This window comes from Pseudomonas sp. LBUM1645 (assembly GCF_059716185.1).
Window position 1 is genome coordinate 830,172 of the sequence record NZ_CP166811.1, and the last position, 57,054, is coordinate 887,225.

Annotated in this window: 52 protein-coding genes, 3 tRNA genes and 1 other RNA gene (2 of these 56 running past the window's edge); 37 read left to right on the plus strand and 19 right to left on the minus strand. The window is 57.9% G+C overall.

Annotation, left to right across the window (positions count from 1 at the left end):
• The 4 genes in view from rimJ to ACA079_RS03530 are tightly spaced (at most 57 nt apart) and all read right to left on the minus strand, a layout consistent with a single transcriptional unit that may run on beyond the window.
• Positions 1 to 430: the 5' portion of a ribosomal protein S5-alanine N-acetyltransferase gene (gene rimJ, locus ACA079_RS03515; RefSeq protein ID WP_497702600.1), read on the minus strand. It extends 158 nt beyond the left edge of the window; only the first 430 of its 588 coding nucleotides appear in the window; it begins with the start codon at positions 428 to 430; its stop codon lies beyond the left edge, outside the window.
• 57 nt (positions 431 to 487) lie between these two features.
• Positions 488 to 1,510, minus strand: coding sequence for a sensor histidine kinase (locus ACA079_RS03520; protein ID WP_497702601.1), 1,023 nt, complete (start codon positions 1,508 to 1,510; stop codon positions 488 to 490).
• A 9-nt stretch (positions 1,511 to 1,519) separates the two neighbouring features.
• Positions 1,520 to 2,980 carry an ATPase domain-containing protein gene (locus ACA079_RS03525; protein ID WP_497702602.1) on the minus strand — a complete coding sequence of 487 codons (1,461 nt, stop codon included), beginning with the start codon at positions 2,978 to 2,980 and terminating at the stop codon, positions 1,520 to 1,522.
• Complete coding sequence (locus tag ACA079_RS03530) at positions 2,977 to 3,411, minus strand: hypothetical protein (protein WP_497702603.1); 435 nt, start codon at positions 3,409 to 3,411, stop codon at positions 2,977 to 2,979. Before ACA079_RS03530 ends, ACA079_RS03525 begins: the two co-directional genes overlap by 4 nt.
• Before the next feature lie 193 nt (positions 3,412 to 3,604).
• Between ACA079_RS03530 and ACA079_RS03535 the strand changes: the two genes are divergently transcribed.
• Complete coding sequence (locus ACA079_RS03535; RefSeq protein ID WP_497702604.1) at positions 3,605 to 4,195, plus strand: GNAT family N-acetyltransferase; 591 nt, start codon at positions 3,605 to 3,607, stop codon at positions 4,193 to 4,195.
• Positions 4,196 to 4,289: 94 nt separating this feature from the next.
• Here the strand turns inward: ACA079_RS03535 and ACA079_RS03540 are convergent, their stop codons facing one another.
• On the minus strand, positions 4,290 to 5,696 hold the full coding sequence (locus ACA079_RS03540; RefSeq protein ID WP_497702605.1) for a DUF2252 domain-containing protein: 1,407 nt from the start codon (positions 5,694 to 5,696) through the stop codon (positions 4,290 to 4,292).
• A 168-nt stretch (positions 5,697 to 5,864) separates the two neighbouring features.
• On the opposite strand from ACA079_RS03540, the gene abiEi reads away from it, so the two are divergent.
• Positions 5,865 to 6,461 (plus strand): type IV toxin-antitoxin system AbiEi family antitoxin, encoded by a 597-nt coding sequence (abiEi, locus tag ACA079_RS03545; RefSeq protein WP_497702606.1) that lies wholly within the window; start codon positions 5,865 to 5,867, stop codon positions 6,459 to 6,461.
• On the plus strand, positions 6,448 to 7,350 hold the full coding sequence (locus tag ACA079_RS03550; RefSeq protein ID WP_497702607.1) for a nucleotidyl transferase AbiEii/AbiGii toxin family protein: 903 nt from the start codon (positions 6,448 to 6,450) through the stop codon (positions 7,348 to 7,350). The genes abiEi and ACA079_RS03550 overlap by 14 nt, the downstream gene beginning before the upstream one ends.
• A gap of 58 nt (positions 7,351 to 7,408) precedes the next feature.
• On the opposite strand, the gene ACA079_RS03555 is transcribed toward ACA079_RS03550, so the two are convergent.
• The 9 genes from ACA079_RS03555 to ACA079_RS03595 form a co-directional block, all read right to left on the minus strand.
• Positions 7,409 to 8,329, minus strand: coding sequence for a hypothetical protein (locus tag ACA079_RS03555; RefSeq protein ID WP_497702608.1), 921 nt, complete (start codon positions 8,327 to 8,329; stop codon positions 7,409 to 7,411).
• A gap of 263 nt (positions 8,330 to 8,592) precedes the next feature.
• Positions 8,593 to 8,986, minus strand: a transfer-messenger RNA (tmRNA) gene (gene ssrA / locus ACA079_RS03560).
• Between the two features lie 95 nt (positions 8,987 to 9,081).
• The gene (locus ACA079_RS03565) at positions 9,082 to 9,360 is read right to left on the minus strand and encodes a PA2433 domain-containing protein (RefSeq protein WP_497702609.1); all 279 of its coding nucleotides are present in this window, start codon (positions 9,358 to 9,360) and stop codon (positions 9,082 to 9,084) included.
• 329 nt (positions 9,361 to 9,689) lie between these two features.
• Positions 9,690 to 9,962, minus strand: coding sequence for a PA2433 domain-containing protein (locus ACA079_RS03570; protein ID WP_497702610.1), 273 nt, complete (start codon positions 9,960 to 9,962; stop codon positions 9,690 to 9,692).
• 119 nt (positions 9,963 to 10,081) lie between these two features.
• The gene (locus ACA079_RS03575; RefSeq protein ID WP_497702611.1) at positions 10,082 to 12,901 is read right to left on the minus strand and encodes an FAD-binding and (Fe-S)-binding domain-containing protein; all 2,820 of its coding nucleotides are present in this window, start codon (positions 12,899 to 12,901) and stop codon (positions 10,082 to 10,084) included.
• On the minus strand, positions 12,898 to 13,569 hold the full coding sequence (locus tag ACA079_RS03580) for a LutC/YkgG family protein (RefSeq protein WP_497702612.1): 672 nt from the start codon (positions 13,567 to 13,569) through the stop codon (positions 12,898 to 12,900). Before ACA079_RS03580 ends, ACA079_RS03575 begins: the two co-directional genes overlap by 4 nt.
• A complete protein-coding gene (locus tag ACA079_RS03585) occupies positions 13,569 to 15,023 on the minus strand; it encodes a LutB/LldF family L-lactate oxidation iron-sulfur protein (RefSeq protein ID WP_497702613.1) in 1,455 nt (484 codons plus the stop codon). Before ACA079_RS03585 ends, ACA079_RS03580 begins: the two co-directional genes overlap by 1 nt.
• The gene (locus ACA079_RS03590) at positions 15,020 to 15,844 is read right to left on the minus strand and encodes a (Fe-S)-binding protein (RefSeq protein WP_497702614.1); all 825 of its coding nucleotides are present in this window, start codon (positions 15,842 to 15,844) and stop codon (positions 15,020 to 15,022) included. The genes ACA079_RS03585 and ACA079_RS03590 overlap by 4 nt, the downstream gene beginning before the upstream one ends.
• Positions 15,845 to 15,995: 151 nt before the next feature.
• Positions 15,996 to 17,690 (minus strand): lactate permease LctP family transporter, encoded by a 1,695-nt coding sequence (locus ACA079_RS03595; RefSeq protein WP_497702615.1) that lies wholly within the window; start codon positions 17,688 to 17,690, stop codon positions 15,996 to 15,998.
• A gap of 262 nt (positions 17,691 to 17,952) precedes the next feature.
• On the opposite strand from ACA079_RS03595, the gene ACA079_RS03600 reads away from it, so the two are divergent.
• Positions 17,953 to 18,720, plus strand: coding sequence for a GntR family transcriptional regulator (locus ACA079_RS03600; protein ID WP_008149047.1), 768 nt, complete (start codon positions 17,953 to 17,955; stop codon positions 18,718 to 18,720).
• A 131-nt stretch (positions 18,721 to 18,851) separates the two neighbouring features.
• Here ACA079_RS03600 and smpB read toward each other — a convergent pair whose 3' ends face one another.
• A complete protein-coding gene (gene smpB, locus ACA079_RS03605; protein WP_008149046.1) occupies positions 18,852 to 19,334 on the minus strand; it encodes an SsrA-binding protein SmpB in 483 nt (160 codons plus the stop codon).
• 118 nt (positions 19,335 to 19,452) lie between these two features.
• Here smpB and ACA079_RS03610 point away from each other — a divergent pair, with 118 nt between their 5' ends.
• Genes ACA079_RS03610 through ACA079_RS03620 form a run of 3 tightly spaced genes read left to right on the plus strand, consistent with a single transcriptional unit; the run spans position 19,453 to position 21,605 of the window.
• Positions 19,453 to 20,856, plus strand: coding sequence for a sodium-dependent transporter (locus ACA079_RS03610; RefSeq protein WP_497702616.1), 1,404 nt, complete (start codon positions 19,453 to 19,455; stop codon positions 20,854 to 20,856).
• A 7-nt stretch (positions 20,857 to 20,863) separates the two neighbouring features.
• Complete coding sequence (locus ACA079_RS03615; RefSeq protein ID WP_415773195.1) at positions 20,864 to 21,298, plus strand: type II toxin-antitoxin system RatA family toxin; 435 nt, start codon at positions 20,864 to 20,866, stop codon at positions 21,296 to 21,298.
• On the plus strand, positions 21,291 to 21,605 hold the full coding sequence (locus ACA079_RS03620; RefSeq protein WP_497702617.1) for an RnfH family protein: 315 nt from the start codon (positions 21,291 to 21,293) through the stop codon (positions 21,603 to 21,605). Before ACA079_RS03615 ends, ACA079_RS03620 begins: the two co-directional genes overlap by 8 nt.
• Positions 21,606 to 21,665: 60 nt before the next feature.
• Here ACA079_RS03620 and ACA079_RS03625 read toward each other — a convergent pair whose 3' ends face one another.
• Positions 21,666 to 22,193, minus strand: a complete 528-nt coding sequence (locus tag ACA079_RS03625; RefSeq protein ID WP_008149042.1) for an outer membrane protein assembly factor BamE — start codon at positions 22,191 to 22,193, stop codon at positions 21,666 to 21,668.
• A gap of 97 nt (positions 22,194 to 22,290) precedes the next feature.
• Here ACA079_RS03625 and fur point away from each other — a divergent pair, with 97 nt between their 5' ends.
• Entirely contained in the window at positions 22,291 to 22,695 is a 405-nt protein-coding gene (fur, locus tag ACA079_RS03630) for a ferric iron uptake transcriptional regulator (RefSeq protein ID WP_003197684.1), read from the plus strand.
• Between the two features lie 75 nt (positions 22,696 to 22,770).
• Here the strand turns inward: fur and recN are convergent, their stop codons facing one another.
• Entirely contained in the window at positions 22,771 to 24,444 is a 1,674-nt protein-coding gene (gene recN, locus ACA079_RS03635) for a DNA repair protein RecN (RefSeq protein ID WP_033058136.1), read from the minus strand.
• A gap of 241 nt (positions 24,445 to 24,685) precedes the next feature.
• On the opposite strand from recN, the gene grpE reads away from it, so the two are divergent.
• The 8 genes from grpE to ACA079_RS03675 all read left to right on the plus strand — a co-directional run bounded on the left by grpE (position 24,686) and on the right by ACA079_RS03675 (position 35,151).
• Entirely contained in the window at positions 24,686 to 25,252 is a 567-nt protein-coding gene (gene grpE, locus ACA079_RS03640) for a nucleotide exchange factor GrpE (RefSeq protein ID WP_033058135.1), read from the plus strand.
• A gap of 102 nt (positions 25,253 to 25,354) precedes the next feature.
• Positions 25,355 to 27,271 (plus strand): molecular chaperone DnaK, encoded by a 1,917-nt coding sequence (dnaK, locus tag ACA079_RS03645; protein WP_008149038.1) that lies wholly within the window; start codon positions 25,355 to 25,357, stop codon positions 27,269 to 27,271.
• Positions 27,272 to 27,568: 297 nt separating this feature from the next.
• Positions 27,569 to 28,693, plus strand: a complete 1,125-nt coding sequence (dnaJ, locus tag ACA079_RS03650) for a molecular chaperone DnaJ (protein WP_008149037.1) — start codon at positions 27,569 to 27,571, stop codon at positions 28,691 to 28,693.
• Positions 28,694 to 28,702: 9 nt separating this feature from the next.
• Complete coding sequence (gene dapB / locus ACA079_RS03655; RefSeq protein WP_497702618.1) at positions 28,703 to 29,509, plus strand: 4-hydroxy-tetrahydrodipicolinate reductase; 807 nt, start codon at positions 28,703 to 28,705, stop codon at positions 29,507 to 29,509.
• 259 nt (positions 29,510 to 29,768) lie between these two features.
• Positions 29,769 to 30,905, plus strand: coding sequence for a glutamine-hydrolyzing carbamoyl-phosphate synthase small subunit (gene carA / locus ACA079_RS03660; protein ID WP_046045784.1), 1,137 nt, complete (start codon positions 29,769 to 29,771; stop codon positions 30,903 to 30,905).
• A 118-nt stretch (positions 30,906 to 31,023) separates the two neighbouring features.
• Entirely contained in the window at positions 31,024 to 34,245 is a 3,222-nt protein-coding gene (carB, locus tag ACA079_RS03665; RefSeq protein ID WP_415773201.1) for a carbamoyl-phosphate synthase large subunit, read from the plus strand.
• Positions 34,242 to 34,718, plus strand: coding sequence for a transcription elongation factor GreA (gene greA, locus ACA079_RS03670; protein ID WP_046045786.1), 477 nt, complete (start codon positions 34,242 to 34,244; stop codon positions 34,716 to 34,718). The genes carB and greA overlap by 4 nt, the downstream gene beginning before the upstream one ends.
• A 28-nt stretch (positions 34,719 to 34,746) precedes the next feature.
• Entirely contained in the window at positions 34,747 to 35,151 is a 405-nt protein-coding gene (locus ACA079_RS03675; protein WP_497702619.1) for an MFS transporter, read from the plus strand.
• Between the two features lie 9 nt (positions 35,152 to 35,160).
• Here the strand turns inward: ACA079_RS03675 and ACA079_RS03680 are convergent, their stop codons facing one another.
• The gene (locus tag ACA079_RS03680) at positions 35,161 to 35,469 is read right to left on the minus strand and encodes a YhbY family RNA-binding protein (RefSeq protein WP_059403182.1); all 309 of its coding nucleotides are present in this window, start codon (positions 35,467 to 35,469) and stop codon (positions 35,161 to 35,163) included.
• A 101-nt stretch (positions 35,470 to 35,570) separates the two neighbouring features.
• Between ACA079_RS03680 and rlmE the strand changes: the two genes are divergently transcribed.
• From rlmE to ACA079_RS03765, 17 genes are all read left to right on the plus strand, one after another.
• A complete protein-coding gene (gene rlmE / locus ACA079_RS03685) occupies positions 35,571 to 36,200 on the plus strand; it encodes a 23S rRNA (uridine(2552)-2'-O)-methyltransferase RlmE (protein WP_007900501.1) in 630 nt (209 codons plus the stop codon).
• 202 nt (positions 36,201 to 36,402) lie between these two features.
• Positions 36,403 to 38,316 carry an ATP-dependent zinc metalloprotease FtsH gene (gene ftsH / locus ACA079_RS03690; RefSeq protein WP_033058123.1) on the plus strand — a complete coding sequence of 638 codons (1,914 nt, stop codon included), beginning with the start codon at positions 36,403 to 36,405 and terminating at the stop codon, positions 38,314 to 38,316.
• Between the two features lie 8 nt (positions 38,317 to 38,324).
• Complete coding sequence (gene folP, locus ACA079_RS03695) at positions 38,325 to 39,176, plus strand: dihydropteroate synthase (RefSeq protein WP_497702620.1); 852 nt, start codon at positions 38,325 to 38,327, stop codon at positions 39,174 to 39,176.
• Positions 39,177 to 39,192: 16 nt separating this feature from the next.
• Complete coding sequence (gene glmM / locus ACA079_RS03700; protein WP_497702621.1) at positions 39,193 to 40,530, plus strand: phosphoglucosamine mutase; 1,338 nt, start codon at positions 39,193 to 39,195, stop codon at positions 40,528 to 40,530.
• A 66-nt stretch (positions 40,531 to 40,596) separates the two neighbouring features.
• The gene (tpiA, locus tag ACA079_RS03705) at positions 40,597 to 41,352 is read left to right on the plus strand and encodes a triose-phosphate isomerase (protein WP_129438601.1); all 756 of its coding nucleotides are present in this window, start codon (positions 40,597 to 40,599) and stop codon (positions 41,350 to 41,352) included.
• Positions 41,353 to 41,356: 4 nt separating this feature from the next.
• Positions 41,357 to 41,740 (plus strand): preprotein translocase subunit SecG, encoded by a 384-nt coding sequence (gene secG, locus ACA079_RS03710; RefSeq protein WP_017336473.1) that lies wholly within the window; start codon positions 41,357 to 41,359, stop codon positions 41,738 to 41,740.
• Positions 41,741 to 41,762: 22 nt separating this feature from the next.
• Positions 41,763 to 41,848, plus strand: a tRNA-Leu gene (locus ACA079_RS03715).
• A 96-nt stretch (positions 41,849 to 41,944) separates the two neighbouring features.
• Positions 41,945 to 42,021 (plus strand) — tRNA-Met (locus ACA079_RS03720).
• A gap of 138 nt (positions 42,022 to 42,159) precedes the next feature.
• Positions 42,160 to 42,618 carry a ribosome maturation factor RimP gene (gene rimP / locus ACA079_RS03725; RefSeq protein WP_010463487.1) on the plus strand — a complete coding sequence of 153 codons (459 nt, stop codon included), beginning with the start codon at positions 42,160 to 42,162 and terminating at the stop codon, positions 42,616 to 42,618.
• Positions 42,619 to 42,665: 47 nt separating this feature from the next.
• The gene (nusA, locus tag ACA079_RS03730; protein WP_008024459.1) at positions 42,666 to 44,147 is read left to right on the plus strand and encodes a transcription termination factor NusA; all 1,482 of its coding nucleotides are present in this window, start codon (positions 42,666 to 42,668) and stop codon (positions 44,145 to 44,147) included.
• A gap of 27 nt (positions 44,148 to 44,174) precedes the next feature.
• Positions 44,175 to 46,703, plus strand: a complete 2,529-nt coding sequence (gene infB / locus ACA079_RS03735; protein WP_497702622.1) for a translation initiation factor IF-2 — start codon at positions 44,175 to 44,177, stop codon at positions 46,701 to 46,703.
• A gap of 159 nt (positions 46,704 to 46,862) precedes the next feature.
• Positions 46,863 to 47,264: a 30S ribosome-binding factor RbfA gene (gene rbfA, locus ACA079_RS03740; protein ID WP_008149016.1), complete on the plus strand. Its 402-nt coding sequence runs from the start codon at positions 46,863 to 46,865 to the stop codon at positions 47,262 to 47,264.
• 3 nt (positions 47,265 to 47,267) lie between these two features.
• The gene (gene truB, locus ACA079_RS03745) at positions 47,268 to 48,185 is read left to right on the plus strand and encodes a tRNA pseudouridine(55) synthase TruB (protein WP_497702623.1); all 918 of its coding nucleotides are present in this window, start codon (positions 47,268 to 47,270) and stop codon (positions 48,183 to 48,185) included.
• Between the two features lie 117 nt (positions 48,186 to 48,302).
• A complete protein-coding gene (gene rpsO, locus ACA079_RS03750) occupies positions 48,303 to 48,572 on the plus strand; it encodes a 30S ribosomal protein S15 (protein ID WP_003176135.1) in 270 nt (89 codons plus the stop codon).
• Positions 48,573 to 48,769: 197 nt separating this feature from the next.
• Positions 48,770 to 50,875 carry a polyribonucleotide nucleotidyltransferase gene (gene pnp, locus ACA079_RS03755; protein WP_458508450.1) on the plus strand — a complete coding sequence of 702 codons (2,106 nt, stop codon included), beginning with the start codon at positions 48,770 to 48,772 and terminating at the stop codon, positions 50,873 to 50,875.
• A 139-nt stretch (positions 50,876 to 51,014) separates the two neighbouring features.
• Positions 51,015 to 51,087 (plus strand) — tRNA-Thr (locus ACA079_RS03760).
• Positions 51,088 to 51,223: 136 nt separating this feature from the next.
• Positions 51,224 to 51,529: a DUF6388 family protein gene (locus tag ACA079_RS03765; protein WP_046046051.1), complete on the plus strand. Its 306-nt coding sequence runs from the start codon at positions 51,224 to 51,226 to the stop codon at positions 51,527 to 51,529.
• A gap of 100 nt (positions 51,530 to 51,629) precedes the next feature.
• On the opposite strand, the gene nadC is transcribed toward ACA079_RS03765, so the two are convergent.
• Positions 51,630 to 52,478 carry a carboxylating nicotinate-nucleotide diphosphorylase gene (nadC, locus tag ACA079_RS03770; RefSeq protein ID WP_497702624.1) on the minus strand — a complete coding sequence of 283 codons (849 nt, stop codon included), beginning with the start codon at positions 52,476 to 52,478 and terminating at the stop codon, positions 51,630 to 51,632.
• Between the two features lie 282 nt (positions 52,479 to 52,760).
• Here nadC and ACA079_RS03775 point away from each other — a divergent pair, with 282 nt between their 5' ends.
• From ACA079_RS03775 to ACA079_RS03790, 4 genes are all read left to right on the plus strand, one after another.
• Complete coding sequence (locus ACA079_RS03775) at positions 52,761 to 54,971, plus strand: DUF1631 domain-containing protein (protein WP_497702625.1); 2,211 nt, start codon at positions 52,761 to 52,763, stop codon at positions 54,969 to 54,971.
• A 64-nt stretch (positions 54,972 to 55,035) separates the two neighbouring features.
• Positions 55,036 to 55,605, plus strand: a complete 570-nt coding sequence (gene ampD / locus ACA079_RS03780; protein ID WP_497632811.1) for a 1,6-anhydro-N-acetylmuramyl-L-alanine amidase AmpD — start codon at positions 55,036 to 55,038, stop codon at positions 55,603 to 55,605.
• Between the two features lie 2 nt (positions 55,606 to 55,607).
• Entirely contained in the window at positions 55,608 to 56,444 is an 837-nt protein-coding gene (gene ampE / locus ACA079_RS03785; RefSeq protein ID WP_497702626.1) for a regulatory signaling modulator protein AmpE, read from the plus strand.
• Positions 56,445 to 56,730: 286 nt separating this feature from the next.
• Positions 56,731 to 57,054, plus strand: the 5' end (the start) of a protein-coding gene (locus ACA079_RS03790; protein WP_497702627.1) for a methyl-accepting chemotaxis protein. 1,707 nt of this gene lie beyond the right edge of the window; 324 of the gene's 2,031 nt are visible here — the first part of the coding sequence; the start codon lies at positions 56,731 to 56,733; its stop codon lies off the right edge, out of view.

Sequence of the window (57,054 nt, forward strand, 5' to 3'; positions counted from 1 at the left end):
GTTCATTGCCAGGGATGTAATTGGCCATGATCCGGTGCAGCTTCTGCTCATCGAACATGTAGCCGATTCCCGCTTCCAGGGCTTCCTGCATCAAGCCCTGGCCTTGATGAGATTCGTCGATGTGGTAACCGAGATAGCAGGCCTGAAACGCCCCGCGAGTGATGCTGCTGAAGTTGCAGGCGCCGATCATCTGGCCGTTGTCCGGATCCAGGAGCGCGAAATGCACCGCCAGACCGGCCTGGAAAGCACTGGCTTGCACCTCAAGGCGCGGGCGGATGCGTTCAGGGCTGTGGTAATCGACGGGGCGAATCGGAGACCACCGGGCGAGATGCCTCAGGTTGCGCCGGTAGAAGTCGCTTTCCAGCGCGGCCTGTTCAGGGTCGAGCACTGCCAGCGTCAAGCGTTTACAGGGCAGGGACAACAGCGGCATAGGGCGCTCCGGTTCGCGAGGATCGTCGCGCAAGCATCGCGTGGCCAGCGGGAAAACTCAAACCGCCAGCGGCAATGTCACGATGAAGGTGCTGCCTTTGCTGTCACCGTCACTCATGCCGATCACGGTGCCGCCATGGGCTTCTACTAGCTCGCGCACCACCGTCAGGCCAATGCCGAGGCCCGCGCCATTGAAGCCAATCGCGTGAACGTCCTGGACAAAGGGCTCGAAGATAAAGGGCAGCGCTTTGGCGGAAATACCGATGCCGTCATCGCAAATGCTCATCTGCAGCACATCGGCTTCAGCGGTCACCGACAGCGTGACATTGCCGCCCGATGGCGTGTATTTGGCCGCGTTGCCCAGCAAGTTGCCGAGAATCTGCGTGAGGCGCACAGGGTCACCATCCACCGCCAACGCGCACTCGGGCAGTTCAGCGGTGAAGTGCAGATGGTGATCAGTCATCACCGGGCTGCATACTTCGATGGCTTGATGGATGATCTGCAACATGTCCACGATGCGGCAATCGAGGCGTAACTTGCCGGTGCTGGCGCGGGACACGTCGAGCAAATCGTCCACCAGTCGCGACATGTGCTGCACCTGGCCTTCGATCAGCGCCTGCATGCGCGGCAACTCCTCACTGGGCACTCGCACCAGGCGCCCGGCGATCATGCTGATGGGCGTCAGCGGATTGCGCAGTTCGTGGGCCACCAAGGTGAGGATGTTGCGTTGTTGTTCCAGGGTATGTTCGGCCGTGGCTTGCAGGTCTTGCGCGCTGAGGGCCGCGATCACCAATTGCGCGTTGGCTTCACGCATCTCCAGGAACAGGCGTTGTTCTTCCTGCGTGCGTTTTGGTGTTTCTGCATCGGACTGCGCCAGCAAAATCGCCAGCACCAGTTGCTGATTGGCCTCGATGAGTTGCTCGACCTGCTGGCTATCGACCAGGCGGGTGTTGGCGTCGCTCAGCTCTTTTTGCAACGCCGCGAGCACCGCCCGCGCTTCAACAGTCTTCTGGCCGAGCAGGAACAGTTCGCGAGCGGCAGTGGCCATTGCTTCCGTGTTCTTGCCATTGGCCTCACTCATGATTTTTGCTCATCCGTCGTCCTTGCCCAAACGCTGCCGGGTAGGCCGGCCGCCGAGTAAGCCTTCCTGGTCTGGCAACATCTCGCCGATGTGCAGGCCGTGATCGTCGATGTGGTACTGGCGCAGCTCATCGGAGTGGGCGCTGGCCCGTACCTTGACCACGGCCATGATGCGCAGCAATCGGCTCTGCACTTCAATGTAGCGCTGAACGATGATTGCGTCGGTAAGAAATGCTGTGCCGTAAGGGCTGAAACGCAGGTCGGTGTAGCGGTCTTCCAGCTCTGAGGTCATCAACACGCTGACCCCGACGCTCGTCAACGCAGTGACCATGCGCGACAGCGACTCGCGAAAGTCTTCGCGGAAGGTCGGCGCGAGCGCCAGTTCGAAGCCCGACAACGAATCGATTACCACACGGGTGGCTTTCAGTCGGCTGATCTCGCTGAGCAGCAATTGCACGATCTCGTCGATGGACAGGTCCGGTGCGCGGCTGTCCACCAGACCGACCTGTCCGTTCTGAATCAGGCTCGCAAGGGTGGCGTTCTGGGAGTGATTAGGCCGTTGTTCAAACACCGCGATCACGCCGGTTTCACCATTTCTCGCGCCTTCGGCCAGGAAGGTGGACGCCAGAATGCTTTTGCCCGAGCCCGACGGCCCGGCCACCAGCAAGGAATAACCACGGGGCAGGCCGCCGCCAAGCATCTCGTCGAGCTGTGGCACACCCATTTTCAGGCGCTTGATCGGGAACTCCAGCGGTGCTTCAACCGAGTTGAGTGGCGCAGGCGCAAAGACCTTGATCCCCGATGTCGCGATGCGGAAGGTGTGCAGCCCTGGCAGCGTCGGCTGGCCGCGCATCTTCATGATTTCCATCTTGCGCACCATGGAATTGCGCTGAACGCTCTGGCGCAGCCAGATCAGGCCATCGGCCACGGTGAAAATCGGGTTGGTGTCGGTTTCGGTGAAATATTCGCCAATCAGGAAGGTCGTCGCCTGCCAGGTGGTCATCAACATGCCCAGTTGCTGAACGAACTGCGGCAGGTTGTTGTTGGGGTTGTCCTGGGTCTGGCTGGCCAGCACCACCGAACGGAACGAGTCGACGAACACCAGTGATGGGGAGTGAGCCTCCACCTCGCTGACGATGCGCCGCAGCACTTCGTCCAGATTCCCGGCCAGGGTGTCGTCCGCCAGGTTGATGTAGCGGATCGACTGGTTGATCGCTTCGCTGTCGAAAAAGTCGAATTGCTGCTGATAGCGCAGCATCTTCAGCGGCGGCTCGCCGAGCACCGTAAAAAACAGCGCAGGGCGCTCGGGCGTCGCCAGGGCGAACATCATCTGATGCGCCAGGGTGGTTTTGCCACAGCCTGGGGGACCTGCGATCAGGTTGAACGAAAACTCCGGCAATCCTCCGCCCAGCACCTCGTCCAGTCCTGGCACGCCGGTGGCCAGACGGTTGATAGTCACTTTGGTGCTCATGGCGAAATTTCCTGCGAAGGGGTGTCGCTCAAAAAAGGTTCCCACATGCCACGAAGCAAACGTGCGGTGAGCGAGGGCCCGATGAGCGTGGTCAGCAGCTCGTAAAAAGTAGTCAGCAACACTTCACCGAAAAACAGCGCATCGGTGTCGCTCTGCTCAACGATTACGGACTTGAGCGCAGTCAGATCCATGCCGGGCGGCACTCTGTCATAGGTGCGGGCCAGACGCGGATGAGTGGAGGCGCAAAGATGGAGGCTGCGGCGATAAAGCGCGGCAACCCCTTGCTGGCCGATAATGGGCGTGAGGGCTACATCCATATCCCGCAAGGTTGAAATAATCGCCTGGGCGATCCTTGCAATGTCAGCGTTGGGGCCAACACGGTGCGCCAGAGAAGCTACGATCTGACGGCTCTCTTCGCTTAGCGTGGGCATGGCTAACTGATATCTGGTGGACAGTGTTTGATGGTACACCCTATAGGCGTATCGGGAGCGATTTGCGTCAGGGGATTGCGGCAGGGCCTGGCTCTTACTAGCACATGGCGCTATAAAAACCCCCAGTTTGCTGCGCAAACAAGGAAACATCGCCTTTTTTGGCGAACATGGAATTTTACTTTAAGGATGATGCATGGAGCTTTCGTTACCCCTGCAATTGCACTCAATGAGCTTGAGGGCACCCGACCCCAGCCTGTGTAAACCGCTTCAGGAGGCCCTGAATGCCAGTTATGTCGCCCACTGCGAGTTTCTGCCGTGGGCCAGGTCCCACACGTCCGAGGACGAAGCGCGCGCGTTTTTGCTGCGGGCGGCCGATGATTTCAACAGCGAAACAGGCGAGCGGCGTCTGTTTATCGTGACCGATGACGGGCAGGCGGTCATTGGCTGCATTGGTTTGAAACCCCGTGGGCGCAATCGCTATGTCGTGGGTTACTGGGCCAATACCGAGTACTCGGGGAAAGGTTACATGCGACGGGCGCTTGAGCTATTAGTCAAAAGCCTGCCCGGTTGTACGTTTTACCTGACGACCTCCTCGGCCAATGGGGCGAGTCAGCACCTGGCTAAAGCGTCCGGGTTTGAGCTGATCAGAACGGCCCGGCAAGCTCGGCATTCGGAACGCCATGGCATCCAGGACACGTATTTGTATCGTTTGAAACGCCCGCAGGAAACAAAACAGCAGGCAAAAAAAAGCCCGCGGGAGGGCGGGCAAACCGTAGTTTCTTGAATGAGCGAGCGCAATGTACCCGTTGGTGAAAGGTCGTGGGGTGAAGAAAAATTCATGTCGATGAGTGCCCGCCGCTTCACGCCCTGAGACATGCCTACGGCAAATGATCCGCCGCAAAGTCCGCTTCCGAGCGCGCCCGCAAACGGCCCTTGCGGCAGGCTTGCTGGAATTGTTCGAAGTCGCGCTCATTCTGCGCGGTGTAGCTTTGCGCATATTTGAACAACGCGTCGGCCAGCGCATCGCTTTTACCGATGTAGCCGCTGATGTGTGCGGCGTTCCCGGATGATTTGGCATGGGCGCGGGCTAACGCGCGGCCACAAACGCGTCCGTAGGCGGCGAAGGTGTCCGCGTCGAACGTCTCGAGTTCAGCCGAGACTTTCATGTCGCGCAATTGGCGCACATAGAAGTGTCGCCCACTGGGGCCGGTGGTCCAGCCGAGGAACAGGTCACTGGCCGATTGCATCAACCGTTGGCCATCGACCACGCGCTGACCGTTATGCCGCACCCGCAATTTAGTCTTCACATAATCGGCAAGCACCGAACGACGTGCCTCCTTGAACTGCAGGAACAGCGGGAACTCCTGATCATCGGTCAGCAGGGCCACCAGGCATCGAGTCCCGACGCTGCCCACACCGACCACTTTGAACGCCATGTCGTGGGCATGAAAACGCGACAACAGCTCGCGACGGTCGGCTTGCAGTGTGCCGGGATAGTCGCGCATGAAAGCGTCATAAAGCGCACGCCAGTTCGACAGGCGCAGCCAGTCGTCGTCGGCATCCAGCAGCGTGGTGTTTTCGTGTAAATGGAAAATTTCCGGCAGGTCATCGCGAATGATCAGTCGGCCATGTGCGTCACGTTCACTGATTTTCGGTAGCAGTTCAGCATGGGTGCGACGCTCGGCTTTTTCGATGGCGCGCTCTACATGCTCCAGTGTCGCTTTGCTCGCCTGCTGCCGCAGATCGCGGTAACTGATGGACTCGTACCAGGTTTCCATGGCGCTTTGTTCGGCGCATTCGAGCATGGTCTGTTGGTAGGCGCCGACCACCTGGCGGCAGACCGCTTCTTCGACCGTGTCGCCATGGCGCAGGTCGCGCGCTGCCACCACGAAACTTGCCACCAGCCGTTTCAAGTCCCACTCCCAAGGGCCGGGATGGGCTTCGTCAAAATCGTTGACGCTGAACAGCAGATTGCGTTCCGGCGTTGCAAAACCGCCGAAGTTCATCAGGTGACTGTCGCCGCAGATGGGCGATACCAGACCCATGTTGGATGTTGCGGCCAAGTCGTGGGCTTGCAGCAGGGCGTTGCCGCGATAGAAGGTGAACGGCGAGACCAGCATGCGGCCGTAGCGCAATTCGACCAGCGACTTGATGCGGCCTTCACTGGATGTTTTGATCAGCGGCAGCGGGTCGCGATTTACTTTCCCCATGGCCGCCTGCGAACTGCGGGAGCAGTTCTTGCGAGCATCCTTGCCTTGCTTCAAGCGGTCTTTGAGGGTGGTCATGGGGGCTCGTTTGGTGAGTGTTTTCGAACGTGTGAGAGATGAGTGTAGAAGGGCTTCGCGTCGTTATCCGAGGAATGTATGGCGATAGGGTCATTGAAAGTGGGAGCTTGGCGGTACGCGGGGAAAAGACCATTGGCTTTTGATAAGCTCTACAGTAAGTTACATTAAGTGAAACTTTCTGTTGAGTCATTGCTCATGCAGCCACACTCGAAATCCACCCAGCCGATGGGGCGTCTCCTCCGGAAACTGAGCCACCTGGCCAGTGATGAGCGCTATCTGTTCACCCCGGACGATCTCAGGGCTTTGGTACCAGATATTTCCGAAGGAGCCTATAAAACATTGTTGAGTCGTGCAGCTTCTGACGGTTATCTGACACGAGTGTGCCGAGGGCTCTACTTGTTTGACGCGGCCAAACCGTCTAGTGGGCTGGTGCTGTTTCACGCGGCCGCCCGGCTGCGTGCCATGCAGTTCAATTACATCAGCCTTGAAACGGCGTTGAGTGATTGCGGGGTCATCTCTCAAATCCCCATCAACTGGATCACGCTGATGTCATCCGGGCGCAGCAGCACTATTTCATGCGGCCGCTGGGGCACCATCGAGTTCGTACACACACGCCAGAAGCCTCAGGACCTCGTTGGCCAGGTTCACTATGACGCTCGTTGCCGGCTATGGCGTGCGGCACCGCAACAAGCATTGCGAGACATGAAGGCAGCGAAACGAAATATGGACTTGATCGATTGGAGCGTTGCCAATGAGTTTGTTTGATGAGCTGGTAAATGAAGCATTAAAAAACAAACAGGATCTCGCGCCGTTGCGGGTCGTCGTGGAAAAGGAATTACTGCATCACGACATCATGCTGGCGCTGAGTTCGGCCGGTATGCTCGCAAAACTTACCTTCATCGGCGGCACCTGTTTGCGCACCTGCTACGGGTCCAACCGTTTGAGCGAGGACCTGGATTTTACCGGGGGAGCAGATTTCAATCGCGAGAGCCTGACCGAGCTAGCCCAAGTATTAGTCACCACACTAAAAACCAAATATGGTCTTGAGGTCGAAGTCGGTGAGCCTGTTCGTGAGGAGGGTAATGTCGCTACCTGGAAGTTAAAGGTCCAGACCCGGGCAGGCCGCAAGGATCTACCGGCACAGCGCATTAATATCGATGTGTGTTCCATTCCAAGTTATCAGCCGCAGCCTATGCAGTTGCTTAATCCTTATGGTGTCGACATGGGCACGAGTGGCTTGATTTTGCAGGCTGAAACACGCGAAGAAATTTATGCCGACAAGATCGTGGCTTTTGCTCTGCGTCCCAACCGAATCAAGAACCGTGATCTCTGGGATATGGTTTGGCTGCGTCAGCTGGGCATAACGCCACAACTGGATTTGATATCGAAGAAACTAGGCGATCATCACTGCGAGCAGGATGATTTCTTGAGGCAGTTCAAAGAGCGCTCCGCACAGCTTGAGGCCGATCCGAAAGTTGTCATTGAATTTCGCAAGGAAATGAGTCGGTTTCTGCCGGGTGAGTTGGTAGCGCAAACCGTGAATGAGCCTGCGTTCTGGACATTTTTGGTGGGTCATATACGTGAGTTGTATGTGACGACAGAGAAAGCGCTGAGCGGCCATGAAAGCGTTCAGGGCTCGGGCTTCAAAATGTAATGCCGCAGGAATAGGTGGCGGCAGGAAAAAAATGGGCGACTTCGCCAACGAGCATCCTTCAATACTCTGTCACCCCAAAAGCCCTCAAAACCCACCCGGCTTCACCAGGCATCAACGTGTACTGAACCTGCCGAATTTTTCCCGTCCTGCCCGCATCGGCATCCGTGCTGTCATAAACCGGGAACCGTTGCACCAACGCATTTTCCACCACGGCAAACTCATCCTCGCCCTGGTAGCCCACCGCTGTTTTCGGGTTCTCGCTGACAGGGGGTAGATAAATCTCGCTCAGCGATTTCTTGCGGTTGGCAGCGTAAGCAATGAGCTCTCCCGGCATCCCGCGCCCCGGTGACCTGATGAAGACGTAAATCTCTGGAGAGCCATTGCGATCAAGGTCGGCGACCTCCGCTCGGACGATGGTGCCGGTGAGGGGGCGTACGATCTCTGAGTTATCGATTTCCAGACCTTGGGGGGCAATGCGTAGAGCACGATTTCCATCGACCGACACGCTGGTCACGTGAAAGCCAATGCCCTGCAATTCAAGTGTCTGGTCGAACGGCTGGTTGCGATCCGTCGTATCACCCGAGAGGCTTAATGAAAGGCTGTAGTTGGCCACTTCATTGCGCCGAGCGGCGTTGCGCATCAGGTATACCTGAACCGTATATTCGCCATCGGCGGGCAATGGTCCCAGAAAGTGATTGCCCATGATCGATCCGTTAAACAACGCATAGTCCGCACCTTTCGCGGTGATGTTGAAGTAGGCAGAGGCGTTGGAAGACTTGAAGTCCACGGTCATCATTTGGCCGGCCTTGGCGTTTAGACGGTACTGCGCAGTGAGCGGGCCTTTGATGGCTCGGGCGAACCTGACGGTGTCGGAGCTCCTTTTGAAGGTGACCTGCTCGACATGAGGGGGGGGCTCGGTGGCGGCGTGTACAGGCACAGAAACCATGGCGGCCAGGACGGCTGCGATCCATACGTTCATGTTGATCTTCCTGAGTGCGTTGGTTGCTCAAGCGGTCGCAGGTAAACCCGCAGCATAGGTCCCGTTGCGATTAATCGCCGACTTATACGTTGATTACAGCTCACTCGATTTGAGCGTGTGTTTGAAATGATGTTTCCAAAGCCTGACACCCAACTCTCCTGTCAGGCCTGCTTTTGCCGGGGATGGTGATGCTGCCTACAGAAATGACCAAACCCCAGATGCAACAAAACCCGCACTTGGCGGGTTTTGTTTTGCTTCGTATTTGGTGGAGCCGGGGGGATTTGAACCCCCGTCCGCCAGTACTCCGCTGTCGGTACTACATGCGTAGCCGTGTCTATTAAGTTAACCCTCAGCGACCCGACGGGCAGGGTGCTTTGGGCGAGTTGTGTAAGTTTTAGCCGCTTCGTCCACAACGTACTGCACGGCGATTCTGTTCTATATGACAATCACTTTGGGTTTACAGACATCCCCTGATGATTGCTGGACCCGAAGGTACCAGGAGGGAAGGGCTAAGGCTGCTTACGCAGCGAGAGCGTATTCCCCGTAGGTTTCGTCATTGGCAACTATAGAAAGTTGCAACAGTGGATTTACGAGTTCTGTTACCAACTCGGCATGCACCTAAAGTTTCGCAACCGGCGTCGAATCCTAAACGGCCCCGAGCCTGTTGCTCTGTGAATCAAAGTGAGCAACAAGCCTGCGCAGTGTACGTCAACACGCGTGAGAAGGCCAACCCGAAGGTTGGCCACCACCGATTATGGGGTGGGTTGGTTGCGCTGTTGGTCAGCGAGTGACATTGCCTGGGTGGCCTCGGTGACACATTTTTTGTCGTCCCCGGAAGCTTTGGACGCTTTGGCGCTGGACATCAGTCTTTTGATCTCCATTGTGGTGTTGTTGGCGCTCGCCGGCAGTGAATTCACTTTGCTTTCGAGCTCTTGCAGCTTGCTCGTACAAAGGTCATTGTCCGCAGCAAATACGGGAGAGGCCAACATTGCAGCAGAAATCAACAGACCAGCGAGTGCGGTACGTTTCATGGATATCTCCTTGAACTGATGGTCTCGGTGCTGCCGTATGAGTGGGCGGCTCGGCCGAGGTCGGAAAATAAGCCACGATTGATGGGGCCTACTTAAAAGACTACGGCGCGGCGCAGGAATTCGTTTTTAGCAGAATGGCTATGAAAAAATTGTTTGATAGACGCAATGGCATTAAAAGCGGGCGCAATCGCTTCTTTTCGCTGGTGGCCACTTCCACATGACCAACCCCAGATGCAACAAAACCCGCAATTGGCGGGTTTTGTTTTGCTTCATATTTGGTGGTGCCGGGGGTGCCACAAGGCCAACCCGAAAGTTGGCCTTGTGCTGGATTACTTCCCGCCTTTGTTCGCGTTCTTGATTTGCTGGATGGTTTGTTCGGTCTCGGCGATGCAGTCATCAGTCCCTTCCTTGGTGCCTTTTGCCTGATCGGCTTGGGCTTTCTTGACGCTATCCATTACCTGTTCAGTCATATCCGGAGGAGTCTGTGCCCTGGCATTTTCGATGGTTTTCAAGTTGACCGAACAGAGGTCTTCGGCGGCAAACGAGGTGGACGCCATCAGTGAGACAGTAACGAACAGACCTAACAGTACAGAACGTTTCATGTGTATCTCCTTGAGCTGAGGGACCAGGCTGCGCTGGCCGTCAGGACGGGCTGCCGAGTTTGGGTAAAGCCCGGTAACGTCCGGGCTTATTCTGTGGACTATGGCAGCGCGTCAGGGTTCTATCTTTCTTGCGTAACCCTTGCCTGCGTTACCCTGTCCACCAAATAGACTAGCCCGTGGTAATCAATTCCGCCGTGTTGCGTCAGACCGATCTCACAAGTGCGGCTGGTCGAAATCCCCTCGCTGCATTGCTGAACCGCGTCCTTGAGCGTTCTTAACGAGTGCGCGTTCAGTTCCGGCGTGGTGAAACCCTTGTCGCCAGCAAACCCACAGCAATGAATGCCTTCGGGGATGACCACCGTTTTGCTGCACTTGCGCGCCAGATCGATCAACGCCTGACTTTCCCCAAGGTGCTGGGTGCTACAGGTGACGTGCACTGCGATTGGCGCGTCCTGCGGCGTGAAATCCAGACGATCCATCAGATGTGTACGAATGAAACGCACCGGGTCGTAAAGGTCCAAGCGAACATCACCCAGGTCCTGGGCCAGTCGCAAGGTGCAGGGGCTGGTGTCGCAGTAGATCGGGTCGAGCCCGCCGCGGCTGGCGTGCAACAAGGCGCCGATCAGTTCCTGGCGTTTGTGTTCGGCCTGTTCGGCGTAGCCCTTGGAGGCGAACGGTTGCCCACAGCAGAGGTTGTCCAGGTTGTCCGGGAAGACCACTTGGTAACCGGCCTTTTCCAGCAGCCCACGGGTTTTGTCGTACAGCGACATCTGCTCTTTATCACCCGCCGCCGGGCCCATTGCCCGCGACACGCAGGCCGCGAGGTACACCACTCGAGGGCGTTCGTCCGACTCGGTCGGGCTGAAGCGAATGGCTTTTTCCGGTTGCGGCATGGCGTTGGTCCACTGCGGGACCTGACCTTTGGATAGGCGCGTCAATGTTGCCGAAAGCTTCGCCAATCGTGGCGCCCCCAACAGCATTCGCGCACCGTTGGCCACGTGCAGGGTGAAACGTGCACCTTGCAGCGCGGTGGCGAAATTGCCTTCCAGCCAATTGGCGGTTTTTGTATGAGTTGCCTTCCGGCTGCGGAGCTTTTTCACCAGCTCGCCGGTGTTGATTCCTACAGGGCAACGCTGCGCACAGAGTCCCGTGGCGGCGCAGGTGTCGATGCCTTGGTATTCGTAAGCGGCTTCGAGTTCGGTGGTATCCACGCCAGCGCGTTTCTTCGCCTGAATGTCACGCCAGATCACGATGCGCTGGCGCGGGCTCAGGGTAAGGCCTTTTGACGGGCAGACCGGTTCGCAGAAGCCGCACTCGATGCACTTATCCACAATCTCATCGGCGGCTGGCAATGGCTTCAGGTGTTTGAGGTGGATCTGCGGATCCTCGCTGAGCACCACGTCCGGGTTGAGAATGCCATTGGGGTCGAGCAGACGTTTAAGCTGCCACATCAACTGGTAGGCATCGCTGCCCCACTCCAGTTCGACAAAGGGCGCCATGTTGCGACCGGTGCCATGTTCAGCCTTCAGCGAACCGCCGAACTCCACCGCCACCAACTGCGCCACGTCGTCCATGAACGCCTGATAGCGTGCGACTTCTTCCGGGTTGTTGAAGCCTTGGGTGAAGACGAAGTGCAGATTGCCTTCCAGCGCGTGTCCGAAAAGGATCGCTTCGTCGTAGTGATGTTTGTCGAACAGCTCGATCAAACGGTTTACGCCGATGGCCAGTTGTTCAACCGGGAAGGTCACGTCTTCGATGATCACCGTGGTGCCGGTTTTGCGCACGGCGCCGACGGCAGGGAAGGTGTCTTTGCGGATCGCCCACAGCCGGGCGTTTTCCACCGGGTCTTCGGTGAAGTCGACCTGTTTTTCCACCGAGAACGAGGTCAACGACGCCATGATGTGCGCCAGTTGTTCCTGCAGCAATGTGGACGATGCGGCGCGGGATTCGATCAGCAGCGCGCAGGCATTGTTCGACAACTGTTGTACGAAAGCGGGCATGCCGGGTTTGTCCTGCACTGAACGCAGACTGCGGCGGTCCAGCAGTTCGACGGCCGACACCGGTTGGCTTTTCAGCACAGTCACGGCGTTGCAGCAGGTTTCCACATCCGGGAACACGATCAGCGCCGAGGCCTTGTTCGGATGGTCGATCACCGTGTCATAAGTGACCGCGCTGATGAAGCCGAGGGTGCCTTCGGAGCCCACCAGCAAGTGGCTCAAGATATCCACAGGCTCGTCGAAATCCACCAGCGCATTGAGTGACAGCCCGGTGGTATTTTTCAGACGGTATTTGTGGCGAATTCTCGCCGCCAATTCGGCATTGGCGCGGGTTTCGCGGCCCAACGTTGCCAGGCGTTCAAGCAGCGAAGCGTGGCTCTCACGAAACGCAGCAACACTCGCCGCATCTTCGGTATCGAGACGGCTGCCGTCGGCCAGCACCAGACGAATGCCAGCCAACGTGTGATAGGTGTTTTGCGCCGTGCCGCAGCACATGCCGCTGGCATTGTTGGCGACGATGCCGCCGATTTTGCAGGCATTGATCGACGCCGGGTCCGGGCCGATCTTGCGCCCGAACGGTGCCAGCCACGCGTTGGCCTGTGCGCCGATCACACCCGGTTGCAGACGGATTTGCGTGCCTTGGCCACGGATCTCGCGACCGTTCCAGTTATCCCCCAGGACGATCAACACCGAGTCACTGATGGCCTGGCCAGACAGGCTGGTGCCGGCGGCGCGGAAGGTCACCGCGACCTGATCCCGTTGCGCCAGTTTGAGCAGCGCGACGACTTCATCTTCGGACTCGACACGAATCACCAGTTTCGGAATCAACCGGTAGAAACTGGCGTCGGTGCCGAAGGCCAAGGTCGACAGCGGGTCGTCGAAACGTCGCTCCTGGGGAATCAGTTGCTGCGCATCTCGCAGGAAAGCCGCTGGTAGGTTCATTGGTCCTCCAGAATCATGACCACAAGGTCTTTCGGACCGTGAGCGCCGTAGGCCAGGACCTGCTCGATATCGGCGGTTTTCGACGGGCCAGACACCAGCAGGGCGTTGGTCGGCATGCCTTGGGCCCACTCGAACTCCTGCTGCACTTGATAGAAGTTGTCGCGGATTTCACTGGCCTTGAGCAAGGCGAAATGCACCGGTGGCACCAGGCTCATCAGGCGCGGTTCTTCCCGCGTCGGCCAGAGAATCAGGCTACCTGTGGCGGCGATTGCACCGAGGGTGCCGGTCAGGCTGGCCGGCGTGTCGTTGAACAATTCGGTTTTCCACTCTTCAACCGGACGGTCGTAGGATTTGAGCGTTGGCAGATCAGGATTTTTCGCCCAGTGCTGAGTGACACGTTGCCCGTGAGGTGTAGTCGGTGCGATCAACAAACTCGGCAGCTGACGGTCCCGCAACAACTGAGCAAGCAACGAAGGCCAACCTTCGCCGGACGTCAGATGGATTTCGGTGTGCACCGCTTCCATCAGTTTGCGCAGCTGCGGGATGCGTTGTCCGGCGGTGTACGTGTAGGGCGCTGTCACCAGTTCGACGTCGAACTCGTCAGGCACGGGCGTGGTGTCGGTCAGACTTTTCCGTAACTTGGCGAGGATATTTTGCTTGGCGCTCATCAGCGATCTCCCTGTTTGGCCAGATGTTCGCGGGCCATGTCATGCAGTGAGCGGGCAGCGGGTTTCGGTGCGCTGTGGTTTTGCGTCCAGGGGCCGACATTGCTCGGTGCCAGCGTGCGCAAGCGAGTGGCGAAGAAACCGAACAGGCGATAAAGCGTGGGTGAGCTGTTGAGCTTCGCCCAGGCATTCCAGATAAACCGTTCTTTGCGCGAGTACTTGCTGCCCTGGCCGCGCATCACTTGATGGAGGCTGTCCGGGGCTTTGACGTTCTCTTCCCGTAGGCGACGCAGCAGTGCCGGAATCGGAATTTTTACCGGACAGACTTCGCCGCAGGCGCCACACAGCGACGAGGCGCTCGGGTGGTCCGGGACTTTCGCCAGGCCGACCATGTGCGGGGTGATGATTTTTCCGATAGGCCCAGGGTAAACCTCCCCATAGGCGTGGCCGCCGATTCGGGTGTAGACCGGGCAATGATTCATACAGGCGCCGCAGCGGATGCAGTTCAGGGTCTGGCGTAATTCGCTGTCGGCGAAGGCTTGACTGCGACCGTTGTCGAGCAATACCAGGTGCACTTCCTGAGGGCCGTCGAGTTCATGTTCCTTGCGCGGGCCGGAGATCATGTTGACGTAGGTGGTGATTGGCTGGCCGAGGGCTGAACGGGTCAGCAGTGATAGCAGCGGCACCACATCGCGCAGGTTTTCCACGACTTTTTCGATGCCGGTGACGGCGATGTGCACCGGTGGCACCGTGGTGGTCATGCGCCCGTTGCCTTCGTTTTCCACCAGCAGCAAGGTGCCGGTTTCGGCCACGGCGAAGTTGACGCCAGAGACGCCGATGTCCGCTTCGAAGAATTTCTGTCGCAAGACCTTGCGACCGATCTGAATGAGTTGGTCAACGTCCTTGGTGTATTCCACGCCAAGTTTGTCGTGGAACAAGGACGCGACCTGACCGGCATTCTTGTGGATCGCCGGCATAATAATGTGTGAAGGCTTCTCGTGGTCGAGCTGGACGATGTACTCGCCCATGTCCGATTCCAAGCATTCAATGCCCTGTTCAGCGAGGAAGTGATTCATCTCCATCTCTTCGCTGACCATCGATTTGCCCTTGATCACTTGCCGCCCCTCGTGAGCGCGGATGATCGAGAGGACGATGCCATTGGCCTCGTCCACCGTTTCCGCCCAGTGCACTGTCACACCGTTGCGGGTCAGGTTCTGTTCAAGCTGCTCGAGCAGGTCGGGCAACTTGGATAACGCACGGGCGCGGACAGCATTGCCCAGCACTCGTAAATGTTCTCTTTCGTGGGCATCGCTGAAGGACGCTGCCCGTTTTGTCATCAGCGAATCCATCGCCGTGCGAAAGTTATTTCGCAGTTGCTTGTCACCCAACGCCTTGTGAGCCCGGGTGCGAAAATCTTCTTCCACGGCAACCGTAGGAATAATCGCGGAAGCGTTCATAGAACACCTCCGGTTCGCTGCCAAAGGAAGCTGGCCAGGTGTTGGCCGCGCAATGCTTCCTTCTGTTTCTCCAGTGAGCCGTTGATGTTCATCAGGCAACCGCAGTCGGCACTCAGTACCTGGTGCGCGCCGGATTCCTTCAACGACCGGGTCTTGTCAGCCACCATCGCGCCGGAAATGTCTGGCATACGGACGCTGAAAGTCCCACCGAAGCCACAGCATTCACTTTCATGGCTGTGGTCGACTCGCTCCACGTTACGCAGCTGCGCCAACAACTCGCGGCCATGCAAGTGGGTGTTCATCTCACGGCGTGCCGAGCACGACGTGTGCAATGCCACTTTGACTGGCTCGCCACTGTCCTTGAGCTGCACCTTGCAGACAAATAACAGAAACTCGGCCAGTTCATAAGTCCGGGCAGCCAGCGCCTGAACCTGTTTCAGCGTGTCCGGCTCGTCCTTGAACAAGTCGGCGTAGTGTTCGCGCAACATCCCGGCACACGATCCCGATGGCACCACCACCGGATAGTCCCCGGCAAACAGCGCCAGTTGCGAGCGTGCCACGGTCCTCGCCTGCTCGGTGTAACCCGAGGTGTAGGCCGGTTGCCCGCAGCAGCTTTGCCCCTGCGGATACTCGACACGAATGCCTTCGCGTTCCAGCAAGTGAATCGCGTCCATCCCGGCTTCAGGGTAGAACAAATCCACCACGCAAGTTCCGAACAGGTAGACCCGTGACGGTTTCTCGCTGGGGTATTGCCGAGGCTCGGGCAGTGGCGGGGCGACGCGGGTCGCATTCGGAACAGCGTTGTAAAAAAGCTCGCTCATCAGGCGTGTCTCCGGGGGGGCCCGGTTATCCGTCTGTTGAGGCAGCTGAATATAGAGAGGCAAGCTTTCAGCAGCCTTACAGACCGGGTTGTGAATAGCTGACGCCGGAATCGCGGTCCGGCGTCGGTTTTTGCTTTTTATCGTGTAGTACTTAGTGCACCAGCATGCCGGTGAGCCAATAGGCCTGGATGTAGGTAATCAGGCCGACGATCGTTGCGAAGAACAGGCTGTGCTTGAGGGTGAAGCGGAACAGATCCGATTCCTTGCCCACCAGACCGGTCGCGGCGCAGGCGACGGCGATCGATTGTGGCGAGATCATCTTGCCGGTCACGCCGCCGCTGGTGTTCGCCGCTACCAGCAACACATCGCTGACGCCGATCTGGTGCGCGGTGGTCGCTTGCAGCGAGCTGAACAGTGCGTTGGACGAGGTGTCGGAACCGGTCAGGAACACGCCCAGCCATCCCAGGAATGGCGAGAAGAACGGGAAGGCTGCACCGGTGCCGGCCAGTACCAGAGCCATGGTGGAAGACATGCCCGAGTAGTTGGTGACGAAGGCAAAGGCGAGCACCATGCCGATGGACAGAATCGGCCAGCGCAGCTCGTAGAAGGTCTCTTTCAAAGTGGTCAGACCAGTTTTGATATTGATATTCAGGACCAGCATCGAGATCAGCGCGGAGAAGAAAATCGCCGTGCCAGTCGCGGAAATCGGGTCGAGTTTGAACACCGCCGGAATAGCGGTCGGGGCGGCCACGATCGGTGCGACCTTGATCACCAATTGATCGAGGTGCGGGATGGCGAAGTTGAACACCCAGCTGTACATCGACCCGCCAGCGGCAAACATCGCCTTGAAGGGTTTCAAGGTCCAGATGGTCACCAGCACGGTGAGGATCAGGAACGGTGACCAGGCTTTGAGAATTTCACCGAAGCTGTAGGGCGAAGCCACGGTGCTGCGCGGCAGGCCGAAACCGCCGGCGCTGGCGCTCACCACGGAAGCCGAGACGGCACCGACGATGTGTTGGCCTGCGGCGCGCTTTGGCTGCCAGACTTTCAGGAACAGCGTCAGGGAAATCAGGCTGGCCAGGGCGGAGGTGATGTCCGGCAGTTCCGGGCCGATGAAGTTCGACGTGAAGTATTGGGTGATGGCAAAGCTCAAGCCGGCCACCAGTGCTGCCGGCCAGGTTTCCCGCACGCCGCGCAGGCCATCCATCATGAACACCAGCCAGAACGGCACGAACAGCGACAGCAGCGGCAGTTGGCGGCCGGTCATGGCGCCGATCTTGAACGCGTCGATACCGGTCACTTGCCCGGCGACGATGATCGGAATCCCCAAGGCACCGAAGGCAACCGGCGCGGTGTTGGCGATCAGGCACAGGCCCGCGGCGTACAGCGGGTTGAAGCCCAGTCCTACCAACAGTGCGGCGGTAATCGCTACCGGCGCACCGAAACCGGCGGCACCTTCCAGGAAGGCGCCGAAGCAGAAGCCAATCAGCAGCACTTGCAGGCGCTGGTCGTCGGTAATCGACAGTACCGAGCTGCGGATCACTTCGAACTGACCACTCTTGACCGTCAGTTTGTAGAGGAATACCGCCGCCACGATGATCCAGGCAATCGGCCACAGACCGTAGGCGAAGCCATAACCGGCTGCGGCGAAGGCCATGTCGACCGGCATCTGGAAGGCGAAGATCGCCACGGCAATGGACAAGGCCAGCGTGATGCTGCCGGCCACGTGTCCTTTGAGTCGGAACACGGCCAATGCCAGGAAGAAAAACACGATGGGGATAACGGCCGCGAGCGCGGACACGCCGAGACTGCCGAGCGGAGAATAGAGCTGTTGCCAGGTTTGCATATGGGGTGGCCCCTAATTGTTGTTGGTCAGGCACTGGTCAGCGTTCTTGGATAATTGGTAATACCAATTTACAATCGCTGTTGGCTAGGGTAAAAGCCTTGTAGGCGGCGTGTCAATTTGCCGCCCTAAAACTTTTGTCGAATACGCGCTGCAGAAGTCATCTGGCCCGGTCGACCAAATGCCGTCTGGCAGGTGCTGACACAGCCCTGATAGGCCAGAATAGAGACCCCGGCGAGCCGTCGGGATCGTGGAGAAATGAGTTATGGGGTTTGATCAGATTCGTCAGCGCCGTTTGTCTGACGATATTGTCGAGCAGCTCGAGGGGATGATTCTCGAGGGCACGCTGAAGGCGGGTGAGCGCTTGCCGGCCGAACGTGCGTTGGCCGAGCAGTTCGGCGTGTCACGCCCTTCGTTGCGCGAAGCGATTCAGAAACTGGCGGCCAAGGGCTTGCTGGTCAGTCGCCAGGGTGGTGGCAATTATGTGGTGGAGTCGCTGGGGTCAACCTTCAGCGATCCGCTGCTGCATCTGCTGGAAAGTAACCCTGAAGCGCAGCGCGATCTGCTGGAGTTTCGTCACACCCTGGAAGCCTCCTGCGCCTATTACGCAGCCATGCGTGCTACGGACGTTGATCGCGAGCGATTGACCGCGGCCTTCAATGAATTGCAGGACTGCTATACGCGTCACGACGAGGTAAGTCGGGCGGAAGAGGGGGCGGCGGATGCGAAATTCCACTTGGCAATTGCTGAAGCCAGTCACAACGCGGTGTTGCTGCACACCATTCGCGGGTTGTTCGATCTGCTCAAGCGTAACGTGGTGACCAACATCGGCGGTATGTACAAGCAGCGCACCGAGACCCGCGACATGCTGATTACCCAGCATCGTGAGTTGTACCTGGCGATTATCGAAGGAAGGGCCGAGCAGGCGCGGGAAGTCTCCAGCCGACATATCTTGTATGTGCAAGAAGTGCTGGAAGAAGTGCGTCAGGAAGTACAGCGCATGGCTCGGGCAGAGCGGCGCAAAGGAATGTAGTCAGTTGGTTTTGTGGTGATTTGTGCAATCGCCATCGCGAGCAAGCTCGCTCCCACAGTGGATTTGTGAACGGCACAAAACAAATGTGGGAGCGAGCTTGCTCGCGATGGCTGTCTCAGGCAAAAAGAGAATTAATCTTCCTTGCCCTTGTTGCGCACCGCACGCTGCAACTCGCGACCGGCGTCGCGTTCGCGTTCGGTATCACGCTTGTCGTATTCCTTCTTGCCCTTGCCCAGAGCGATCTCGCACTTGACCATGTGCTTGCTCCAGTACCAGGACAGGCACACGCAGGCGTAACCTTTTTGCTGCACGGCCGTGGCCAGCTTTTCCAGCTCGCGCCGGTTGAGCAGCAATTTTCGGGTGCGGGTCGGATCAGCGATGACGTGGGTGCTGGCGGTCATCAGCGGCGTAATGTGGCTGCCGAGCAGCCAGGCTTCGCCATCCTTGAGCAGCACGTAACTGTCAACCAGTTGCAGCTTGCTTGCCCGCAAACTTTTTACTTCCCAGCCGGCCAGGACCAGACCAGCCTCGAACTTATGCTCGATGAAGTAATCGTGTCGCGCCTTTTTGTTTTGCGCGATGGTCCCTGTTGGGTGTTTCTTCTGTTTAGCCATAGGGGCGGCATTATAGGGAGTTGCACGCGAGTCGGCTACGGTATCGCTACGTGCTTGAGCAGGTTGATTGAATCCCGGACAATGCGGCCTCTTTTTTGAACGCTTGGGCGTGATAACGATGTCGACAGACAAGGTTTCTGTCCACGGCAGTTGGGCTAGCCGCTGGGTCTTCATACTCGCCGCGACCGGTTCGGCCGTGGGCCTGGGTAGTATCTGGAAATTCCCGTACATGGTCGGCGTCTACGGCGGCGGCGCCTTCGTGCTGATGTTCCTGGCCTGTATCGCGCTGATCGGTGTGCCGGTCATGCTGGCTGAAACCCTGATCGGCCGCCGTGCACGGCAGAGCCCGGCAAACGCCCTGAAGGTATTGGCGCTGGAAGCCGGGCATTCGGGTAAATGGTCCTGGGGCGCATTCGCCGGGATGATCACGGCGTTGCTGATCTTGTCTTTCTATAGTGTGGTCGGCGGCTGGTCGCTGGATTACATCATCGACATGGGCCGTGGCGACTTCCAGGGCGTGACGGCTGATCAGGTCGGCGCGTACTTTGGCAACGTTATCTCCGACCCATGGCGCCTGACACTTTGGCACACGATTTTCATGCTGCTCTCGGCCGTGGTCATCGCCAAGGGCGTGGTCGCCGGCCTGGAACGCAGCCTGCGGATCATGATGCCGCTGCTGTTCGTGATGGTGATTGTTCTGCTGGGCTACAGCATGACCACCGGCCATTTCATGGAGGGCGTGCATTTCATGTTCGACTTCCATCCGGAAAAAGTACTCGACGGCTTGCTGCCCGCCATGGGGCATGCCTTTTTCTCCCTGAGCGTCGGCGTTGGTTCGATCATGATCTACGGCGCCTATATGCCGAAGAACTCATCGATTTCCGGCACCATCGTCGGCGTGGCACTGCTCGATACCTTCGTTTCCCTGGTCGCTGGTCTGGCATTGTTTCCGATTGTGTTTGCTGCGGGCCTGAACCCGAGCGAAGGTCCTGGCCTGATGTTCGTCAGCTTGCCCTTTGCCTTTGGTAACGTAGCGTTCGGCCAGTTGATGGGCGTAGTGTTCTTCGTGCTGGTAGCGATTGCAGCCTGGAGCTCGGCGATTTCCTTGCTTGAGCCGATGGTGGCTTACCTGGTTGAACGCACGAAAGTCAGCCGCGCCTGGGTGACCTTTTGGCTGGCATTTATCTGCTGGTTTGTCGGTCTGGGCACGGTGTTTTCCTTCAATATCTGGAAGGAAGCCAAGTTTTTCGTGAACGAAGGCGGGATGTTCCACCTCTATCAATGGGGTGCGGCCGGTGGCCTGGACTTCTTTGGTGTGATCGATTTCTTCACCTCGCGGATCATGTTGCCACTCGGTGGTTTGTGTTTCGTGGTGTTTGCAGGCTGGGTGATGGGGCGTGAAGCGGTACGCGACGAGTTGTCGATCCGCAACCCTGCGTTGTTCGCCCTGTCCCTGTTCTTGATGCGCTATGTGGCGCCCATCGGCATTCTCGTAGTGTTTGCCGCCCAGCTGTGGAAGTGACGCTGACATGACGACACACATTCAACGTTCGGCCCTGCTGCCTTATCCGGCACAAGCGCTGTATGACCTGGTCAACGACGTGGCGCGTTACCCGGAATTTCTGCCGTGGTGCTCGACGGCCGAAGTGCTGGAAAGCTCACCTGAGCATATGCGCGCTAGCGTCGGCGTGGCCAAGGGTGGCCTCAGCCAGCATTTCGTAACGCGCAATACGCTGGTGCCTGGGCATTCGATCGAGATGAACCTTGAGGAAGGCCCGTTCAATCAATTGCATGGCGTCTGGGTATTCAAGCCGTTGGGCGAGAAAGCCTGCAAGATCAGCCTGGACCTGTCGTTCGATTACGCCGGGCCGATTATCCGCGCGACCCTGGGGCCGTTGTTCAATCAGGCGGCCAATACGCTGGTGGATGCCTTCTGCCAGCGCGCCAAGCAGATGCATGGTTGAGGTCGTGATCGACGTTGAGGTGGTGTATGCCGCCATTGATCGTCAGGTGCTTCTCTCGGTGACGGTTCCAGCCGGAGCGACAGTGCGGGCGGCTTTGCTGATGTCAGGCATCGGCGAGGCGTTTTCCGAGCTGGATCTGGCCAGTTGCCCGGTGGGGATCTTCGGTAAAGTGATCGCTGATCCGGACAAGCATCCTGTCCAGGCTGGAGATCGCATCGAGATATACCGGCCATTGCTGGCAGATCCGAAAGAAGTTCGTCGGTTGCGCGCCGCCAAGGCTGCTGAGGCCAAAGCCCGGAATCAGTGAATCACTAAACGCCAGACAATAAAAAACCCGGACATGCCGGGTTTTTTATTGCGTCGCAAATTATTGCGGCGAGGTTTCCAGAGGTTCTGGAGTCGGGACTGGAACGGTTTCTACACCGTCGACGTCCTTCTGGATCTGGTCCAGCAACGAACCTGGCTTGACCGGTTTTTCTGGTTTTGGCTTCTCGGCGTTTTCTGCTGGTGCAGCAACTGTAGTGCCGCTGTCCTTGCCGAGAATGGCTTCGTCGCGGCTCACGCCTGGCATGAAATCACCAGAGAGGCTGACAAGCTGGTCATTTGGGTTGAAGATAACGCTAATGCGTTCCTGTTGGCGTTCACCGCCACCGGGTTGCAGGCTGTACAGATAATCCCAGCGATCGGCATGGAACGTGTCAGTCAGCAGGGGGTTGCCCATGATAAACCGTACTTGCTTACGGGTCATTCCCGGGCGTAACTGGTCTATCATGTCCTGCGTGACGACATTGCCCTGCTGGATGTCGATTTTGTAAACCCCGGGGAATGAACAACCGGCGAGTGCGAGCAGTCCCACAAAGGTGAAACTGGTTAGCAAGAGCTTGGTGTTTTGCATCGGTGGGCGACTTCCACTATCTTGGCTGGGACAACGTAAACGCCGATCATACCCGCATTAAGAGAAGCTGCGAAGCAGCATCGCGAGAAAGCTGACCATGGTTGAAAATAGCGAACTACGCAAAGCCGGCCTCAAAGTGACCCTTCCACGGGTCAAAATTCTGCAAATGCTCGATTCCGCCGAGCAACGCCACATGAGCGCTGAAGATGTTTACAAGGCGTTGATGGAAGCTGGTGAGGACGTCGGTCTGGCCACGGTTTACCGTGTACTGACTCAGTTCGAGGCAGCTGGCCTTGTGGTGCGGCACAACTTCGACGGAGGCCACGCGGTCTTCGAGCTGGATGACGGCAAGCATCACGACCATATGGTCAACGTCGAAACCAGCGAAGTGATCGAATTCTTCGACGAAGAAATCGAGCGGCTGCAGAAAGCCATCGTCGACAAGTATGGCTTCGAGATGGTTGATCACAATCTGGTGCTGTACGTACGCAAGAAAAAGTAAGCATGTCGCGCGAATTTCACATTCGCGAAACGAGCGAAGGCGACCCCAGGGTCGCCTTCGTGCTTTCTGCCGTTCTTAAATTTTCGCGGTGACGACCATTTTCCTGGCGTGAGCCAGAGATTCCTTTGTAAGGTCGATGCCACCCAGCATCCGCGCCACTTCTTCGACACGATCGTTCTTGCTCAGCTTGGAGACGGCTGTGTGAGTGGCATCTTCGCCGCGCACTTTGTGTACGAATAGATGTTGATGTCCCTGCGCTGCTACTTGCGGCAGGTGAGTTACCGTCAATACCTGCCCGCGCTCCCCGAGTCGACGCAGCAATTGGCCCACGATTTCGGCGGTCGGACCACCGATGCCCACGTCCACTTCGTCGAACACCAGGGTCGGTACGCGGGAGGTCTGCGCGGTGATCACTTGAATTGCCAGGCTGATCCGTGACAATTCGCCGCCGGATGCCACTTTTGCCAGCGCTTTCAAAGGTTGGCCCGGGTTAGCACTTACCAGCAGCTCTACCTGCTCAAGGCCATTGGGTAGCAGTTCATCGCTACTGTTGGGGCGCAGCTCGATAGTGAAGCGCCCACCAGGCATGCCCAGTCGCTGGATTTCCTGCTCCACGGCGCTGGCCAGGCTGTTCGAGGCCTGATGGCGCAAATCGCTCAGCTCGCGAGCCTTCTCCTGATAATGACGGGCATAGGAGGCCAGTTCATCGCTCAGTCGCTCGATGGATTCGTCGTTGGCATTCAGGGTTTCGATTTCATCCAGCAAGCGCTGCTGCATCTCGGCCACTTCGGTCGGCTGGATGCGGTGTTTGCGCGCCATGGTATAGATCGCATCAAGGCGTTCCTCCAGGTATTGAAGACGCGCTGGATCGGCATCGAAGTTATCAAGGAAGCGGTTCAGTTCCCCCACGGCTTCTTCGACCTGGATCTGTGCGCTGGTCAGCAGGCTGCTGGCTTCACCCAGGGCCCCAATCGAATTGTTGACGCTCGAAAGACGATTGAGGCTGGCGGTGAGGGCGTTCAGCACATTCCCGGAATCACTTTCGCTGCATTGTTCGACCACTTGCCGGCAAATGCCCAGCAGGGTTTCGGCGTTGGTCAGGTTCTTGTGTTCCTGTTCCAGTTGCTCCAGCTCGTTTTCGCCGAGGCCGAGGTTTTCCAGCTCTTCGAGTTGATAGCTGAGCAATTGATGGCGAGCACGCTGCTCATCGCCGGAATTGGAAAGGCGTTCCAGCTCCTGGCGGGTCTGGCGCCAGCGTTGGGCGGCCAGGTGTACCTGACGGGCAAGGTCCGTTGCACCGGCGTACTCGTCGAGCAGGCGACGGTGCGTGTCGGTCTTGAGCAGGGATTGATGTTCATGCTGGCTGTGGATATCGATCAGCAGTTCACCCAGGGCTTTGAGGTCGCCGAGGGGGCAGGGCGTGCCGTTGATGTAGCCACGCGAGCGTCCTTCGGCGGTGATCACCCGGCGCAGGATGCACGGGCCGTCGCTCTCCAGGTCGCGCTCGGCCAGCCAGGCGCTGGCTTCCGGAATATCGACCAGGTCGAAGGTTGCCAGGATATCGGCCTTGTCGGCGCCGGGACGGACCACGCCGCTGTCGGCGCGATCGCCCAGGGTCAGCCCGAGGGCGTCGAGCATGATCGACTTGCCGGCGCCGGTTTCCCCGGTGATCACGCTCATCCCGCGATCGAGTTCGAGATCGAGATGTTCAACGATGGCGTAGTTATGTACGGACAGGTGCACCAGCATAAAGGCCGCTCCCAGGCTTTAGGTCTGGTTATTTATACAGTGTTTTGTTTCTGGCTGACAATGCCCTCCCTTAGCTCTATTTGCTTGATCCGACGAAATCCTTAGTGCGCCCGGGAATGACAATGCAGCTGTTTTTTGTAGGGTTAATAAATGAGCGCCCCTTGAAGCTGAATTTTGCGGCCCCATATAGCTGGGCAGAAGCGTGAGTTGAGCTCGCGGACGATATTGAAAGGAGAAACCTATGGCTGACGAACAGACAGTGGATACGCAAAATCTAGACGCCGATCAGGCTGCCCAGGACTCGGGTGATGAACTGGCGGCTCGTGTTCAAGTGCTCGAAGAGCAATTGGCTGGCGCTCATGATCAGGCTTTGCGTGTAGCAGCTGATCTGCAGAACGTCCGCCGTCGCGCTGAGCAGGATGTCGAAAAGGCTCACAAATTCGCACTGGAGAAATTCGCCGGTGACTTGTTGCCGATCATCGACAGCCTGGAGCGTGGTCTGGAGTTGTCCAGCCCGGATGACGAAAGCATTCGTCCAATGCGCGAAGGCATCGAGCTGACCCTGAAAATGTTCCAGGACACCCTGAAGCGTTATCAGCTGGAAGCGATCGATCCGCATGGCGAACCGTTCAACGCCGTTCAGCATCAGGCAATGGCCATGCAGGAAAGCGCCGACGTCGAGCCGAACAGCGTGCTCAAGGTGTTCCAGAAGGGCTATCAGCTCAACGGTCGCCTGCTGCGTCCGGCCATGGTCGTGGTCAGTAAGGCACCGGCACCGGTTTCGCCTTCGATTGACGAGCAGGCTTGAAATTAGCCGCAAGGCCCCCATTTAGAAGTCAAGCGTTTAAGTGCTACCGCAGTTAGCCACCACTGCTGCGGCAACCAAATCCAAAGTTTCGGGAGAGTGAACATGGGCAAAATTATCGGTATCGACCTGGGGACTACCAACTCCTGCGTCTCCGTACTTGAAAACGGCGTAGCCAAAGTTATTGAAAACGCTGAAGGCACGCGTACTACGCCGTCGATCATCGCTTACGCCAACGATGGTGAAATCCTCGTTGGTCAATCGGCCAAGCGTCAGGCTGTGACCAATCCGCACAACACCCTGTATGCGGTGAAGCGTCTGATCGGTCGTAAGTTCGACGAAGAAGTCGTACAGAAAGACATCAAGATGGTCCCTTACAAAATCGCCAAGGCTGATAACGGCGACGCGTGGGTTGAAGTGAACGGCCAGAAAATGTCGCCGCCACAAATCTCGGCTGAAATTCTGAAGAAAATGAAGAAGACCGCCGAAGACTACCTCGGCGAGCCAGTGACCGAAGCGGTAATCACCGTTCCGGCCTACTTCAACGACAGCCAGCGTCAAGCCACCAAAGACGCCGGCCGCATCGCGGGCCTCGACGTAAAACGTATCATCAACGAACCAACCGCAGCCGCTCTGGCTTACGGTATGGACAAGGCGAAGGGCGATCACACCGTGATCGTTTACGACTTGGGCGGCGGTACTTTCGACGTTTCCGTGATCGAAATCGCTGAAGTCGATGGCGAGCACCAGTTCGAAGTATTGGCCACCAACGGTGACACGTTCCTGGGTGGTGAAGACTTTGACATTCGTCTGATCGACTACCTCGTTGACGAATTCAAGAAAGAAAGCGGCATGAACCTTAAAGGTGACCCGCTGGCCATGCAGCGCCTGAAAGAAGCCGCTGAAAAAGCCAAGATCGAACTGTCTTCGAGCAATTCGACCGACGTGAACCTGCCGTACATCACTGCAGACGCCACCGGTCCTAAGCACTTGAACGTGAAAATCTCCCGCGCCAAGCTCGAAGCGCTGGTAGAAGACCTGGTTCAACGCACCATCGAACCTTGCCGCATCGCTCTGAAAGACTCCGGTATCGACATTGGCGCTATCAATGACGTGATCCTGGTTGGCGGTCAGACCCGTATGCCACTGGTTCAGAAGCTGGTGACCGAGTTCTTCGGTAAAGAAGCGCGTAAAGACGTGAACCCGGACGAAGCCGTTGCCATGGGTGCTGCTATCCAGGGCGCAGTATTGGCCGGTGACGTGAAAGACGTTCTGCTGCTGGACGTTAGCCCGCTGACCCTGGGTATCGAAACCATGGGTGGCGTGATGACCGCGCTGATCGAGAAAAACACCACGATTCCTACCAAGAAATCGCAAGTGTTCTCGACTGCCGACGACAACCAGGGCGCAGTGACCATTCACGTGCTGCAAGGTGAGCGTAAGCAAGCCGCTCAGAACAAGTCTTTGGGCAAGTTCGACCTGGCCGAGATTCCACCAGCACCACGTGGCGTGCCACAAATTGAAGTGACCTTCGACATCGACGCCAACGGCATTCTGCACGTAGGCGCCAAAGACAAGGCTACCGGCAAGACTCAGTCGATCGTGATCAAGGCCAACTCCGGTCTGTCCGAGGAAGAGATTCAGCAGATGATTCGCGATGCTGAAGCCAACGTCGACGCAGATCGCCAGTTCGAAGAGCTGGCAACCGCTCGCAACCAGGGCGATGCGCTGGTTCACTCGACTCGCAAAATGGTCGCAGACGCTGGCGATAAAGTGACTGCTGAAGAGAAGACTGCAATCGAAGCTGCTGTTGTTGCCCTGGAAGCCGCTGTCAAAGGCGACGACAAGGCCGCGATCGAAGCCAAGGTTGAAGAGCTGTCGAAAGTCTCCGCTCCAGTAGCGCAGAAGATGTACGCCGAGCAGGCTCAACCTGCTGAAGGTGCTGCACCGCAAGGCGAATCGGCTGAGAAGGCTGACGACGTCGTCGACGCTGAGTTCGAAGAAGTCAAAGACCACAAGTAAGTTGTTGGTCGGCCGGTTGACTGCCTTTAGGCAGTGACTGGTAGGATGTCGCCGCGCGGGGGCTTGCTCCCGCGTTGGCGTGTCTGGAGTTAGCGAATTTTTACAGCATGCGACAAGGCTCGTGTGTTGGCGGTATGGCCGGGAATGCTCCTGCTTTTCGAGCCGAAAGTACCGCATCGAATCAAAGACCAGGATCGTTGAATTGACGTGAGTTGGGTCCGGGCCTGTATTGGGGCTCAACGAGTTTGGCAAGGCTCAGGAGAGGTTTGCCGAACGTCCTTAAGAGTGCAAAGACTTATGGCAAAGCGTGACTATTACGAAGTATTGGGTGTTGAGCGCGGCTCAAGCGAAGCGGACCTGAAAAAGGCCTACCGTCGCCTGGCGATGAAGCATCACCCGGACCGTAATCCCGATGACAAAGCGTCGGAAGATATGTTCAAGGAGGCCAATGAGGCCTACGAAGTACTGTCCGATTCCAGCAAGCGCGCGGCGTACGACCAGTACGGTCATGCCGGTGTCGACCCAAGCATGGGTGGCGGCGGTGCCGGGTTTGGCGGTCAGAACTTCTCCGATATCTTTGGTGATGTCTTCAGTGACTTCTTCGGCGGCGGTCGCGGCGGTTCTCGTGGCGGCGCTCAGCGCGGCAGCGACCTGCGTTACACCCTGGAACTGAATCTGGAAGAAGCGGTGCGCGGTACGACCGTGAATATCCGTGTTCCGACATTGGTCAACTGCAAGCCGTGCGACGGTTCGGGTGCCAAGAAAGGCTCCTCGCCGATCACTTGCCCGACTTGCGGCGGTATCGGTCAAGTCCGTATGCAACAGGGCTTTTTCTCGGTGCAGCAGACGTGCCCGCGCTGCCATGGCCAGGGCAAGATCATTTCCGATCCGTGCGACTCGTGCGACGGTCAAGGTCGTGTCGAAGAGTACAAAACCCTCTCGGTGAAAGTGCCGGCCGGTGTTGATACCGGTGACCGCATTCGTCTGTCCGGCGAAGGCGAGGCGGGGGCTCAGGGTGGCCCGACTGGCGACCTGTACGTGGTGATCAACGTGCGTGAGCACGCGATCTTCCAGCGCGACGGCAAGCACCTGTTCTGCGAAGTGCCAATCAGCTTTGTCGATGCTGCGCTGGGTGGTGAGTTGGAGATTCCGACCCTTGATGGTCGCGTCAAACTGAAAATCCCTGAAGGGACTCAGACCGGCAAGCAGTTCCGTGTTCGCGGCAAGGGCGTTGCGCCAGTGCGCGGCGGCGGTGCTGGTGACTTGATGTGCCGTGTGGCGGTCGAAACCCCTGTCAATCTGGGGCGTCGTCAGCGCGAACTGCTGGAAGAGTTCCGTAGCTCGCTGGCAGATGACAACAGTCATTCGCCTAAAACCACTGGTTGGTTCGAAGGCGTGAAACGCTTCTTCGGCGATTTGTAAGGAGTCGGCATGCGACGTATAGCTGTGATGGGCGCTGCCGGGCGCATGGGCAAGATTCTGGTCGAAGCGGTGCAGCAGCGCGCGCCGCTGACCGGGCTGACGGCAGCCATCGTGCGCCCTGGCAGTACGCTGATTGGCGTGGATGCGGGTGAACTGGCTTCGCTGGGGCGTATCGGTGTGCCGCTGTCCGGCAATCTGGACTCGGTGGCTGATGAGTTCGACGTGCTGATCGACTTCACGCTCCCGGAAGTCATGCTGAAGAACCTGGCGTTCTGCCGTAACGCGGGCAAGGCCATGGTGATCGGCACGACAGGGCTGGACGCCGCGCAGAAGCAGTTGCTCGCCGAGGCCGGCAAGGATATTCCGATCGTGTTCGCGGCCAATTTCAGTGTCGGTGTGAACCTGTCGCTGAAGCTGCTCGACATGGCTGCTCGTGTGCTGGGTGATGACGCGGATATCGAGATCATCGAGGCTCATCATCGGCACAAGATCGATGCGCCTTCAGGTACGGCTCTGCGCATGGGCGAAGTCATCGCAAACGCCCTGGATCGTGATCTGCAGAAGGTTGCGGTCTATGGTCGTGAAGGCCATACCGGCGCTCGCGAGCGTGAAACGATCGGCTTTGCCACTGTTCGTGGTGGTGATGTGGTCGGCGATCATACGGTGCTCTTCGCCTGTGAGGGTGAGCGACTGGAGATCACGCATAAAGCTTCCAGTCGCATGACCTTCGCCAAGGGCGCAGTACGTGCTGCGTTGTGGCTGGACGGCCGTGAGCCGGGTCTTTACGACATGCAAGACGTACTCGATCTGCGTTAAGATGCGCCCGAAATCGGGTTCAAACAGTGTGTTTGAGCCCGGTTTCACTCCGCCAAGCGACGTCCTGTCGCATTCTCCGGCCTTTAAGGCTCATTGGCGGTAGACCAAAAATGCCTTTTTCTGTAAGCTACAGCTTTAGTGTGTCCACTAAAAGCGCGCAGAATTATTCGGTGAAGAAGCGGGGTGACGTGTCCATACGTCACTCCGCTTTTTTACAACCTGCGATCGCCCTTTCAGGCTTTATTTACGGGAGGTCTTCTTGACTAAGCCAGCCATACTCGCCCTTGCTGATGGCAGCATTTTTCGCGGCGAAGCCATTGGAGCCGACGGTCAAACCGTTGGTGAGGTGGTGTTCAACACCGCAATGACCGGCTATCAGGAAATCCTTACCGATCCTTCCTACGCCCAACAGATTGTTACCCTGACTTACCCGCACATCGGCAACACCGGCACCACGCCGGAAGACGCCGAGTCCGACCGCGTCTGGTCCGCGGGCCTGGTTATCCGTGACCTGCCACTGGTTGCGAGCAACTGGCGTAACACGATGTCTCTGTCCGACTACCTGAAAGCCAACAATGTTGTGGCAATCGCCGGTATCGACACTCGCCGCCTGACGCGCATCCTGCGTGAAAAAGGCGCGCAGAACGGCTGCATCATGGCCGGTGACAACATTTCCGAAGAAGCCGCCATCGCCGCAGCCCAGGGTTTCCCTGGCCTCAAAGGCATGGACCTGGCGAAAGTCGTCAGCACCAAAGAGAAATACGAGTGGCGCTCGACTGTCTGGGATTTGAAAACCGACAGCCACGCGACCATCGAAGCCTCCGAGCTGCCATACCACGTGGTTGCCTACGACTACGGCGTCAAGCTGAACATCCTGCGCATGCTGGTCGAGCGCGGTTGCCGCGTGACCGTGGTGCCGGCACAGACGCCAGCGGCTGAAGCTCTGGCTCTGAAGCCGGACGGTGTGTTCCTGTCCAACGGCCCTGGTGATCCGGAGCCTTGCGACTACGCGATCCAGGCGATCAAAGATGTGCTGGAAACCGAAATTCCGGTCTTCGGTATCTGCCTTGGTCACCAACTGCTGGCCCTGGCCTCCGGTGCCAAGACCCTGAAAATGGGTCACGGCCACCATGGTGCCAACCACCCGGTCCAGGATCTGGATACCGGTGTGGTGATGATCACCAGCCAGAACCACGGTTTTGCGGTAGACGAAACGACCCTGCCAGCCAACGTCCGGGCGATCCACAAATCGCTGTTCGACGGCACCCTGCAAGGTATCGAGCGTACCGACAAGAGCGCCTTCAGCTTCCAGGGTCACCCTGAAGCCAGCCCTGGCCCGAACGACGTAGCACCACTGTTTGATCGCTTCATCAACGAAATGGCCAAGCGACGCTAATCGCTCGCCTTGATGTAGCAAAGCTTGAGGGCGGTCCCGGCACACGGTGGCCCCTCAAGTCTTCAAAGATTGAACAAGACGGCTTGCCGACTGACCTGCGGATTTGAGTGACAAACCCATGCCAAAACGTACAGACATTAAAAGCATCCTGATTCTCGGCGCTGGCCCGATCGTGATCGGCCAGGCCTGCGAATTCGACTACTCCGGCGCCCAGGCCTGTAAAGCCCTGCGCGAGGAGGGTTACCGCGTCATCCTGGTGAACTCCAACCCAGCGACCATCATGACCGACCCGGACATGGCCGACGCCACCTACATCGAACCGATCAAGTGGCAGACCGTTGCCAAGATCATCGAGAAAGAGCGTCCGGACGCGCTGCTGCCAACCATGGGTGGCCAGACCGCTCTGAACTGCGCACTGGATCTGGAGCGCGAAGGCGTTCTGGAGAAGTTCGGCGTAGAGATGATCGGCGCCAACGCTGACACCATCGACAAGGCAGAAGACCGTTCGCGCTTCGACAAGGCGATGAAATCCATCGGCTTGGACTGCCCGCGTTCGGGTATCGCCCACAGCATGGAAGAGGCCAACGCGGTCCTCGAAAAGCTCGGCTTCCCGTGCATCATTCGTCCGTCCTTCACCATGGGCGGCACCGGTGGCGGTATCGCTTACAACCGTGAAGAGTTCGAAGAAATCTGCGCCCGCGGCCTCGACCTGTCGCCGACCAAAGAGCTGCTGATCGACGAATCCCTGATCGGCTGGAAAGAATATGAGATGGAGGTTGTCCGCGATAAGAAGGACAACTGCATCATCGTCTGCTCCATCGAAAACTTTGACCCAATGGGCGTGCACACCGGTGACTCGATCACTGTTGCTCCGGCACAAACCCTGACGGACAAGGAATACCAGATCATGCGTAACGCCTCGTTGGCGGTACTGCGTGAGATCGGCGTGGAAACCGGCGGCTCCAACGTTCAGTTTGGCATCTGCCCCGACACTGGCCGTATGGTCGTGATCGAGATGAACCCGCGTGTATCCCGCTCTTCGGCACTGGCCTCGAAAGCCACTGGTTTCCCGATTGCGCGTATCGCTGCCAAGCTGGCGATCGGCTACACCCTGGACGAGCTGCAGAACGAAATCACCGGCGGCGCTACTCCTGCATCCTTCGAGCCGTCCATCGACTACGTCGTCACCAAGCTGCCACGCTTCGCCTTCGAGAAATTCCCGAAAGCCGATGCACGCCTGACCACTCAAATGAAGTCGGTCGGTGAAGTCATGGCCATCGGCCGGACTTTCCAGGAATCCCTGCAGAAAGCCCTGCGCGGTCTGGAAGTGGGCGTTTGCGGTCTGGACGAGAAGCTCGACCTGAGCAACCCGGAAAGCATGAGCGTGCTCAAGCGCGAACTGACCGTGCCGGGTGCCGAGCGTATCTGGTACGTGGCTGACGCCTTCCGCGCGGGCCTGTCGGTCGAAGACATCTTCGGCATGAACATGATCGACCCGTGGTTCCTGGTGCAGATCGAAGATCTGATCAAGGAAGAAGAGAAGGTCAAGACCCTGGGTCTGGCCAGCATCGACCGCGACTTGATGTTCCGCCTCAAGCGCAAAGGCTTCTCCGACATGCGTCTGGCCAAGCTGCTGGGCGTTACCGAGAAGGCTCTGCGTCGCCACCGTCACAAGCTTGAGATCTTCCCGGTCTACAAGCGCGTTGACACCTGCGCGGCCGAGTTCGCCACCGACACCGCTTACCTCTACTCCACGTATGAGGAAGAGTGCGAAGCCGCGCCGTCGGGCCGCGACAAGATCATGATCCTCGGCGGCGGTCCTAACCGTATCGGCCAGGGCATCGAGTTCGACTACTGCTGCGTACACGCGGCACTGGCCCTGCGCGAAGACGGTTACGAGACCATCATGGTCAACTGCAACCCGGAAACCGTTTCCACCGACTACGACACCTCCGATCGCCTGTACTTCGAACCAGTGACCCTGGAAGACGTGCTGGAAATCTGCCGAGTCGAGAAGCCTAAAGGCGTGATCGTCCAGTACGGCGGCCAGACCCCGCTGAAACTGGCTCGCGCCCTGGAAGAAGCCGGCGTGCCGATCATCGGCACCAGCCCTGACGCCATCGACCGTGCCGAAGACCGTGAGCGTTTCCAGCAAATGGTTGAGCGCCTGAACCTGCGTCAGCCGCCAAACGCCACCGTGCGCAGCGAAGACGAAGCGATTCGTGCCGCCGCCAAGATCGGTTACCCGCTGGTGGTTCGTCCGTCCTACGTACTGGGCGGACGCGCGATGGAAATCGTTTACGAAGAAGAAGAACTCAAGCGCTACCTGCGCGATGCGGTGAAAGTGTCCAACGACAGCCCGGTGCTGCTCGACCACTTCCTCAACTGCGCCATCGAAATGGACGTGGATGCGGTCTGCGACGGCACCGACGTGGTGATCGGCGCGATCATGCAGCACATCGAGCAGGCCGGTGTTCACTCCGGTGACTCCGCGTGCTCCCTGCCGCCGTACTCGCTGCCTGCTCACATCCAGGACGAGATGCGCGAACAGGTCAAGAAGATGGCCCTGGAACTGGGCGTTGTCGGCCTGATGAACGTTCAGTTGGCGCTGCAAGGCGAAGACATCTACGTCATCGAAGTCAACCCGCGCGCTTCCCGTACCGTACCGTTCGTATCGAAGTGCATCGGTGTTTCCCTGGCGATGATCGCGGCTCGCGTGATGGCCGGTAAAACCCTGAAGGAAATCGGTTTCACCAAAGAAATCATTCCGAACTTCTACAGTGTGAAAGAGGCGGTGTTCCCATTCGCCAAATTCCCTGGCGTGGACCCGATCCTGGGCCCAGAGATGAAGTCCACTGGTGAAGTAATGGGCGTGGGCGACACCTTCGGTGAAGCGTTTGCCAAAGCCCAAATGGGCGCCAGCGAAGTGCTGCCGACCGGCGGTACCGCGTTCATCAGCGTGCGTGATGACGACAAGCCACTGGTTGCAGGCGTGGCCCGTGATCTGATCAACTTGGGCTTCGAAGTGGTCGCCACTGCCGGTACTGCCAAGCTGATCGAAGCCGCAGGCCTGAAAGTGCGTCGTGTGAACAAGGTGACCGAGGGTCGTCCGCACGTGGTCGACATGATCAAGAATGACGAAGTCACCCTGATCATCAACACCACCGAAGGTCGTCAATCAATCGCTGATTCGTACTCCATTCGTCGTAATGCCTTGCAGCACAAGATTTACTGCACCACTACCATTGCTGCTGGCGAAGCTATCTGCGAAGCGCTGAAGTTCGGTCCCGAGAAGACCGTGCGCCGCTTGCAGGATCTACACGCAGGATTGAAGGCATGATCAAATACCCAATGACCGTCAAGGGTGCAAAAGCCCTGGAAGAAGAACACGCTCACCTGACCAAGGTCGTCCGTCCGAAGCTCAGCCAGGACATCGGTACGGCCCGCGAGTTGGGTGACTTGAAAGAAAACGCCGAATACCACGCTGCTCGCGAGCAGCAAGGTATGGTCGAGGCGCGGATCCGCGACATCGAAGGCCGCATGCAAAACGCGGTGATCATCGATGTCACGACCATTCCTCACACCGGCAAAGTGATCTTCGGCACCACCGTTGAAATCGCCAACGTCGAGACGGATGAAAGCGTCACTTACCACATCGTTGGTGAGGATGAGGCTGACTTCAAGCTCGGCAAGATTTCGGTCGGCTCGCCATTGGCCCGCGCCTTGATTGCCAAGGAAGAGGGTGATGTGGTTGCCGTGAAAACGCCAGGTGGCGTTATCGAGTACGAGATTGTCGAAGTCCGCCACATCTGAAAGAAGGCGCCCGCTCCGTGCGGGCGCCATGCTTTGGCAACTGGCTCAGATGTTGTGGGTGGGTGGCCTGTGGCTGTTACATATCGGTCTGCTGCCGGTGCTGGGTCAAATTGGCCTGGCGCCGCTGCTGATCGACGAAATTGCAGGCGTGCTGAATGCGCTGATGGTGGGATTCGCCACGGCGTGTGTGATTTTTCAGGCTTTGGTGCTGATTCAGGCCGAGGGCCTTGTCAGTCTATGGCGCGATATTCGCGGGCAAATGCTGCTGATGGCGCTGTATGCGTGCGGGATGTTTTTCGCGGTGCGCGTCGGTTGGCCGGATGCCGTACGTTGGCAGGTGTTCAGCTATCTTGTTCTGGGCTTTTCCGGGTTGGTGCTGGTGTTGCAGCCGGTGCCTGGATGGAGTGGCAGGGTGCGCGAAGCACACCCATGACCCTTGTCATCACTTGAAGCGATGGACGTTCGACAGCTGCTTGTTGACGCTGAAGTTCTTGCGGTAAATCAGTGCCATCTTGCCGATGACTTGAACCAGATCCGCTTTGCCGACCTTGCAGAGTTCTGCAACGGACGCCAGGCGCGATTCGCGATCGAGGATGTTGAGCTTGATTTTAATCAGCTCGTGATCCGCCAAAGCGCGTTCGAGTTCGGCTAACACACCTTCAGTCAAACCGTTGTCAGCCACGATCAAAACTGGTTTCAGATGGTGGCCAATGGATTTGTACTGTTTCTTCTGCTCTTGAGTGAGCGGCATAATCTGACCCTTTAGTCTGGATTCTGTAAAATGGCGGCCATTTTACCCGAGGGTTCGTGGATCCGCCCAATTAATCACGACCCTTATCATCGAGGTGCCCAATGGCGCGTTCCAAGACAAGCCTTGGTTGGCTGAAAAGACATGTCAATGATCCCTATGTGAAGCAGGCGCAGAAGGATGGTTACCGCTCGCGTGCGAGTTACAAGCTTCTGGAGGTCCAGGAGAAATACAAGCTGATCCGTCCGGGTATGAGCGTTGTCGACCTGGGTGCGGCGCCCGGCGGCTGGTCGCAGGTCACTAGTCGGCTGATCGGTGGTCAGGGGCGTCTGATCGCCTCGGACATCCTGGAAATGGACAGCATTCCGGACGTGACTTTCATCCAGGGTGACTTCACCCAGGACGAAGTGCTCGCTCAGATCCTTGAAGCCGTAGGTAATTCGCAGGTGGACCTTGTGATTTCGGATATGGCCCCCAATATGAGTGGTACGCCTGAGGTGGACATGCCCAAAGCCATGTTTCTATGTGAGCTGGCTCTTGATCTGGCGGCTCGGATACTCAAGCCGGGTGGTAATTTCGTGATCAAGGTGTTTCAGGGCGAAGGGTTTGATGCTTACGTGAAGGACGCTCGTCAGAAATTCGACAAGGTCCAGATGATCAAGCCGGACTCTTCCCGTGGCAGTTCCCGCGAGCAATACATGCTGGCTTGGGGCTACCGCGGCCGTAGTGAGTAAATCGAGGTTTTTTTGCGGGTCGATAGGATTTTCGTATTTCGCCCCGTGAGCATTAGCGAATATTGTGTAGAAAGTGTTTCACAAAGGGTTACAGACGGCGCCTGCCAGAGCCGTAGGTAATGTAGTAAGTTAGGCCGGTGAATATCATGCGAAGCGCGCGCCATTAGCGGAGCTTGCTTCAGAGGGTAGTTAATTGAACGATATGGCAAAGAATCTGATCCTGTGGTTGATCATCGCGGCTGTCCTGGTGACAGTGATGAACAACTTCTCCAGCCCTAACGAGCCGCAGACCCTCAACTATTCCGACTTCATCCAGCAGGTCAAGGATGGAAAGGTCGAGCGCGTAGCGGTTGACGGCTACGTGATTACCGGCAAACGCAACGATGGCGACAGCTTCAAGACCATTCGTCCGGCAATCCAGGACAACGGTCTGATCGGCGACCTCGTGGACAACCATGTCGTAGTCGAAGGCAAGCAGCCTGAACAGCAAAGCATCTGGACTCAGCTCCTGGTCGCAAGCTTCCCGATCCTGGTGATCATCGCCGTGTTCATGTTTTTCATGCGGCAGATGCAGGGCGGTGCAGGTGGCAAGGGTGGGCCGATGAGCTTTGGCAAGAGCAAGGCGCGCCTGCTCTCCGAAGATCAGGTGAAAACCACCTTGGGTGACGTGGCCGGTTGCGACGAAGCCAAGGAAGAAGTCGGCGAGTTGGTCGAGTTCCTGCGTGATCCGGGCAAGTTCCAGCGTCTGGGTGGCCGCATTCCACGCGGCGTGCTGATGGTGGGGCCTCCAGGTACCGGTAAAACATTGCTCGCCAAAGCGATTGCCGGCGAAGCAAAAGTACCGTTCTTCACTATTTCTGGTTCCGATTTTGTCGAAATGTTTGTCGGTGTCGGTGCCAGCCGTGTTCGTGACATGTTCGAGCAGGCCAAGAAGCACGCGCCATGCATCATCTTCATCGATGAAATCGACGCCGTCGGTCGCCACCGTGGTGCCGGTATGGGTGGTGGTCATGACGAGCGCGAGCAGACTCTCAACCAGTTGCTGGTAGAGATGGATGGCTTCGAAATGAACGACGGCATCATCGTTATCGCTGCAACCAACCGTCCGGACGTACTGGACCCTGCGTTGCTGCGTCCAGGCCGTTTCGACCGTCAGGTTGTCGTCGGTCTGCCCGATATCCGTGGTCGCGAGCAGATTCTCAAGGTTCACATGCGAAAAGTGCCAATGGGTGACGACGTCGCTCCGGCCGTGATCGCTCGTGGTACCCCTGGTTTCTCCGGTGCCGACCTGGCTAACCTGGTGAACGAAGCGTCGTTGTTCGCGGCCCGTGCCGGCAAGCGCATCGTCGAAATGAAAGAGTTCGAATTGGCCAAAGACAAGATCATGATGGGCGCCGAGCGCAAATCCATGGTCATGTCCGAGAAAGAGAAGCAGAACACCGCTTACCACGAGGCAGGTCACGCTATTGTTGGGCGCGTCGTGCCTGAGCATGACCCGGTCTACAAGGTGTCGATCATCCCGCGCGGTCGTGCGCTGGGTGTGACCATGTTCCTGCCGGAAGAGGATCGCTACAGCCTGTCCAAGCGTGCGTTGATCAGCCAGATCTGCTCGTTGTACGGCGGTCGTATTGCTGAAGAAATGACCTTGGGCTTCGACGGCGTCACCACCGGTGCGTCAAACGACATCATGCGTGCCAGCCAGATTGCACGGAACATGGTGACCAAGTGGGGCTTGTCGGAAAAACTCGGCCCGTTGATGTACGCAGAAGAAGAGGGCGAAGTGTTCCTCGGTCGCGGCGGTGGCGGTCAGGGTGCAAGCTTCTCCGGTGAGACAGCCAAGTTGATCGACTCCGAAGTGCGCAGCATCATTGATCAGTGCTACGGCACGGCCAAGCAGATCCTCACCGATAACCGTGACAAGCTCGACGCCATGGCTGATGCCTTGATGAAGTACGAAACGATCGATGCTGATCAGATCGACGACATCATGGCGGGTCGTACGCCTCGTGAGCCTCGCGACTGGTCAGGCGGTGGCACCGGTACCTCCGGAACACCTCCGGTGGCGCAGGATCCGCGTCCAGAAACACCGATCGGCGGTCCTGCTGCTGACGTTTAAGGTTTGAAATGACTTCTGTTCAGTCCTCGACCCGGTTGCCTTGCGGCAATCGGGTTCTTGATTTAGCCCTGACGCACGTCATGGGTATTCTCAATGTCACTCCCGATTCCTTCTCTGATGGTGGCCAATTTAGCCAGCTCGATGCGGCCTTGCGCCACGCTGAGGCTATGGTGGCGGCCGGCGCGACGTTGATTGATGTCGGTGGCGAATCGACCCGGCCGGGTGCCAGGGTGGTTTCACCGCTGGAAGAGCTTGAGCGCGTAGCTCCGGTCGTCGAGCGAATACACCGCGAGCTGGATGTAATTATCTCGGTCGACACTTCCACGCCAGCTGTCATGCGCGAAGCCGCGCGACTTGGCGCGGGGCTGATCAATGACGTGCGCTCTCTGCGGCGCGATGGCGCTCTGGATGCGGCTGCGGCCACTGGCCTGCCGGTCTGTCTGATGCATATGCTCGGTGAACCGGGCGACATGCAGGACAATCCGCAGTATCAGGACGTCACGAATGAGGTGGGCGAGTTTCTCGCCGAGCGTATGGCTCAGTGTGCGTCGGTAGGAATTACGGCGGACCGGATCATCCTTGATCCGGGCTTTGGCTTCGCAAAAACCTTGCAGCACAATCTAAGCTTGTTCAAGCATATGGAGGCTCTGCATGCCTTGGGGCGGCCCCTGTTGGTCGGGGTCTCGCGAAAGAGCATGATAGGTCAGGCATTGAATCGTCCGGTTGGCGAGCGTCTGTATGGTGGTCTGGCGCTTGCGGCGCTGGCTTCGGTCAAGGGTGCGCGTATATTGCGCGTCCATGATGTGGCCGAAACCGTCGATGTGGTGCGGATGATCGCTGCAGTAGAATCAGCCGAATAAGAATGATGGAGCACTTATGACTAAGAAATACTTTGGTACCGACGGCATTCGTGGTCGGGTGGGCGAATATCCGATTACTCCTGACTTCATGCTCAAGCTCGGCTGGGCTGCGGGTATGGCGTTCCGCAAAATGGGCGCCTGCAAGGTATTGGTGGGCAAGGACACTCGGATCTCCGGCTATATGTTCGAATCTGCGCTCGAGGCCGGACTTACGTCGGCAGGTGCCGATGTCATGCTCCTGGGCCCGATGCCGACACCGGCCATCGCCTACCTGACTCGTACCTTCCAGGCCGAAGCGGGCATCGTGATCAGTGCCTCGCACAACCCTCACGATGACAACGGCATCAAGTTTTTCTCCGGGAAGGGCACCAAGCTTCCTGATGAAGTCGAGCATATGATCGAAGAATTGCTCGACACCCCGATGACCGTGGTTGAATCGAGCAAGATCGGCAAGGTATCGCGCATCAACGATGCTTCAGGCCGCTATATCGAATTCTGCAAAAGCAGCGTCCCGACCGGCACCAGCTTCTCGGGCCTGAAGATCGTGATCGACTGCGCTCACGGTGCGACCTATAAGGTGGCGCCTAGTGTATTCCGTGAGCTGGGAGCCGATGTCGTTGTACTTTCCGCTCAGCCTAACGGGCTGAACATCAATGAAAATTGCGGTTCGACCCATATGGGGCAGCTGCAAGCCGCCGTATTGGCAGAACACGCTGATCTGGGTATTGCTTTCGACGGTGATGGCGATCGTGTTCTGATGGTGGATCATACCGGCGCTATAGTTGATGGTGATGAACTGCTATTCATCATTGCCCGCGATCTGCATGAGCACGATAAATTGCAGGGCGGAGTCGTCGGTACATTGATGAGTAACCTGGGGCTGGAGTTGGCCCTGGCGGATCTGTCGATTCCTTTTGTGCGTGCCAACGTCGGTGATCGTTACGTGATCGCAGACCTGCTGGAACGCAACTGGCTGGTGGGTGGTGAAAACTCGGGGCATATCGTCTGCTTCAACCACACCACCACCGGTGACGCAATCATTGCCGCATTGCAGGTATTGATGGCGCTGAAGACCCGCTCCGAGGGTCTGGCGCAATCGCGTCAGGCGCTGCGCAAGTGCCCTCAGGTGCTGATCAATGTACGATTCGGCGGTGGTGCGAGCCCTCTTGATCATCCATCCGTCAAGGAGGCAAGCGAGCGCGTTACCAAGGCTATGGCTGGTCGTGGGCGCGTGCTGTTGCGCAAGTCCGGGACGGAGCCGCTGGTGCGGGTCATGGTCGAAGGCGAGGACGAAACACAGGTTCGCGGCTACGCCGAAGAGCTGGCAAAACTGGTTACTGAAGTTTCTGCCTGATTTCGGCTTGCCAGCCATGATTGTGTTGGGTAACATCTGCGCCCACTTTGACCGACGAGGTACAGCATGCGTCGCCCTATGGTAGCTGGTAACTGGAAGATGCACGGTACCCGCGCCAGCGTCGCTGAGCTGATCAATGGCCTTCGTCATCTGGCCTTGCCGAGCGATGTTGATGTAGCGGTATTCCCGCCTTGCTTGCATATCAATCAAGTGATTGATGGCTTGAAGGAAAAGTCGATTTCGGTCGGCGCGCAGAACTCTGCGGTGGAATCCATGCAAGGTGCGTTGACCGGTGAGGTTGCGCCGAGTCAGTTGGTGGATGCAGGCTGTTCTTTTGTACTTGTTGGGCACTCCGAGCGCCGCCAGATAATGGGCGAGCAGGACGGAATGCTGATTCGCAAGTTTGCAGCGGCACAGGCAAGCGGCTTGATTCCGGTGTTGTGCGTAGGGGAAACCCTTGAAGAGCGCGAGGCTGGAAAAACTCTTGAGGTTGTCGGGCGTCAGCTAGGCAGTATCATAGAGGAGCTGGGTGTTGGTGCCTTTGCAAAGGCAGTAATCGCTTACGAGCCGGTCTGGGCCATTGGTACCGGGCTGACTGCTTCGCCGCAACAGGCTCAGGATGTGCATGCAGCCATTCGCGCTCAGTTGGCGGCAGAGAATTCTGAGGTCGCACAAGGTGTGCGGCTTCTATACGGCGGCAGCGTGAAGGCGGCCAATGCGGTCGAACTGTTCGGCATGCCGGATATCGATGGGGGGCTCATTGGTGGAGCTTCCCTGAATGCAGATGAGTTCGGTGCGATTTGTCGCGCCGCGGGAAACTGAAAAAATGCTGGAAACAGTCGTAGTCGTTTTTCATCTGCTGGGTGCATTGGGCGTAGTTGCTCTGGTATTGCTGCAGCAGGGTAAAGGTGCGGATGCTGGTGCGTCTTTCGGAGCAGGTGCTTCAAATACTGTGTTCGGAAGCCAAGGTTCCTCTACCTTTCTTAGTAAGTTTACTGCTATACTTGCCGCCGGTTTCTTCATAACCAGCTTAGGGTTAGGTTACTTTGCTAAAGAGAAAGCTCACCAGCTGACTCAAGTAGGTTTGCCAAACCCGGCAGTGTTGGAAGTTCCAAAGCAACAACCGGCTTCTGATGATGTCCCGGTGCTTCAAGAGCAAAAGTCGGCTACCCCAGCGACTGACGTACCTCCAGCTCAAGAGCAAAAGTAAGAAGGGTTTCAAACGTAGTATTGCCGAGGTGGTGGAATTGGTAGACACGCAACCTTGAGGTGGTTGTGCCCATAGGGTGTAGGGGTTCGAGTCCCCTTCTCGGTACCAATTATCAGGAGAGCCCGCTGTTGCGGGCTTTCTTGTAGGTGGAAGGTTACATTGACCCTGTCAGGGATCGGTCGTATACTTCCGCCCCAGCTTTGTCGCGGGGTGGAGCAGTCTGGTAGCTCGTCGGGCTCATAACCCGAAGGTCGTCGGTTCAAATCCGGCCCCCGCAACCAGTTTAAGGAGCCCCTTTTAAGGGGCTTTTTGTTAGCTGGACACTTTCAACGCCGCTGTTCGACGGCGTTTCAAGGATGGGCGTTTCGCCCATTTTTTTATTTTGCACAGCATGCACATACATGCACGAGGGGGTTCAGGTGTCGAGCAAGCTAGAAGAGTTGCAGGCCTTGCTGGCCCCGGTGGTCGTGGCCCTAGGCTATGAATGCTGGGGTATTGAGTTTTCGGCTCAAGGTCGCCACTCAATGTTGCGCGTTTATATCGATAAAGAGGGCGGCGTGCTGGTGGACGATTGTGCCATTGTCAGCCGTCAGATCAGCGGTGTTCTGGATGTTGAAGATCCAATCGCCGTTGAATACACCCTTGAAGTTTCCTCGCCTGGCATGGAACGCCCGCTGTTCACTATTGAGCAGTTTGCAAAATTTGCCGGTGAACAAGTGAAGATCAAGCTGCGCTCGCCTTTTGAAGGCCGACGCAACTTTCAGGGCCTTCTGCGCGGTGTAGAAGAGCAGGACGTCGTGGTGCAGGTAGAAGACCATGAGTTCCTGTTGCCGATCGATATGATCGACAAGGCCAACATTATTCCCAGTTTTGACTGAGACGCGGATCCCGCGGATCCAATGGCTTGCGAAAGGCGAGGCGTACGATGAGCAAAGAAGTACTGCTGGTTGTTGAGTCGGTATCCAATGAAAAGGGCGTACCGGCAAACGTAATTTTTGAAGCGCTGGAGCTGGCTCTGGCCACTGCTACCAAAAAACGTTTCGAGGACGAAGTCGATCTGCGTGTGGAAATCAATCGCCACACCGGTGCTTACGAGACATTCCGTCGCTGGACTGTCGTCGAAGAAGCAGACCTGGACGATCCGGCCATCGAAACCTGGCCGAGCAAGGTTGCAGAAACGCATCCTGGTGCTCAGGTTGGTGATGTAGTCGAAGAAAAGATCGAGTCCATTGAGTTCGGTCGCATCGCTGCACAGACTGCCAAGCAAGTCATCGTGCAGAAAGTTCGCGAAGCCGAGCGCGCTCAAGTCGTTGATGCCTATCGCGAGCGCCTGGGGGAAATCATCTCCGGCACCGTGAAGAAAGTGACCCGCGACAACGTGATCGTCGACCTGGGCAACAACGCCGAAGCGTTGCTGGCTCGTGAAGACATCATTTCTCGCGAAACCTTCCGGGTTGGCGTGCGTCTGCGTGCGCTGCTCAAGGAAATCCGCACCGAGAACCGCGGCCCGCAGCTGATCCTGTCGCGTACCGCGCCGGAAATGCTGATCGAGTTGTTCCGCATCGAAGTGCCGGAAATCGCTGAAGGCCTGATCGAAGTAATGGCAGCATCCCGTGACCCGGGTTCGCGCGCCAAGATCGCGGTCCGCTCCAAGGACAAACGCATCGACCCGCAAGGCGCTTGCATCGGTATGCGCGGTTCGCGCGTCCAGGCTGTGTCGGGTGAGTTGGGCGGTGAGCGTGTGGACATCGTCCTGTGGGACGACAACCCGGCTCAGTTTGTGATCAATGCAATGTCGCCGGCTGAAGTGGCGGCAATTATCGTTGACGAAGATGCCCATGCAATGGACATCGCCGTTGGCGCAGACAATCTGGCTCAGGCCATCGGTCGCGGTGGTCAGAACGTGCGTCTGGCTAGCCAGTTGACTGGCTGGACCCTGAACGTGATGACCGAATCGGACATCCAGGCTAAGCAGCAAGCAGAAACCGGCGACATCCTGCGCAACTTCATCGACGAGCTGGAAGTCGACGAAGACCTGGCACAGGTGCTGGTAGATGAAGGCTTCACCAGCCTGGAAGAGATTGCCTACGTACCGTTGGAAGAAATGCTCAACATCGACGGCTTTGACGAAGAAACCGTCAACGAGCTTCGCGCTCGCGCCAAGGATCGTTTGTTGACCAAAGCCATCGCTACTGAGGAAAAGCTGGCAGACGCCCATCCGGCCGAAGACCTGCTCTCGCTTGAGGGTATGGACAAGGATTTGGCGATGGAACTGGCGGTGCGCGGCGTAATTACCCGCGAAGACCTGGCCGAGCAGTCTATTGACGATCTGCTCGACATCGACGGCATTGACGATGATCGTGCCGGCAAGTTGATCATGGCCGCCCGAGCCCACTGGTTCGAGTAATTAGGCGCGGCCTGAGGAGAGAAGTGCATGACGCAAGTCACGGTGAAACAACTGGCCGATGAGGTCAAAACACCGGTAGAGCGCCTGTTGCAGCAGATGCGTGAGGCAGGTCTGCCGCACACCGCCGCCGATGAAGGTGTGAGCGATAGTGAGAAGCAGTCTTTGCTGACTCACTTGAAGAGCAGCCACAAGGCGAAAGTGGAAGAACCGCGCAAGATTACATTGCAGCGCAAAACCACCAGCACCCTGCGTGTTGCTGGCAGCAAAAGCATCAGCGTTGAAGTGCGCAAGAAGAAAGTCTTCGTACAGCGCAGCCCGGAAGAAATCGAAGCCGAGCGCAAACGCGAACTGGAAGAACGTCGCGCAGTAGAAAATGCTGCACGTCAGAAGGCTGAAGAAGAAGCCAAGCGTCGCGCCGAAGAAGAAGCGCGTCGCCAGCCTGCTGCTGCGCAATCCGCTACTAACGACGCCGTTGCAGCACCTGCTGCAGTTGCCGAGCCAGTACGTGAAAGCGCGCCGGTTGTGGCTGCTGCACCAGCGCCGTCTGCCGATGTTCGCAACAAGCAGAACGAACAGCGCCGTCCGGACAAACCACGTGCCGACGATAACAGTCGTCGTGGCAGTGGCGATGGCGAGCGCAAAAACGCTCCGCATCGTGCTTCGGTCAAAGAGAAAGCGCCTGCTCCACGCGTTGCCCCACGTACTACCGACGAAGAAAGCGATGGCTTCCGTCGTGGTGGTCGCGGCAAGGCCAAGCTGAAGAAACGCAACGCCCACGGTTTCCAGAGCCCAACCGGCCCTGTCGTGCGTGATGTGCAGATCGGCGAGACCATCACTGTTGGCGATCTCGCCAATCAGATGTCGGTCAAGGCTGCTGAAATCATCAAGTTCATGTTCAAACTGGGTACTCCAGCGACCATCAACCAGGTGCTTGATCAGGAAACTGCTCAACTGGTAGCCGAAGAACTGGGCCACAAAGTGACCCTGGTCAGCGACACCGCCCTGGAAGATTCCCTGGCCGAGTCCCTGAAGTTTGAAGGTGAGACGTTCTCCCGTGCGCCAGTCGTGACCGTAATGGGCCACGTTGACCACGGTAAGACGTCGCTGCTCGACTATATCCGTCGTGCCAAGGTAGCTGCTGGCGAAGCCGGCGGTATCACCCAGCACATCGGTGCGTACCACGTTGAAACTGATCGCGGCATGGTCACTTTCCTCGATACCCCGGGTCACGCCGCGTTTACCGCAATGCGTGCCCGTGGTGCCAAGGCGACTGACATCGTGATCCTGGTCGTTGCAGCGGACGACGGCGTAATGCCGCAGACCATTGAAGCGGTCCAGCACGCCAAGGCTGCCGGTGTTCCACTGGTTGTTGCAGTGAACAAAATCGACAAGCCGGGCGCTGATCTCGATCGCATCCGTAGCGAACTGTCGGTTCACGGCGTGACTTCGGAAGAGTGGGGCGGCGACACCCCGTTCGTATCGGTTTCGGCGAAAGTCGGTACTGGTGTGGACGAGTTGCTTGAAGCTGTTCTGCTGCAAGCTGAAGTTCTGGAACTGAAAGCGACTCCTTCGGCTCCTGGCCGTGGCGTCGTGGTTGAATCGCGTCTCGACAAAGGTCGTGGCCCGGTTGCAACCGTTCTGGTTCAAGACGGTACCCTGCGCCAAGGCGACATGGTGCTGGTCGGTTCGAACTATGGCCGTGTACGTGCCATGCTCGACGAGAACGGCAAGCCAATCAAGGAAGCCGGTCCTTCCATCCCTGTCGAGATCCTCGGCCTGGACGGTACCCCGGACGCTGGCGACGAGATGAGCGTGCTGTCGGACGAGAAGAAAGCCCGTGAAGTGGCTCTGTTCCGTCAAGGCAAGTTCCGCGAAGTCAAATTGGCCCGCGCTCACGCCGGCAAGCTGGAAAACATCTTCGAAAACATGGGTCAGGCAGAGAAGAAGACGCTCAACATCGTCCTCAAATCCGACGTCCGTGGTTCGCTGGAAGCGTTGAACGGTGCCTTGAACGGCCTGGGTAACGACGAAGTGCAAGTGCGTGTTGTCGGTGGCGGTGTCGGTGGTATCACCGAATCCGACGCCAACCTGGCACTGGCCTCCAACGCTGTACTGTTCGGCTTCAACGTGCGTGCCGATGCTGGCGCTCGCAAGATCGTCGAGCAGGAAGGTCTGGATATGCGTTACTACAACGTGATCTACGACATCATCGAAGACGTCAAGAAAGCCCTCACCGGTATGCTGGGCAGCGATGTTCGCGAGAACATCCTGGGTACCGCTGAAGTGCGTGACGTGTTCCGTTCGCCGAAGTTTGGCGCGATCGCCGGTTGCATGGTTATCGAAGGTGTTGTTCACCGTAACCGTCCAATCCGTGTACTGCGTGAAGACATCGTTATCTTCGAAGGCGAGCTGGAATCCCTGCGCCGCTTCAAGGATGACGCTTCCGAAGTACGTGCCGGCATGGAATGCGGTATCGGCGTGAAGAGCTACAACGACGTCAAAGTCGGTGACAAGATCGAAGTCTTCGAGAAGGTTCAGGTTGCTCGCAGCCTCTAACTCGCGCACTTCAAGGGCCACGATGAGCCGCCGCATGCAGATGCGCGGCACAGCGTCAGGACTCTAAACGCAACGCCCGGTCTGGCTTTTGTCAGGCCGGGCGTTTGCCGCTTTCAGACCCTTCGGGTTTCACCGTGGGGCAGTAACAGGTAACAAGACATGGCAAAAGAATACAGCCGTACCCAACGTATCGGCGATCAGATGCAGCGTGAGCTGGCACAGCTGATCCGTCGTGAAGTCAAAGACCCGCGCGTCGGCCTGGTCACCATTACCGCTGTTGAAGTCAGCCGTGACGTCGGTCACGCCAAGATCTTCATCACCGTGATGGGTCAGGACAACGCTGAAGACATCGCGCAAAGCATCAAGGTGCTCAACTCCGCCGCCGGTTTCCTGCGCATGCAGTTGGCTCGCGAAATGAAGTTGCGCAGCGTTCCGCAGCTGCACTTCCACTACGACGAAAGCGTCGTGCGTGGTGCTCATCTGTCGGCATTGATCGAACGTGCAGTAGCTGAAGACAATCAGCATCCGGTTGCGGCAGAAGCCGAAGACACCAAGGAGTAATCGGTGGCTCAGGTCAAACGTATCCGTCGTAACGTCAGCGGCATCATCCTGCTCGACAAGCCACTGGGGTTCACCTCCAATGCGGCGTTGCAGAAGGTCCGCTGGCTGCTGAACGCCGAGAAGGCCGGGCACACCGGCAGTCTCGATCCGCTGGCCACCGGCGTGTTGCCGTTGTGCTTCGGTGAGGCCACCAAGTTTTCGCAATACCTGCTCGATTCCGACAAGGGTTACGAAACCCTGGCGCAACTGGGCAAGACCACCACCACGGCCGATGCCGAGGGTGATGTTTTGCTGGAGCGCCCGGTGACCGTTGGTCGCGCCGATGTCGAAGCGGTACTGCCGAAATTTCGTGGGCAAATCAGTCAGATACCGCCCATGTACTCGGCGCTCAAACGTGATGGCCAGCCGTTGTACAAGCTGGCCCGGGCAGGTGAAGTAGTGGAGCGCGAACCGCGTTCTGTTACTATTACGCGCTTGGAATTACTGGCCTTTGAAGGTGATACTGCGCGGCTTGCAGTGGATTGCACCAAAGGTACCTATATCCGCACCCTGGTGGAGGATATCGGTGAACAACTCGGTTGTGGCGCTTACGTTGCTGAACTGCGACGTACCCAGGCCGGGCCTTTCACGCTGTCCCAGACGGTCACGCTTGAAGAGTTGGAAGCGGTACATGCCGAAGGCGGCAACGAAGCGGTCGACCGCTTCCTGATGCCATCGGACAGCGGCCTGCTGGATTGGCCACTGTTGCAGTTCTCGGAGCACAGCTCGTTCTACTGGCTTAACGGCCAACCGGTACGAGCCCCGGATGCACCGAAGTTCGGCATGGTACGGGTACAGGATCACAATGGTCGCTTCATCGGTATCGGTGAAGTGAGCGAAGACGGGCGCATCGCGCCACGTCGACTGATTCGGTCAGAATGACCGAACGAGGGTGGCTGTTAACAGGCACGGTCACTACTCATTTTTAGATACAGGGATTTGTCCCTGGCCTGTTGAAGCTGTTTCTTTGAAACAGTTTCCTGATAAAAGGATTGCCTCATGGCTCTCGACGTTCAAGAAAAAGCTCAAATCGTAGCTGACTACCAGCAAGCTGTTGGTGACACTGGTTCGCCAGAAGTGCAAGTTGCACTGCTGACCCACAACATCAACAAGCTGCAAGGTCACTTCAAGGCCAACGGTAAAGATCACCACTCCCGTCGTGGTCTGATCCGTATGGTAAACCAGCGTCGTAAGCTGCTGGACTACCTGAAAGGCAAGGATCTGGGTCGTTACCAGGCTCTGATCGGTCGCCTGGGTCTGCGTCGCTAATAAGCGATTGCGCTAGAGGTTGGTTGTCTGTCGTACGTCAGTGGGTTTCCCGCTGGCGCATGGCAGGCTCCCAGCCTCAAGTTTTATCTGGATACCTGCTTTACCTGGACAATGACAGTCGGGCCGATTCCCGGCGTTGCCCAAGAATTTCGCAAGAAGACAAGTTCCCCAAGAGCCACAAAAGAAGGTAGGACACCGTGAACCCGGTAATCAAAAAATTCCAGTTCGGTCAGTCGACCGTTACCCTCGAGACTGGCCGTATCGCCCGTCAGGCCTCCGGCGCAGTATTGGTCACCGTTGACGACGACGTCAGCGTGTTGGTGACTGTGGTCGGCGCCAAGCAAGCCGATCCAGGCAAGGGCTTCTTCCCTCTGTCTGTTCACTACCAGGAAAAAACTTACGCTGCCGGTAAGATCCCTGGCGGTTTCTTCAAGCGTGAAGGCCGTCCTTCCGAGAAAGAAACCCTGACTTCCCGACTGATCGACCGTCCGATCCGTCCGCTGTTCCCAGAAGGCTTCATGAACGAAGTGCAGGTTGTCTGCACCGTCGTTTCCACCAGCAAGAAGACCGATCCGGACATCGCTGCGATGATCGGTACCTCGGCTGCGCTGGCCATCTCCGGTATTCCTTTCGATGGCCCTATCGGCTGTGCACGCGTTGCGTTCCACGAAAGCACCGGCTACCTGCTGAACCCGACTTACGAACAACAGAAAGCTTCGAGCCTGGACATGGTCGTTGCCGGTACGTCGGAAGCCGTTCTGATGGTTGAATCGGAAGCCAAAGAGCTGACCGAAGACCAGATGCTGGGCGCGGTACTGTTTGCTCACGACGAGTTCCAGGTTGTGATCAACGCCGTTAAAGAACTGGCTGCCGAAGCTGCCAAGCCGACCTGGACCTGGGCTCCACAGCCAGAAGCCACTGCTCTGCTGGGCGCTATCCGTGCCGAGTTCGGCGACGCGATCTCCCAGGCTTACACCATCACCATCAAGGCCGACCGTTACGCTCGCCTGGGTGAGTTGAAGGACCAGGTCGTTGCCAAGCTGTCCGGTGAAGAAGGCCAGCCTTCTTCCAGCGAAGTCAAAGCGGCTTTCGGCGAAATCGAATACCGCACCGTTCGCGAAAACATCGTAAACGGCAAGCCACGTATCGACGGCCGCGACACCAAGACCGTACGTCCGCTGAACATCGAAGTCGGTGTTCTGCCTAAGACCCACGGTTCGGCTCTGTTCACCCGTGGCGAAACCCAGGCTCTGGTAGTCGCGACGCTGGGCACCGCCCGTGACGCACAACTGCTGGACACCCTGGAAGGCGAGAAAAAAGACCCGTTCATGCTGCACTACAACTTCCCTCCGTTCTCGGTAGGTGAGTGTGGCCGCATGGGTGGCGCTGGTCGTCGCGAAATCGGTCACGGCCGTCTGGCCCGTCGTTCGATTGCAGCCATGCTGCCTGCCGCCGACGTGTTCCCGTACACCATCCGTGTTGTGTCGGAAATCACCGAGTCCAACGGTTCGAGCTCCATGGCTTCGGTCTGCGGCGCTTCCCTGGCCCTGATGGATGCCGGCGTTCCGATGAAGGCACCGGTTGCCGGTATCGCCATGGGTCTGGTTAAAGAAGGCGAGAAGTTCGCCATCCTGACCGACATCCTGGGTGACGAAGACCACCTGGGCGACATGGACTTCAAAGTAGCCGGTACCGCCAAAGGTGTTACCGCGCTGCAGATGGACATCAAGATCAAAGGCATCACCGAAGAAATCATGGAGATCGCTCTGGGCCAAGCCCTGGAAGCGCGCCTGAACATCCTCGGTCAGATGAACCAGATCATTGGCCAGTCGCGTACCGAACTGTCGGAAAACGCTCCGACCATGATCGCGATGAAAATCGACACCGACAAAATCCGTGATGTCATCGGTAAAGGCGGCGCGACCATTCGTGCGATCTGTGAAGAGACCAAGGCTTCGATCGACATCGAAGACGACGGCTCGATCAAGATCTTCGGCGAAACCAAGGAAGCGGCTGAAGCAGCACGTCAGCGCGTTCTGGGTATCACCGCTGAAGCTGAAATCGGCAAGATCTACGTCGGTAAGGTTGAGCGCATCGTCGACTTCGGCGCATTCGTCAACATCCTGCCTGGCAAGGACGGTCTGGTTCACATCTCGATGCTGAGCGACGCTCGCGTAGAGAAAGTGACCGACATCCTGAAAGAAGGCCAGGAAGTGGAAGTACTGGTACTGGACGTGGACAACCGCGGCCGTATCAAGCTGTCCATCAAAGACGTAGCAGCAGCCAAGGCTTCGGGCGTTTAATCACTCCCCACGCCTGACCGCTTCAACGTTATAAAAAATGCCCCGCAGTGAAAGCTGCGGGGCATTTTTTTGCCTGCAAAAAAATGAGACGAGTCATGAAGTTGCCTGACCCCAAAGTCAGTGCTAGGTTTAGCCCACTGCCCGTGTAGCTCAGTTGGTAGAGCAGCGCACTCGTAACGCGAAGGTCGCAGGTTCGATTCCTGTCTCGGGCACGAGCGACACGTTGTTTTCAGATGATCCCGAATGGTTCTGAAGGCCAGACAAACCGGGCTTAAAACGGTTTTTTGCGTCAGAGAGATCCTTGATGATCCAGATCCATCTTCCATTCCCCAGATCAAAGAGAACGCCATGACCGTTAAAGAATTGACCCAAGAAGCCAGACACGCAGAAGCGCTGAAGAAGTACTTGCTGGAATCGCCCCAGCTAGCCGAAGAGATCAAGGACTTGCCCGCCGACGATCAGAAAGATCAGATCCAGTGGGCATTCGAGGATGAGGCAGAGTCTCAGGGCTTGCAGCCGTGGGAACTGACGCTCAAGTACACCTCAACCCCTGAAGAGTTCGAGGCTGCGCGCCTTGTTCTGCACAAGGAGGCGGCCGAGGTGTTGGGTGTCGAGTGGGAAGAGTACTGCGAGATGAATAATCTGGTGGTCTGAACTGTGGGAGCGAGCTTGCTCGCGATAGCGGACTAACATTCAACATTGATGTTGACTGAAAAGGCCTCATCGCGAGCAAGCTCGCTCCCACATTTTTCAATCAAAGGCTCAGTCGCATCGACAGATCGACAGCCTTCACATCCTTGGTCATTGCACCAATCGAGATGTAATCCACCCCGGTTTCGGCGATCGGCAGCAGCGTGCTTTCGTTGATACCGCCGCTGGCCTCCAGTTTCGCCTGGCCTGCGTTCAGGCGCACGGCTTCGCGCATGTCATCCAGACTCAACTCATCGAGCATGATGATGTCGGCACCGGCCGCCAGGGCTTCTTTCAGCTCTTCCAGGCTTTCCACTTCGATCTCCACCGGTTTGCCCGGGGCAATCTTGTGCGCGGCTTTGATCGCCTCTGGGATGCCGCCGCAGGCGGCAATATGGTTTTCCTTGATCAGGAAGGCGTCGTACAGGCCGATGCGGTGGTTATGGCACCCGCCGCAGGTCACGGCATACTTCTGCGCCAGACGCAGCCCCGGCAAGGTTTTACGGGTGTCGAGCAACTTCACCTGAGTTTCGGCAACGTAATCCGCCAGGTACTGCGCGCGCGTGGCCACGCCAGACAGCAACTGCAGGAAGTTCAGTGCACTGCGTTCGCCCGTCAGTAGCGAGCGCGCCGGGCCTTCGAGGTGGAACAGCACCTGATTGGGTTTCACCCGCTCGCCATCGCGCACCTCCCAGTGCACCGCAACACGTGGGTCCAGTTGCCGAAACACAGCATCAACCCAGGCAGTGCCGCAGATGACGGCAGCGTCGCGGGTGATGATGGTGGCTTTGGCCAGGCGTTCGGCCGGGATCAGCTGTGCGGTGATGTCGCCGCTGCCGATGTCTTCGAGCAACGCACGGCGCACGTTGGCTTCGATTTCGGCGGTCAAATCGGCGAGACGTAGATTCGGCATAACGGACTCCACAAACAAAGTGGCCCGATTATAGGGGCATGGCGGCGGGCAACCCAAGGCGTCAGACGCGTTCCGATCGCTCTGAAACCTGCATTTGGTCGATTCGCCTGAGCAATCGGCACTAAGTCGGCGTCTCCATAAGCGTCTATTTCAATGGGAAACGCAGAGTCTGCTGGTAGAGGGGATATCTTTTGCAAGATAATCCGCCTTGCTTTTGACGTCATGGCTTTGACGTGGATTTGGATTGACGACTTCGAAGACTCACCTTTTCAGGAGGCCTGAATGCACAACGACGGGAATGTAGTGCCTTTGCACAAGGTTGCTACCGACCAGGCGACTCCTTCGCCGCTCGCCCGCCTGCCTGTGATTCTGCTTCAGGTTCGCGATAAGGCCGCCCAACAGCTCAGGCATGGTTTGCAGGAACTGTTCGATAACGCCGACGACACGCTGTTCGAAATGGCCGACCGGGCCCGCAATGACGTCGAACAGAACCTCTTCTTCGAAGCCATGCGCGACTTGCGCCTCAAGCGCAAAAACATCGAGCGCGGCTTTCTCGAACAATTCTTCGAGGCTTTTGTCAGCCTCACCCAGTACGACATCACTCAGTCTGCCTCGCCCCAGTCGTTGGTCTTCGACGCCTCGGTGGCGCTGCCCAATGACGACATGGAGCGCAGCGTGGCCGTGGACGCGATGGTCAGCAAAGTGCTGAACCGCGACGGCTTCGCCCTGGACCAACTGACCGCCCGACTCAGCGCACTGCTGGGCAGGGAACTGCTCGATCAGCACAATCCCATGGGGCCGGCGATGCTCTGCGAGTACTTTATGCAGGCCGGGCGCAACCTGGGGGTGGAGATCAAGGTCAAGCTGATCATCCTCAAACTGTTCGAACGCTATGTGCTCAGGGATGCCAATCAACTCTACGCCGAAGCCAATCAGTTGCTGGCCGCCACCGGTGTTCTGCCTGACCTTAAGCCTGCTCCTGCGCGTCGGATCACGGATCCTGCGACTGTCGGCGTTGGTACTGAACCCGCTCAGGCCAACACTCGTGTCGTTGGCCCGCCGATCGACGACAGCGTGCAGGAAGTCTTCGCGGCGTTGCAGGAGTTGCTGTTTCACGTGCGTGGCAGTGTCGCGCCAACCCTCGAAGCCAGTGCCCAGACACAGCCGATTTCCACCCGTGACCTAATGCGCCTGCTCTCGCACTTGCAGCAATACGTGCCGGCGCCGGCAGCCCAGGACGACTTCGATCTGCGAAACCAGCTCGAGCAGCTGCTGACCCGGGTCAGCGTCAAAAGTGGCAAGTCACGCGTGGTCGGGGTTGCTGACGAAGACGTGATCAACCTGATCGCCATGCTCTTCGAATGCATCCTCGATGACCGCAACCTGCCGGACTCGCTCAAGGCGTTGATCGGCCGTTTGCAGATCCCGATGCTGAAAGTGGCTGTGCTCGACAAGAGCTTCTTCAGCCGCAGCAGTCACCCGGCCCGACGCCTGCTCAATGAAATCGCCACCGCAGCCATGGGCTGGGGCGAGTGCGATGACCATGAGCGCGACAGCCTGTATCTGCGCATCGAGCAAGTGGTGCAACGGTTGCTGAACGATTTTGTCGATGATCCGGCGGTCTTTTCCGAATTGCTCGCGGATTTTCTCGCCTTCACCAGCGACGAGCGCCGTCGCAGTGAGCTACTGGAGCAACGTACCCGTGACGCCGAAGAAGGCCGCGCCAGGACTGAACTGGCCCGCCAGCGCGTCGAACAGGTGCTGAATCAGGCCTTGTTGGGCAAAGTATTGCCGCAACGGGTGGTGGTGTTTGTGCAGGAAGCGTGGAGCCAGGTGCTGCTGCTGACCTGTCTCAAGCACGGCGATCAGTCGGCCGAGTGGCACGCTGATGTGCGGTCCATGGAGCAATTGATCTGGAGCGTGCAGCGTCATGATGAGCCTGATGCAAGCCTGCGCTTGTTGGCGCTGGTGCCTGGATTGCTCAAGTCATTGCGCGACGGGCTGAGCAGTTCGGCCTTCGATCCGTTCGCCACCAGCGAATTTTTCAGTGAGCTGGAAGCCTTGCACGTTCAACTGTTCGAGCGTCCTGGGCAAAAGCTTGAGCAGTCCGTCGATACCCCGGTAATGGTCGAAGTGCTGCAGGGAATCGTCCTGCGAACCGCCGACGAAGGGCCGGTCGATACGGCTTCAGTGCGCTTGCCGGAGGACGATGCCGGTCTGCTTCAGGTCGATCAACTGCGGTTGGGGTGCTGGGTCGAGTTTCAGGAAGACGAGGAAAACACCCTTCGCTGCAAGCTGGCGGCGATCATTGAAGCCACCGGCAAGTACATTTTCGTCAATCGTACCGGGATGAAAGTGCTGGAGCGCAGCCGCACCGGTCTGGCGCTGGAATTCCATCGTGGCGCGGTGCGCGCGCTGGACGACACCTTGCTGTTCGACCGGGCGCTGGAGTCGGTGATCGGCAACCTGCGGCGCCTCAATCGCGGCAAGTGATCGCGCCCCGAGGGTCTATCGCGGCATACTGGGCGCCTACACAGTCGTCGTTGAAGGAACCTGTATGCAGTTGGACCCCGCGAGCGGTTGGTGTCAGGGCGTAGATATTTGCCCCTCGCCCAACTTCAATGCGCGCCCCTCGGGCGAAATTTCCCTGCTGGTGATCCACAACATCAGCCTGCCGCCTGCGCAATTCGCCACCGGCAAGGTGCAGGAATTTTTCCAGAATCGTCTGGATGTCACGGAGCACCCCTACTTTGAAGGGATTGCCGACCTGCGTGTGTCTGCGCATTTTCTGATCGAACGTGACGGCACCGTCACTCAGTTTGTCTCTTGTCTTGAGCGTGCCTGGCATGCCGGCGTCTCGAGTTTTGAGGGCCGGGAAACCTGTAACGATTTTTCCGTGGGCATCGAACTTGAAGGCACGGATGATCTGCCGTTCACCGACGCTCAGTATCAAGCGTTGACGACCCTGACCCGGCAGCTGCAAAGCGCCTTCACGGCCATCACCGCACAGCGCATTTGCGGGCATAGCGACATCGCACCCGGGCGTAAAACCGATCCGGGGCCAGCGTTCGACTGGGCACGCTATCGCGCCGCCCTGGCAAAAGCTGCTCTGGGAAATAAGGAGTAACAATGAGTTTTCTGGTGTTGCTGTTGGCGGTCTGGATCGAGAAGTTCTCGGCCCTGCGTCATCGGATTCAACGCGATGGTGGATGGGTTCGCGAGCTGAACAAGCTTGAGGTCAGTCCGCGTCTGGCGAACAGTCCATGGCTGATTTTGGTGATCCTGGTGTTGTTGCCAGTGGCACTGCTGGGGTTGTTGCTGCTGGTACTGGACCCGGTGGCTTACGGTCTGCTGGCGTTGCCGGTGCATCTGCTGGTGGTGATTTACAGTCTCGGTCGCGGTGATCTGCTGGCCGGTCTCGGGCCGTTTCGCGATGCCTGGCGCCGGGAAGACCTGCAAGCGGCCGCTCATGTAGCGGACCGCGATGTGGGTATTTGCGCCGATAGCGGCGAACAACTGCTGGAACGGGTCGAAGGGCATCTGCTGTGGGAGGCTTATCAGAGCTTTTTCGCGGTGATTTTCTGGTACTTCCTGCTGGGGCCGGTCGCAGCCCTGAGCTATCGACTGCTGGCCTTGGCCGAAGAGCACGGGCAGAACCCGGCCGTGGTCGAGCGCGCGGCAAAACTGCGTCATGCGTTCGACTGGGTGCCGGTGCGATTGTTGGCGGCAAGTTTTGCGTTGGTCGGCAACTTTGTCGCGGTCAGCCGAGTGATGCTGCACGAACTGCTGAACTGGAACATCAGCGCCGCCCAACTGATCGAGAAGGTCGGGCTGGTGGCCGGTGAAATCCCGGCACCGGTGGTCGGACCAGACGGCATCAACAGCCTGGACCGGATCTGGGAACTGTTGCTGCGCGCGGCGGTGCTCTGGTACGCCGGTTTTGCGTTGTGGACAGTCCTTCCCTAATACACCGATCCCCTGTAGCAGCTGGCGCAGCCTGCGTTCGGCTGCGCAGCAGTCGCCAATTCATTCACCGGGGTTTGTCTGGCTCACCGCGTAATCAGGATTTACGACTGCTTCGCAGCCGAACGCAGGCTTCGCCAGCTGCTACAAGTCCGCGCCTCCCCTCCGTTAACCTTAAGTTACAAAACCTCCCGCCGATTTAAGCTATACAGAGACAGCGCCGAATAGTGGCTATCTGCTCTCGACCCGCGCCTGCCAATAAAAATAAGAAATCAAAGGGAGACTTCCAGTGAAGAGCTTGCTCTATCCCGCCGTCGCGCTGATGAACCGCCTGAGCTTCGGTATGAAGTTCAGCCTGATCAGCGTGCTGTTCCTTGTGCCGATGCTGGTGACCAACTTCTATCTGGTACGCGATTCCTATCGCGAATTCCAGGGCACCCGGGTCGAGCTGCAGAGCCTTGACCTACTGGGCAGCAGCCTGACGCTACGGCGCGATCTGGAAACCCTGAACAACCTGGTGCAGATCAACGTCACCCTCGGTCAGTCCGGCAAGGCCGGCAATGTCGAGTCGCAGATCAGTACCCTGGGGCAAAATGTGCTGACCCGTTTGCAA

Coding starts and splice junctions, on each gene's coding strand:
- ACA079_RS03520 (WP_497702601.1), bottom strand. CDS start 1,510: ATGAGTGAGGCCAATGGCAAGAACACGGAAGCAATGGCCACTGCCGCT.
- ACA079_RS03525 (WP_497702602.1), bottom strand. CDS start 2,980: ATGAGCACCAAAGTGACTATCAACCGTCTGGCCACCGGCGTGCCAGGA.
- ACA079_RS03530 (WP_497702603.1), bottom strand. CDS start 3,411: ATGCCCACGCTAAGCGAAGAGAGCCGTCAGATCGTAGCTTCTCTGGCG.
- ACA079_RS03535 (WP_497702604.1), top strand. CDS start 3,605: ATGGAGCTTTCGTTACCCCTGCAATTGCACTCAATGAGCTTGAGGGCA.
- ACA079_RS03540 (WP_497702605.1), bottom strand. CDS start 5,696: ATGACCACCCTCAAAGACCGCTTGAAGCAAGGCAAGGATGCTCGCAAG.
- ACA079_RS03550 (WP_497702607.1), top strand. CDS start 6,448: ATGAGTTTGTTTGATGAGCTGGTAAATGAAGCATTAAAAAACAAACAG.
- ACA079_RS03555 (WP_497702608.1), bottom strand. CDS start 8,329: ATGAACGTATGGATCGCAGCCGTCCTGGCCGCCATGGTTTCTGTGCCT.
- ACA079_RS03565 (WP_497702609.1), bottom strand. CDS start 9,360: ATGAAACGTACCGCACTCGCTGGTCTGTTGATTTCTGCTGCAATGTTG.
- ACA079_RS03570 (WP_497702610.1), bottom strand. CDS start 9,962: ATGAAACGTTCTGTACTGTTAGGTCTGTTCGTTACTGTCTCACTGATG.
- ACA079_RS03575 (WP_497702611.1), bottom strand. CDS start 12,901: ATGAACCTACCAGCGGCTTTCCTGCGAGATGCGCAGCAACTGATTCCC.
- ACA079_RS03580 (WP_497702612.1), bottom strand. CDS start 13,569: ATGAGCGCCAAGCAAAATATCCTCGCCAAGTTACGGAAAAGTCTGACC.
- ACA079_RS03585 (WP_497702613.1), bottom strand. CDS start 15,023: ATGAACGCTTCCGCGATTATTCCTACGGTTGCCGTGGAAGAAGATTTT.
- ACA079_RS03590 (WP_497702614.1), bottom strand. CDS start 15,844: ATGAGCGAGCTTTTTTACAACGCTGTTCCGAATGCGACCCGCGTCGCC.
- ACA079_RS03595 (WP_497702615.1), bottom strand. CDS start 17,690: ATGCAAACCTGGCAACAGCTCTATTCTCCGCTCGGCAGTCTCGGCGTG.
- ACA079_RS03600 (WP_008149047.1), top strand. CDS start 17,953: ATGGGGTTTGATCAGATTCGTCAGCGCCGTTTGTCTGACGATATTGTC.
- smpB (WP_008149046.1), bottom strand. CDS start 19,334: ATGGCTAAACAGAAGAAACACCCAACAGGGACCATCGCGCAAAACAAA.
- ACA079_RS03610 (WP_497702616.1), top strand. CDS start 19,453: ATGTCGACAGACAAGGTTTCTGTCCACGGCAGTTGGGCTAGCCGCTGG.
- ACA079_RS03615 (WP_415773195.1), top strand. CDS start 20,864: ATGACGACACACATTCAACGTTCGGCCCTGCTGCCTTATCCGGCACAA.
- ACA079_RS03620 (WP_497702617.1), top strand. CDS start 21,291: ATGGTTGAGGTCGTGATCGACGTTGAGGTGGTGTATGCCGCCATTGAT.
- ACA079_RS03625 (WP_008149042.1), bottom strand. CDS start 22,193: ATGCAAAACACCAAGCTCTTGCTAACCAGTTTCACCTTTGTGGGACTG.
- fur (WP_003197684.1), top strand. CDS start 22,291: ATGGTTGAAAATAGCGAACTACGCAAAGCCGGCCTCAAAGTGACCCTT.
- recN (WP_033058136.1), bottom strand. CDS start 24,444: ATGCTGGTGCACCTGTCCGTACATAACTACGCCATCGTTGAACATCTC.
- grpE (WP_033058135.1), top strand. CDS start 24,686: ATGGCTGACGAACAGACAGTGGATACGCAAAATCTAGACGCCGATCAG.
- dnaK (WP_008149038.1), top strand. CDS start 25,355: ATGGGCAAAATTATCGGTATCGACCTGGGGACTACCAACTCCTGCGTC.
- dnaJ (WP_008149037.1), top strand. CDS start 27,569: ATGGCAAAGCGTGACTATTACGAAGTATTGGGTGTTGAGCGCGGCTCA.
- dapB (WP_497702618.1), top strand. CDS start 28,703: ATGCGACGTATAGCTGTGATGGGCGCTGCCGGGCGCATGGGCAAGATT.
- carB (WP_415773201.1), top strand. CDS start 31,024: ATGCCAAAACGTACAGACATTAAAAGCATCCTGATTCTCGGCGCTGGC.
- greA (WP_046045786.1), top strand. CDS start 34,242: ATGATCAAATACCCAATGACCGTCAAGGGTGCAAAAGCCCTGGAAGAA.
- ACA079_RS03675 (WP_497702619.1), top strand. CDS start 34,747: ATGCTTTGGCAACTGGCTCAGATGTTGTGGGTGGGTGGCCTGTGGCTG.
- ACA079_RS03680 (WP_059403182.1), bottom strand. CDS start 35,469: ATGCCGCTCACTCAAGAGCAGAAGAAACAGTACAAATCCATTGGCCAC.
- rlmE (WP_007900501.1), top strand. CDS start 35,571: ATGGCGCGTTCCAAGACAAGCCTTGGTTGGCTGAAAAGACATGTCAAT.
- ftsH (WP_033058123.1), top strand. CDS start 36,403: ATGGCAAAGAATCTGATCCTGTGGTTGATCATCGCGGCTGTCCTGGTG.
- folP (WP_497702620.1), top strand. CDS start 38,325: ATGACTTCTGTTCAGTCCTCGACCCGGTTGCCTTGCGGCAATCGGGTT.
- glmM (WP_497702621.1), top strand. CDS start 39,193: ATGACTAAGAAATACTTTGGTACCGACGGCATTCGTGGTCGGGTGGGC.
- tpiA (WP_129438601.1), top strand. CDS start 40,597: ATGCGTCGCCCTATGGTAGCTGGTAACTGGAAGATGCACGGTACCCGC.
- secG (WP_017336473.1), top strand. CDS start 41,357: ATGCTGGAAACAGTCGTAGTCGTTTTTCATCTGCTGGGTGCATTGGGC.
- nusA (WP_008024459.1), top strand. CDS start 42,666: ATGAGCAAAGAAGTACTGCTGGTTGTTGAGTCGGTATCCAATGAAAAG.
- infB (WP_497702622.1), top strand. CDS start 44,175: ATGACGCAAGTCACGGTGAAACAACTGGCCGATGAGGTCAAAACACCG.
- rbfA (WP_008149016.1), top strand. CDS start 46,863: ATGGCAAAAGAATACAGCCGTACCCAACGTATCGGCGATCAGATGCAG.
- rpsO (WP_003176135.1), top strand. CDS start 48,303: ATGGCTCTCGACGTTCAAGAAAAAGCTCAAATCGTAGCTGACTACCAG.
- ACA079_RS03765 (WP_046046051.1), top strand. CDS start 51,224: ATGACCGTTAAAGAATTGACCCAAGAAGCCAGACACGCAGAAGCGCTG.
- nadC (WP_497702624.1), bottom strand. CDS start 52,478: ATGCCGAATCTACGTCTCGCCGATTTGACCGCCGAAATCGAAGCCAAC.
- ACA079_RS03775 (WP_497702625.1), top strand. CDS start 52,761: ATGCACAACGACGGGAATGTAGTGCCTTTGCACAAGGTTGCTACCGAC.
- ampD (WP_497632811.1), top strand. CDS start 55,036: ATGCAGTTGGACCCCGCGAGCGGTTGGTGTCAGGGCGTAGATATTTGC.
- ampE (WP_497702626.1), top strand. CDS start 55,608: ATGAGTTTTCTGGTGTTGCTGTTGGCGGTCTGGATCGAGAAGTTCTCG.